The following is a 57,671-nucleotide window of genomic DNA, read 5'->3' as shown; positions in this document are numbered from 1 at the left end:
TGTGGTGGCGGCCGGCAGCGGGCTCGGCCTGCCGCCGGTCGGTGCGGGCAACTGGGTGCTCGGCATCGTGCTGATGGCCGCCATCGGCCTGGTGGTGGGAGTGATACCCGCGGTGCGCGCGATGCGCCTGAACATTGTCGATGCACTGGCCGGCCGCTGAGGAGATCACCATGAACAAGTTCGGAAATTTCATGATCGGCCTGGGCCTGGTCGTTGCGCTGGTGGTCACGCTGGGCATATGGGTGCGCCTGCCATGGCCGGCGGTGCTGGGGCTTGCCGTGCTGTTCGCACTGTGGATGGCGCTGACCCGACAGGGCCGCCAGGCATCCTCGGTCACGGCAGTCGGCGTCAGCACCTTGCGCCAGCGGCTGGGTTCCTCCTCGGTGATCGTGATCGGCATTGCCGGCGTGGTCGGCGTGCTGGTGGCCTTGCTGGCGATGGGCGAGGGCTACAGCGAAACGCTGCGCAAGACCGGCAGCACCGACACCGCCATCGTGATGCGCGGTGCCTCCGCGTCGGAAGTGATGTCGGTGCTGGAGCGCGACAACGTGGTGGTGATTCCGCAGGTCGCCGGCATCGCCCGCGACGCCCAGGACAAGCCGATCGCCTCGCCGGAGATCGTGGTCGCCGCGAACCTGCAGCTGAAGGGCGGCACCGAAGACGACGTCGGCAGCGTGCAACTGCGCGGCATCGGCGACGAGGCATGGACGGTGCGGCCGAACGTCAAGGTCGTCGCCGGGCGCAAGTTCAAGCCCGGCATGCATGAGCTGATGGTGGGGCAGGGCGCCCAGCGCGAATTCGCCGGCCTCGAGGTCGGCCACCAGGTGAAGCTGGGCAACCAGCTGTGGACCGTGGTCGGCCAGTTCGCCTCCGGCGATGCGCTGGATTCGGAGCTGTGGGCCGACGCCAACGTGGTCGCCGATGTCTATCGCCGCGGCGGCAGCCGCAACTCGGTGACGCTGAAGCTGGCCGACCCGAACGGCTTCGAAGCGTTCAAGGCCTCGCTCGAAGCCGACCCGCGCCTGAAGGTCGACGTCGACACCACCCTCGACTACTTCAGCAAGCAGTCCGAAGGCACCAGCAAGATGATCCAGGGCATCGGCATCACGGTCGGCGTGATCATGGCGATCGGTGCGATCTTCGGCGCGCTCAACTGCATGTTCGCCGCCGTCGCCGCCCGCGCCCGCGAAATCGCCACGCTGCGCGCGATCGGTTTCCGCGGCACGCCGGTGGTGGTGGCGATCATGCTGGAAACGATGCTGCTGGCGCTGATCGGCGGCCTGCTCGGCGGCGCCCTGGCGTGGCTGATCTTCAACGGCTACACCGCCTCCACGCTGGCCGCCGGTTCGGTGGGCAAGCTCAGCTTCGAGTTCAGCGTCACCCCGGCACTGCTGTGGAGCGGCCTGAAATGGGCGCTGGCGATCGGCTTCATCGGCGGCCTGTTCCCCGCCGTCCGCGCCGCGCGCTTGCCGGTGACCACCGCGCTACGCGAGCTGTAAACGCAAACCGCAGGAGCGCACCCTGTGCGCTCCTGCGGGTGTTTCAGGGCATCACCGGCGGCACATAGTCCAGCGTCATCCCGAGCAGCCACAGCATGCCCAGCACCAGCGGCACGTGCACCACCAGTTGCACGAAGGTGTAGCCGACTACGTCGCGGGCTTTCAGTCCCAGCACGCCGAGCAGCGGCAGCATCCAGAACGGGTTGATCAGGTTCGGCAGCGCCTCGGCCGCGTTGTAGACCTGCACCGCCCAGCCGAGATGCACGTGCAGGTCGTTTGCCGCCTGCATCACGTACGGCGCCTCGACCAGCCATTTGCCGCCACCCGATGGCACGAAGAAGCCGAGGATCGCCGAGTACGCGCCCATCACCGCAGGGAAGCTCTCGGTGCCGGCGATATGCACGAACAGGTTCGACAAGCGGTGCGCCAGCGTCGAGCCATCCGCACCGGGCACGTGGGTCAGCAGGGCGGCGATGCCGCCGTACAGCGGGAACTGGATCAGCACGCCGGCGGTGCTGGGCACCGCCCGATGCACCGCATCGAGAAAGCTGCGCGGGCGCCAGTGCAGCAGGATGCCCAGGGTCAGGAACAGGAAGTTGTAGGTGTTGAGGTTGGCGATCGCGCTTATCGCCGGCTTGCTGGCGAACTCGTGGCCGAGCCAGCCCAGTCCCAGCAGGCCGATCGCCAGCGACAGCAGCGGGCTGTATTCCAGCCATTCGCCTGGTCGCGTGCGCGGCGGCAGGGCCGGGGTCGAGGTTTCGCCGACGTCGAAGTCCTGCGCGGTGCGTGCGTTCGCGTCCGACGGCGCGGTGAACCAGCAGACCAGCAGCGACACCACGATCAGCACCGCGGTCAGCACGATCGACTGCCACAGGAAAATCGTCTGGCTGAAAGGCAGCACGCCGGTGATCGCCAGCAGGCCCGGCGGCATGCTGGCCGGGTTCGCCTGCAGTTGCGCGGCGGACGACGACAGCCCCATTGCCCAGATCGCACCCAGGCCCAGATACGCCGCCGCACCGGCCGCGCGGTAATCCATGCGCAGGTCGCTGCGCCGCGCCAGCGCGCGCACCAGCAGGCCGCCGAACACCAGTGAGAATCCCCAGCTCAGCAGCGACGCCAGCATGCTTACCAGGGCGATGTAGACGATCGCGCCGCGCCCCGTGCGTGGCGCCCGCGCCAGCACGTCGATGAAGCGCGCCACCACCGGCGCGGTGGCCAGCACGTAGCCGCCGATCACCACGAAGGCCATCTGCATGGTGAACGGGATCAGGCTCCAGAAGCCGTCGCCGAACGCGCCGACGGCGACGACGGGTGTCGCGCCAAAGGCCAGCGCCGCCAGCGCCACCAGCACCACGCCCAGCGCGGCAAACACCCACGCATCCGGAAACCAGCGCTCCGCCCACGCCGCACTGCGCAGCGCCACGCGCGCCATCCAGCCATCCCGTCCTGCATTCATGTCCAGCCCCCCCGCTTCAATAAAACCATGCAACGCCGCCCCGCGGCGTTACGTTCGCCCTTCCCCCTGCAAGGCAGGGGGAAGTTGGAAGGGGGTAAGCTTTTGCTCTGAGCTCGGAAGAAGAGCCCCCCTCAACCGAAGTCCTCCCCACGGTTGCCCAACACCATCAACGCTTCTGTTTCGCCAGCGTGATCACCACCAGGCCGCCCAGGATCACCGCCATGCCCAGCAGATCGTACGGTCCCAACTGCTCGCCGGCCAGCAGGATGCCCAGCAGCACGGCGACCGGCGGATTCACGTAGGCATAGCTGGTGGCCAGCGCGGGACGTGCGTGCTTGAGCACGTACAGGTAGGCGCTGAACGCCACGATCGAACCGAACACCGCCAGATAGATCAGGGCCAGCGTGGCATGCATCGTGGGATGCGCCGGCAGGCGTTCGCCGCTGAGGAAGCCGAACAGCAGCAGCGCGACGCTGGCGGTCAGCATCTGCGCGGCGGTATTCATCGGGCCTTGCGGCATGTCGCGTCGACGGCTCCAGGCCGAACCGAACGCCCAGCACATCGCCGCCACCAGCAGCGCGATCGCGCCGAGCCGCGAGCCGGACAGGCTGCTGCCCAGGTTCAGCACGATCACGCCGACGAAGCCGATCACCAGGCCGACGCTCTCGCGCCGGTTCGGCCACTGTCCGTACATGCCGGTGAACAGCGCGGCGAACAGCGGCATGCTGGCCACCGCCACCGCGGCGATGCCTGAGCTGACGCGCTCCTCGGCAAAGCACACCAGGCCATTGCCCATGCCGAGCAACAGCAGTCCGGTGAACGTGGCGTTGCGCCATTGCAGCGGCGTCGGCGCCGCCATGCCGCGCCAGCGCAGGAAGCCATACAGCGCCACGCCGGCTCCCAGGAAGCGGATGCCCGCCAGCAGGAATGGCGGATAGCTTTCCAGCGCGAACCGGATGCCCAGGTAGGTCGAACCCCAGATCACGTACAGCGCCAGCAGCGACAGCGGAATCAGGACGCGGGGATCAGTCAGGCTGCGCGGCCTTGTGGCCGCGGCGGAGGCAGAGGTGTCGTGCATGGGGGCGGATCGTGTGGGGACGGCGCATTATCCATCCCTGCGCCGGCTTGTGCCCCTGCCGGACGACTCAGTGCGCGACGGGGCGACCCTGGCGGATCACCACGAACTCGCCTTCCAGCACAGCCGGCTGGCCATTGCCAGATGACGCCGTCCGCTGCACCGGCGAACGCCCCTGCTTCCACTGGCGCACGGCCAGCAGCACGATGCCGCCGACCAGCAGCACACCAGCCACCACCAGCCCGAACACCAGCAGCACACCCAGCACGGCCACGCCCAGCACCAGCGAGAGAGCGCGCGCCAGCGGATGGCGGGGACGACGAAGAGGAGGCAGGGAGAAGCGCATGTGTTAAAAATCCGTATGGTAAAATCAACGACTTACGCGACCACCATGGGGCCATCCGCCCCCCGAGGCAAGTGCCGATGGATATATCCACCCCCGCCGAATTGTCGCAACCGCCGGCACTGTGCCGGCTCGACGACATCCCCGACGGCGGCGCCACCGCGGTGGACGCCAGCCTGGCCGACGGCGAGGAAAGCCTGATCCTGCTGCGCCGTGGCGAGCAGGTGCATGGCTATCTCAACGTCTGTCCCCACGCCGGCCGTCGCCTCGACTACGCCCCCGGCAAATTCCTGCTGAAGAACGACACCCTGATCTGCGCCGTGCACGGCGCCACCTTCAACCAGGGCGATGGCTTGTGCATCGCCGGGCCCTGCCGGGGCGAGCACCTGCGCACGGTGGCGGTGCAGGTGGAAGAGGGTGAGGTGAGGCTGGCGTAGCAGTCGGCCGGAAGAGCGACCCCACCCCAGCCCTCCCCTGCGCGCAGGGGAGGGAGCAAGGCGGCTACTCGGTGATCTTCTGCAGGTTGTACTGCAGGTCGTCGCTGTCGCGGTCGCTGGTCAGGTCGTACAGGTTGTAGCGTTTGGCCAGGCGGGCGCCGCCGTCGCGCAGCAGGGGCTGCCACAGGATGTTGGCGCTGCTGGTGTGCGAGCTGGGCAGCATCAGGTCGAACGGGATCGACAGGTAGATGCCCTTGTCGAAGCTGCCTTCGCCGAACTGTTTCGCCGAGACATTGGTGAACGTGGCATACGCACCCATGCGCACGCCGTTGTGGAACTGGCGCGACACGTCGATGGTGGCGCCGCGGTCGCCGGCCAGGTAGCGGCCGTAGCTGAGCGCCAGGGTGACGTCCTTGTAGCCCAGGTCGAAGTAGCCGGTCACGTGGCCGGTGGCGACGTGGTAGCGGCGGAACGAGAAGTCCTGGTCGAAGCCGCGCTGCTTCACCCAGTTGGCATCGACGCCGATCGCCCAGCGCTCGCCCATCGGCCGGTACAGCACTTCGCCGCCCACGCCGCCGTACATGCTCTCCAGCATGCCGCCGTATAGAAGGCCATACAGATCGGTGCCCAGGCGACGGCTGGCGGTCAGCTGGAACACCGGCATGGTCAGCCGCGAGCTGGTCAGGTACTCGCGCACGTAGGTACGCACGCGGGGCAGGTTGCTGGGTGCGTCGTACTTGAAGTGGTCGTAGTTGTTCAGCAGGTTCGCGCTGAAGTTGCCGCTCCACCACAGGTTCGGAGTGAAGTGGAAGTTCGCGTCGTAATTCGCGTACACCTGGTACAGGATGAAGGCATCGGGGCCGCCCAGCGACTGCGCGTAACCCACCGCCAGGCTGCCGCTGAACTTCTTCGGCGCGGCACGGTACAGCACGTCCTCGCGTTGTGGCAATGGCGGGTTCTGCTCGACGCTGCGGCGGAAGTCTTGCAGGTCGATGTCGTAGTTGAGCAGTTCGTCGAAGCGCTGCCGATGCACGCTGGTCGCCACGATCGGCAGGCCTTCGCGGGTGGACACCACGGTGTACCAGTCGGTGCCCGGCGCCAGCTGGTTGTCCAGCACGCGAGCGGTGCGACCCAGCGCCTTGGCCGGATAGAAATAGCGCTGCTGTTCGCCGGTCACCACCACTTCGCGGCCACGACGGCTGATCTTCGACACCTCGATGCCGGCGTTGTCGCGCAGCTGCTTGCTCACCGCCGTCCAGTCGACCTGCTGCGGGGTCTGCGTGGGCGGCTTGTCGGCGCGCTCGGGCAGGGGCGGATCGAGCAGCTTGGTGGGGCCGCTGCTCCGGGCGAGGTTCGTGTGCAAGGTGAAGCCGAACATCGCCACGCGACCGCGCTCCAGCGCCAGGCTGAAGTCGACATTGCGGTTCAGCCGGTAGACCGCGCCGATATTGATCGGCGTGCGTTGCGGTTGGTTGTTGCCCTGCGGCTCGTGCTTGTAGTCGTTGCCTTCGTATTCCAGCTTCAGGATCAGCGGCTGCCATGGTGTCTGGTAGCTGATGCCGCCGAACAACGCGGCGCGCCCCCGAAAATAATCGTGGCTGTTGAACTGGCCGCCGGGATTGTTGCCGCGACCGGGACGCGTATCGAAACGGTCGCTGATCAGCGAGAACGGGTTGCGGACATCGCCGCGATTGCCCATGTAACCCCAGGCCATGCCCAGGCTGGCATCGATCGGCCCGAAGCGCTTGCTGGCCACCACGTATTCGCTGGAGAACAGGCCGGTGCCGCCCAGGTCGCGAATGCCCACCGACACGGCGGGCAGATAGTGGCTTTCACGCCACAACCGCACCTTGGCGTCGATCGACTTGTCCTTGAGGCTCTGGTTGCCGCTCAGGCTTGACGGCCCATACAAACGATTGCTGATGCTGATGTAGCGAAAGCTGCCTTCCAGCCACGGCAGCGGCTGCAAGGTGAAGTTGTAGCGGGTATATGGCGACGTGCGGCTGGCGGTGAAGCCCACCTCGCCTTCGTCGGCCATGCGCGCGGTGGGCGTCTGCAGCAGGCCGGCGCCGCCCCAATCGCTCTGGGTCGGCGCGTTCTGCGCATGCACCGAACAGGTCAGCAACCAGCCGGCCAGCGGCAGCAGGCAGGTGCAGTGACGGCGGATGTGCTGGAGGGTGTTCAAGCCTGTGAGGTCCGTGGCGTGGTGCGGTGGTGCGATGTGCCTGATGCGATGGGCTGGGGCAGGCGGGCAAGGAGATCAAGAGCGACCCCACCCCAACCCTCCCCTGCAAACAGGGGAGGGGGCACAAGCAGCGGCGCGCTCCGGCTCTTCTCCCTCCCCTGCTTGCGACCGAAGGAAGTCCCTATCGGACAGGGGAGGGTTGGGGTGGGGTGTTCTTCGCGAACTACCGTCATCACGGTGACCTCTCCGGCCCCGGCAACACCTGCGTCGCCAGGAACGCGGCGATGTCGCTGTTCATCGTGGCGTCCACCTTGCGGGTGGCGCTTTCGCGCAGGGGTACGTAGATCACCGCGCCCGGCGCCAGTGCCTGTGCCTCGCTGCGATTCCACAGGGCCACACCCTGCACGAACACCCGGCCGTCCGGCTCGATCACGTAGATGCTGTCGCGATCCGCGGCATCGCCGAGCGGGCATGCGCCCAGGTACAGCCGCGCATCCTGCAATGGCACCAGCGGCAGGGTGCACGCCTGCTGCACGGCGCCGACCACCCGGATGCCCTCGGGACGCAGCGGATAGAACAGCTCGTCGCCGGGGGCCAGCAGGTGATTCTCCGGTGCATTCACTTCCACCGCGCGCGGATCGAGCAGCGCCGGCGACTCGCGTCCGGTCACCGGCAGCGCGCCGATCCAGCTGCGCATCGCCGCGCTGCTCGCGGCCAATGCCTGGTCGTCGCCTGCCAGCGCCCGCTGCTGCAGGCTGGCCAGGTCGAACAGCACGCCGGCTTTCAGGCGCTGCTGGGTGGCCAGCAAGCCTGGCCGCAACCAGGCCGCGCCTTTCATGTAAGCCTGCGGCAGCGGCTGCGCGGCAATGGCGGCGTCGCTGAGGCGGGCAGGACCGTTCAATTCCGTGTGACCCGGGTGCGCCACGGCGCCGCTCAACTGGACCTGTACCGCCGCGGCCGTCGTCGACCAGGCCAGCATCAGTGTCACGAAGCATGCGCGGTTCATGGCTGCGGCTCACGGTAGGGGCGCAGTTGCACCAGTTGCAGACTCAGGCCGGGCGCCACCTGCTGGTCGCTCTTCCAGATGAAACCGTCGCGCGGGTCCACCCAGTAGTGGTTGGTGACGCGGTAATGCAGCGAGGGCACGTCGAGCTGCTCGTCCACCCGCAGCAGGTCGTGGGTCTGATCGAGGATGCTGACCTGCTCGCGACCCGCCGGCGTCAGCGTGGCGTCGACCGGCACGCCGTAGCGATAGCCCGGCGACCAGTCCTTGCCCATGCGGTAGCTGACCGGCCCGCTGAGCGTCTGCAGGCCGCGCGCGAACGGATCGTCGGCAGGCAACTGCACGCCGTCCAGATTCTGTCCCAGTCCAGTGGTCTGCACCACGCGGCCGTGCTCGATGAACACCACCACGCCGTGGTTGCCGTACCACGCCTGGCGTCCGCCATCGACGTTGCCCAGGATCAGCACCGCGCTGCCTTCCGGGCTGCTCGCCTGCAACTGGAAGTACGGCTTGGCCGCCACCTCGGCCGCGGTCGGCTGTACCTGCGGCCGGCCCTTCACCGCAAGTCGCATCGCCTTGATCGAGGAGCGCGACAGCTCGCTGCAACCATGCAGGCCGAGCAGCAGCGGCCAGGCCAGCAGCAACAGCCAGGGCAGCGTGCGCGCGACGGCGGGCCGCGCCGTCGACGCCGTGGTGCGTTCGCTGTTCGTCAACTCGTGTGCTGGCAAACCGGTGCTCCCCATTCATAGGGCGGGCAATGCCCGCCGCGCGTGCCATGGCGATGTATTGGAAAGGCGGGCATTGCCCGCCCTACGCATTCATGCGGGGTGCGCTCAGAAATCCTTGTTCGCGTTGGCCGCCGAATTGATCAGGCCCGAGAACGGCAGCAACTGGCTGAAGAAGCGGTTCCAGCGGGTCACGCCGGCCGGTCCCACGAACACCACGTCGCCCGGCTTCACCATGAACTGGTCGGCCAACGCGAAGGCCGCCGGCGAGCGCGCGTCAAGGCTGAATACCTTCGACGGCGCCTGCTCCAGATCCTTGACGCCACGGATCACATACACCGCCTTGCCCTTGGCGCTGAGCGGGTTGAGACCGCCCGCGCGTCCCAGCGCCTGGGTCAGGCTGAGGTCGGAAGTCTTGAAGTTGATCGCCATCGGCCTGACCACTTCGCCCACCACATACACTTCCTGGCGGTCGTTGTACGGCAGGAACAGGCGATCGCCCGGCTTCAGGTAGATGTCCTGCGCCAGGTTGCCACCGTTGTTCAGTGCATCCAGATCCAGGTGGTAATCCTGACCGTCGCGGGTCAACACCAGACCGGAAAGATTGGCCTGCTCGGTATTGATGGTGGCCGTGCCCAGCGCCTGGGCCAGGGTCAGTGGCACCGCCGTGACGGGCTGGGGATCGGTCTTGACGAAGGCGCCCTGCAGCAGCACGCGCTGGCTGCCATAACCGACGACGCTGACGTCGACCTGCGGCTTCTCCACGTAAGCGGCCAGCTTCTGGCTGATCGCCTCGCGAAGTTGCTCTATCGTCATGCCGGTCACTTTCAAGGTGCCGACGTACGGGTAGAACAAGGTGCCGTCGGAACGAACCAGACGGCCATTCGCCACCGTGGCCTGCTGCGGGCCGGCCGGAGAGGTCAGTTCCGGGTGTTCCCACACCGTGATGAACAGGCTGTCGCCTGCTCCGATCCGGTATGACTCCGGCTGATACGCCAGCAAGGCTGCGGGCACGGCCGTGGCCTGGGCGCTGGCGCGATCCATGGCGATCAGCTTCGGCGTGATCGGGACCAGTTCGACCTGGCTGTTGTCGACCGTGTCGCCGCGGGAGAGTTCGCTGGTCGACATGTGCTGGCCGGGCGCAAGCGCGCAGCCGTTCAGCAGGGCGACGCAGGCAACAAGGATGAGGGCAGGTGATGTTTTCACGATGGAAGAGGACTCAGGGCGACAGAGGGAACGACAGACACGACAAACGTGCCGAACGAAGTCGGCACGTTTGTCGTGATCAGCCACAGGATATCAGTGGGTACCGGTGGTACCAGGCACCGGATGCGAGTCGTCGCGAGCGACGCCCGCTACCACGCCTGCCGTTGCCACCACCGCGATGGTCACCGCGATCACCTGGCCAGCGGTGATGCCGCCCGTGGAGGCGACACTGGCGGCGTTGGCGCCTGCCACCGTGGGCTGGGCCGGCGGGTTCTGGGCGCTGTCCGATTGCGGCTGCGCCGCCACTGCCAGGCCGGAAGCCATCAGTCCAGCGGTCAGAAGTGCGGGAAGAATCATTTTCATGTGTTGCTCCTTGTGACCGGTGTTCGGGAAAAAACAGCGCCGCCAGTATAACCAGCGGCAGTGAAGGAACCATGTACGCGGAGGCTGGTGTAGTGAAGGTGAAGGCTGATAGGGCAGCAGCGCAGAGCAGGAGCACCCCACCCCGGCCCTCCCCTGCCGAGGCAGGGGAGGGAGGAAGAGCCGCTCGCAGGAGGAATGGACAAGCCCAAGGAAGGGCTCGGCCGACTTGATGCGTGTCAATGCGTGCCGGTGGTGCCGGTCGTTCCCGTGGTTCCGGTAGTCCCCGTGCCTCCGGTACCCGGGACATGCCCGTGGTTGTCGTCGTTGCCTGCTCCGGCGGCGACGGCAACGACGGCCACCACGGCGATGCCGGCAGCGATGGCCTGGCCCGTCGTGATGCCTCCGGTGGAGGCGGACCCGGCAGCGGCGGCGCCGGCGACGGCCGGATTTGGCGAAGGGTTCTGGTTCTGGGCCGACGGCATCGGTTCTGCGGCCTGGGCCATTCCCGCGGCCAACAGGCCAGCGGCCAAAAGACTTGCAAGCATGGTTTTCATGGGCAATCCCACGGCACCGGGATTCCACCTGTCACCCGACCTTACCAAAGCAAGGTTAAGGAAAGATGTACGGCAAGAGCGCATCGCCGCCCCTTCGGCCTGGAAGCTCAGGCGCACAAAAAAGCCGCGCCAGAACTGGCGCGGCTTTCGAGGTAATGCATTCGCTCAGTTCGTACCGGTGGTGCCGGTCGGCGGCGGCGTGCTGGTCTTGTGGTCGTTGCCGCCGCTGGAGGCAGCCACGATGGCGCCAGCGACAACCACGCCGCCGATCACGTAGAACGGCGTCATTTCGCCCAGCGACTGCGTCGTGGCGGTCTTCGCGCCAGCAACTGCGGGCGCCGGCGGAGCCGGCGGGGTAGCAGGCTGCTGCGGATCAGCGGACTGGGCCAGCGCGGAACCCATCAGGCCCGTCGCCAGAAGAGCAACGATCATCTTCTTCATGAATATTTCCCCTGGAGGCATGGCGTCAAGCGGACGTGAATTCCGCGCTTGCCGAGTATACCCACAATTCCGCAGGGGTACATACATGAACCAGTCAGGCTAGGGCCGCCAAGCTGGCCGGGCTTCGGTTATCATGCCGGGCTGGTCGGGAAACGTGCGTGCGTCGCGGTTGTGAAGATGTCTTCGCGGAACGTTGCGCGATACCGCCAGCAGCTCCAGGGGGGGAGTGACCACAAATCCACAGGAGCGCGGGACGCCGGGTGCTACGGGCGAGCCTGCCAGGCAATCGAGGAGTCATCGAGTTGTTCAAACGGATCTTGACCGTCTGTATTGGCAACATCTGCCGCAGCCCCACCGCCGAATATCTGTTGCGCGAGCGCCTGGTTTCGAAGGACATCGAAGTGAGCAGTGCCGGTTTGCACGCCATGACCGGCTACCCGATGGATGCCACCGCGATGCAGGTGATGGCTGAGCACGGCGTCGACGGCGCTGCCCATCGCGCACGTCAGCTGACGCCGGCCATGCTGCGCGAAGCCGACCTGGTACTGGGCATGGAGAAAAGCCACGTCGACGCGATGGTGCGGCTGGCTCCGGAAGCCAGCGGCAAGATCTTCGTACTGGACAAATGGGTGCAGGCACGTGACATCCCCGACCCGTACCGCCAGCAACGCCCTGCGTTTGATCACGTACACGATTTGATCACACAAGGTATTGATAGCTGGCTGCGCTACCTGTAACCCACCTTATATATAACGACTAGGAAAGCTCCTGCATGGCCGCTACGCAAACCCCGTCGTCCAGCGACGACGAAATCGATCTGGGCGAACTGCTCGGCACCCTGATCGACCACAAGTGGCTGATCATCATCGTCACCGGTGTGTTCTTCGTGGTCAGCGTGGCCTATGCACTGCTGGCCACGCCGATCTACCAGGCCAACGCCATCGTGCAGGTCGAGCAGAAGGTACCCAGCCTGCCGGGCCTCAGCGATCTCACCCAGACGCTGGGCGCTTCCAGCTCCGAAGCCACCACCGAAATCGCGCTGATCACCTCGCGCACAGTGATCGGCGGCGCCGCCGACAACCTGCACCTGGCGATCAGCGTCACGCCGCGCCACTTCCCGCTGTTCGGCAATTTCGTTGCCCGGCGTTATTCACCGGCGCAGCCCGGTGCCGTGGCCCCGCCCAAGTTCGGCATGAACAGTTACGACTGGGGCGGCGCCGCGCTGGACATTTTCCAGCTCGACGTTCCCGCCAGCCTGCGAGGCAAGACGCTTACCCTGGTCGCCGGCAACAACGGCGCCTTCAGCCTGCGCGATGACGACGACAACGTGCTGCTCAACGGCCAGGTTGGCAAGCCTGCCAGTGGCCACGGGGTAACCATCCAGGTAAAGGCGTTGGCTGCCAACCCGGGAACCTGCTTCGACGTGGTGCGCCAAAGTGACCTGGCCGTGATCACCAAGCTTCAGCAGGACGTCAACGCCAGCGAGCAGGGCAAGGACTCGGGCATTCTTGCCCTGACCTACAACAATGCGGATCCGCAATTGGCCGCCGACCTGCTCGACCAGGTCAGCGAGATCTACGTGAAGCAGAACGTGGACCGCAACTCCGCCGAAGCAGCCAACAGCCTGAAGTTCGTCAAGGAACAGCTGCCCAACGTGCGTCGCGACCTGGAAAAGGCGACCGCTGCGCTGAATGCGTTCCAGACCCAGGCCCATTCGGTCGACATCACCATGCAGACCAAGGGCCTGCTGGACCAGACCGTCGCAATCGAAACCAGCATCCAGCAATTGCAGATGCAGCAGGCCGACATCGAGCGCCGTTTCACGCCCGAACATCCGGCGTACAAGGCGCTGATGCAGCAGATCGGCCAGCTGCAGGCGCAGAAGAACGCGATGGAAAAGCAGGTCGGCGAATTGCCCGACACCCAGCAGGAATTGCTGCGGCTGACCCGTGACGTGCAGGTCAGCAATGAAACTTATACCAGCCTGCTCAACCAGGCGCAGCAGCTCGACATCGCCCGGGCCGGCACCGTGGGCAACGTGCGCATCATCGACAAGGCCGCGGTGGATACCAGCCGGCCGGTAAAGCCCAAGAAGGCCATTATCGTGCTCGGCGGCACCTTCCTGGGCGGCTTCCTGGCGGTGGCCTTCATCTTCCTGCGTCAGATGCTGAATCGCGGCGTGGAAGATCCCGCCGCCATCGAACACTTGGGCTTGCCGGTCTATGCCTCGATCCCGTTGAGCGAGCAGGAAATCGCCATCTCGGTGAAGGATGTGCACCATCACGGCAGCAACGGCAAGCAACACCTGCTGGCTGTCAGGGCTCCGGCCGATCTTGCCACCGAAGCGCTGCGCAGCCTGCGCACCAGCCTGCACTTCGCTAGGCTGGAGGCGAAGAACAATCTGCTGATGATCTCCGGTTCCAGCCCCAACGCGGGCAAGACCTTCGTCTCGGCCAACCTGGCTGCGGTGATCGCGCAGGCCGGCCAGAAGGTGTTGCTGATCGACGCCGACATGCGCAAGGGCGGCCAGCACAAGGTGATGGGCGGCAAGCCCGAAAATGGCCTGTCCGAATTGATCACCGGCCAGCTTGAATTGCCCGCCGCCATTCGCAAGGTCGACGGTGTCGAAGGCCTGCACTTCATCGCCCGCGGCAAGGTGCCGCCGAACCCGTCGGAACTGCTGATGCACGCGCACTTCACCGCGCTGCTCAACAAGCTGATGCCGCTGTATGACCTGATCATCATCGACACCCCGCCCATCCTGGCCGTGACCGATGCCGCCGTGATCGGCCACCACGCCGGCACCAGCCTGCTGGTGGTGCGCTTCGGCCTGAACCAGGTCCGCGAAATCGCCCTGGCCAAGCAGCGCTTCCAGCAGAACGGCGTCGAGATCAAGGGCGCCATCTTCAACGCCGTGGAACGCCGCGCCGCCGGCTACTACTCCTACGGCTACTACGAATACAAAGCCGCGAAATAAGGCGGCGCTTCGCCTCCTCCCCTGCCCGCAGGGGAGGATCGAGGTGGGGTCGCTTTTTGCCCTTGCCTCTCGCTCCATTTCCAACAAGCCGCCGAAAGCCACTTCGCCCATTCCTCCAGCAACACCCCATCGCGCCACCCGTTCCCAAGCAACGCTCAAAACCGCCCAGCATCGCCCCTGCAACACGAAAACCCCATAATCAGCGGTTGAGCCAGCGCCAATGGCTCCCCCTGTCGCCTGGTCCCAACGGGCAGGCTCATTCCAATACATCCACCGGAAGCCCTATGCACTCACTGGACAATACGAAGATCGCCATCATTGGTCTCGGCTACGTCGGCCTGCCGCTGGCTGTGGAATTCGGCAAGCACTTCGATACCGTGGGTTTCGATATCCACGTGGCACGCATCGAGCAGCTGCGCGCCGGCGTTGATCACACCCAGGAAACCTCGGCCGAGGAACTCGCCGCATCCCGCCGCCTCGCCTATACCGACGACCTGCAGGCGTTGTGCGATTGCAACGTGTTCGTCGTCTCCGTGCCGACCCCGGTCGACGAGCACAAGCGCCCGGATTTCACCCCGCTGATCAAGGCCAGCGAGTCGATCGGCAAGGTGCTGAAGCGTGACGATGTGGTGATCTACGAGTCCACTGTCTACCCCGGCGCCACCGAGGAAATCTGCGTGCCCGAGCTGGAGCGCGTCTCCGGCCTGAAATTCAACGTCGACTTCACCGTGGGTTACAGCCCCGAGCGCATCAACCCGGGCGACAAACAGCGCCGGCTGGTCAATATCCCCAAGATCACTTCCGGCTCCACGCCGGAGACAGCCGACTATGTCGATGCGCTGTATCGCACCATCATCCTCGCCGGCACGCACAAGGCACCCAGCCTGAAAGTGGCCGAGGCGGCCAAGGTGATCGAGAACACCCAGCGCGACGCCAACATCGCGCTGATCAACGAATTCGCCCTGATCTTCCACCGCCTAGGCATCGACACCCAGGACGTGCTGGCCGCGGCGGGCACCAAGTGGAACTTCCTGCCGTTCCAGCCGGGCCTGGTGGGCGGCCACTGCATCGGCGTGGATCCGTATTACCTGATCCAGAAGGCCCAAGCCGTGGGCTACTACCCCGACATCCTGCTTGCCTGTCGCCGCATCAACGATGGCATGGGTCAGCACGTGGCCAGCGAGGTGGTGAAGCTGATGATCGGCAAGGGCCACGCCATCAAGGACAGTCGCGTGCTGGTGCTGGGGCTTACCTTCAAGGAAAACTGCCCTGATCTGCGCAATACGCGCGTGGTGGACTTGGTGAAGGAATTCGAAAGCTACGGTGCCGTGGTGGATATTTACGATCCTTGGGCTGACGCCGCCGAGGCGAAAGCGGAATACGGCCTGACTTTGTTGGCGAATGCGCCCACACCCGGAATGTACGACGCGGTGGTTCTTGCCGTTGCGCACGATGAATTCAAGGCGACCGGCAGTCAGGGTGTGCGTGCTTGGGCCAACGGTCGCGCGGTGTTGTACGACATCAAGGGCGTATTGCCAAAAGGCGAAGTCGAAGGGCGGCTTTGACGAACCATTCGGCACACGAGCAAACCAATCTCAACGTAATTAGGCAAATAACGCATGTCGCTGAAGAAAATACTTTGCATTGTTGGGGCGCGGCCCAACTTCATGAAGATTGCGCCCATCATGCGCGCGTTTCGGGATCACGCGTCCGGCATCGAAGCGAAGCTCGTGCATACAGGGCAACATTATGATTATGCAATGAACGAATCCTTTTTTCAGCAATTGGAAATTCCGGCGCCAGATATCTCGCTAGAAGTCGGGTCGGGTAGCCATGCCCAGCAGACCGCTGACATTATGAAAAGTTTTGAAACTGTGATTGACAATGAAAAACCTGATTGCGTCTTGGTTGTTGGCGACGTCAACTCAACTATTGCTTGCGCGCTGGTTGCCGCGAAGAAGGGCGTCAAGGTGGTACATGTGGAGGCTGGCCTGCGTTCACGCGACCGTGGTATGCCGGAAGAAATCAACCGGATTCTGACGGATCAGCTGTCGGATCGGCTTTATGTTACGGAACGTGAAGCTATAGAAAACCTGCAGGCCGAAGGTATTTCGAGGGATAAGATCGTATTTGCCGGCAACGTCATGATCGATACTTTAAAGAACAATATCCCCCGAGCGATTCCCGCAGAACAAACCATAATTCAGGCATGTCAAGGGGCAGAGCCTCCAAAGAATGCCGCCACTTTTCTCGATGCTGATCGAGGCTACGCAGTCCTGACGTTACATCGACCTTCTAATGTAGACGATCCGGACGTATTAACGCGCTTGCTCAAAGTGCTGGAGGAAAACTGCAGCGCGTTGCCGCTGGTTTTCCCAGTGCATCCCCGAACCCAAGCCAAGATTCGCGAGGCAGGATGCGGAGCGTTTTTTGAGAACCCCGGGGTCCTGGCCTTGCCTCCCATAGGCTATCTAGAGATGCTTGGTTTGATGAAGGACGCGCGGACAGTTCTAACAGATTCCGGCGGTTTGCAGGAAGAAACAACAGCCTTGGGCGTACCCTGCCTTACCTTGCGTGAAAACACGGAGCGTCCCATAACGATTGAGCAAGGTACTAACAAGTTGGTTGGAGTAGAGCCTGAACGTGTAAGGCGTGCACTGGAAGATGTCGTCAACGCCGACACGCGATCGAGGAAACAGCCCGAGCTTTGGGACGGAGCGGCCGCGCAACGGATCTGCGGGGATCTGATTGAATGGTTGCGATGAGAATTTGCTGCTTAAGTATGGTGAGGGCCAAGGCTAGGGCCCGGGGGCGAGCTTGATAAGGAAGCTGGCAAGCACCGCTGCGCTCACGGCTACGAGCGCTATAGCATCTCGCGGAGCGTTGTTTGCGGGTGCTCTGATTTTTGCCCATGCGCTCGGCCCCGTCGATTACGGAACATTTAGCCTGTTGCAGATGACGGCGCTGCTGTTCACGACTTTCTTCGCGTTGGGGCTCGGACAGATGGCAACAAAAATAGTTGCCGAGGCTCGTGTACTGTCAGAGCAAGCGCTTACCATGGCTGTAACCGTTTCTTATGGTGCAGGCTTGGCTTGTGCAACGATATTCATGTTGGGCTTAATTGCCTTGGCCCACCCATTGGCGATGGCTATAAACCATCAGCCGCGAGACGCGCCGCTATACATGATGTCGGCATTGCTCATATTTACCGGCACACTTATACCAATCCAGAATGGCATTGCTTTGGGAATGGGGGCGGTAAAGAATCAAGCTGTTGCCAATGTCGTAGCCGCGCCCCTTGCGCTACTCGTCATGGTGCTTGCGTCAAGACTTGGTGGAGTGGCTAATGCTTTACTCGGGTACATCGCCGCCCAAGCTGTCGTGTTGTTCGCGCAACAGCTAGCGTTGCGAAGCTCCTTCAAACAGTTAGGACAATGGTGGAATCCCCTGATTCCGACGCGCAAAGACTGGGAGGTAGCTTGGCGCTTTGGGGCTCCAACATCCGTTGCTGGCATGTTGACGGTGCCTAGTTCCTGGCTGGGAATGTTATTTTTGGCTAGAACTGCGGGCAACGTCGAAGTGGGCCTCTTCTCCTTCGCAAATCAATTTCGAGCCATCGTGTTGTTTGGCATAGGAACGATAGCGAACGCCGCCTTGCCTCAGTTGACCACCTGCCTGACGACCCGCAATTACGCTGGATACCACAGGCTTTCGCGTCTGATCGTCTCCGTCTTGGTTGCGGCTACGGTATTCCTCAGTCTTCTTGTCTGGCTATTTGGAGGCGACTTGCTCTTTGCGCTCCTGCCTAAATACATGCCAGCAAAATCGTCGCTGCTGATATTGACCGTGTCTGGCGTAGCTACGGCGGCGACTGCTGTCTACATGCGCAGTGCCACTGCAGCGGGTGATGCCATGTCACTTATTCTTGGCAACGCCGCATTTGCTGTGCTGCTTGTGCCCCTTGCCTACTTGTGGACAAGCAGAGGTGCAAATGGATTGGCGTTTGCGACCCTGGCTGCGTGCGTCTTGCAGATGCTTGTGTTCATCGGCCTCGAGTGGCGCCGAACTCGGAGTTTCAAATGAGAATATTCCGTTCAGCGGATTCAGCGCAGGTGCCACACCAACGCTTGCGGGTAATCGCGCCGCTATCTGCATTGTCCCGGCGCACGCGCTTGTTCAAGCTGGCGAAATTCGTTCGGCATACCAAGTCGTGGGATATCTCATTGCTTGGCTGGGAGCGGCAGACTGGTGAGAGCAAGGAGGACTATCTCGACTTCGATATTGATAAGAAGTACGTGTTGCGAGGTGGTGGCTACGGCGGTGCCGGCGTTCGGGCACGATACCTGGTGTGGATGCTCCGCGTGTTTCTGCATTCGCTGAAGTACCGACGTGAAGACATTGTCTGGGCGCTGGGTTTTGAGAGCGCATTCCCCGCTTTGCTCGCCAGCAAGTTCAAGGGATTCGATATCGTCTTCGACGATGCTGACAGATTCTCTTTACTGTTTCCGTTGCCAACTCTAATAAGGAAGTTGGTAGGGCGCCTCGAGCGCTGGACTTCTCGACGGGTGGCCTTGCATGTGATTCCTGGCTCCGAGCGATACGATTTTGAAAGCGAGCGCTTCTATCTGTTGCGCAACATGCCTAGTGAGGGGGAAATCTCCGCTGCTAGAGCACTCCATGATCAGCACCCATGGCCCAGAGCAGGTTTGATGATCAATATCAACGGCTGGCTAGGTTCGTCGCGGGGAATGGACGTGGCGCTGGCGCTTGCAAAAAGGATGAATACCGCTGATGTGGGCTTCCTAGTGGCTGGAAAGCTTGATTGTAAAGAGGCCAAGGAGCTTGCGGAGCTCCCTCAGGTGACCTACCTGGGCGAGGTTTCGAACGCAGTAGCATTGTCGACGTACTACTCATCTGACTACGTATTCACTTATTACAAGCCGAATAGTGTCATCAATAGATTCGCAGAATCCAACAAGTGGGGAGATGCATTCAAGACGGGTATTGGCATCATTGTTAACGCGGAAGTCGCGACTGCCGCTTACATAGTTAATGCAGGAGCGGCCATCAGTGTGAACTATGACGATGTTGATGGACTCGTTGCTGCCGTTGAGGCGGCGCTCGGCAGCAGGCGTCTAGTTGAGGCGCACGGTGCCGCCAGCAGAGAATTGGGTGCTAAGAATGGCTACTATGAAGCACAGCTTAAACAACTATTTGAATTGTTGGAGGTGAATCATGGGGCTGGCTAGAAAGTTCGAAAAAATTGTCTGCTTCACTAGCGTTCGTGCTGTGGCTAACTTTCGTCCTCGTTGGGCGACAAACATCCTGCTCCACTTTTTCAAGCGATGGGGGATGAAATTCACGGGGCGGCCAAACTACATATCATCGAAAACGTGGTTCGATGGGACTGACTATAGTCTGATCACGATAGGTCACGAGGTGACGATTTCTAGTTACATACGCGTTCTTACTCATGATTGGGCGCTGCATACGGTCGCAAAAGCATTTAACCTGCCTCAGGAGAAACCTTTTGGTCGGGTAAAGCCCGTAACGATCGGAGATTACTCGTTCATAGGTACCGGCTCAATCCTTATGCCGGGGTGTGAAATCGGAAGGGCATGCATTATCGCAGCAGGGACCGTAGTGCGCGGTAAAGTGCCAGATTTTAGTATCTATGCGGGAAGCCCTGGCAACGTCATAGGCGACAGCAGGGTTTATCTTCGAGCGAAAGCTGGTGTCGATATCCCATGATGGTCGCGATGCTCATTTTGTTCTCTGCATTCACATTCTTCGGGATATTTTGCCATAGAAGCTTATGGATAATTAATCCCGTTGTGGGGTTTATTGCCTTTAATTGGATCATGGGATGCGGGGCGTTTCTATTCTTGGATTTAAGTCTTGAATCGGACATTGTTCACTGCGCCATAATTGTTGTATCTCCCCTGCTTTTGACGTTGGGCTCAATTTTTGTAGTAAAGGCAAAAAGAATGACTGGCCTGTACAGGGAGTATTGGCGGATACCTTTTGTTCCAGATAAGGCTCGAGTTATCCGTCGAGCCGCAATTATGCTCGTAATATCTAGCATTATTACGGTTATTTATTACAGAGCGGTTGGGTATAATCTTTTGCTTTCCACCCTTGGTTCCGGTGTAGACAATTTTACCGCAATGCGTTTGCAGGCCTATTCTGGTGATAAATATTTTGCCCCGGGATACGTAAACCAATTTAAAAATACGATTTTACCAATTTTGTACTTGTTTTTCTGCTTTCGTCTTAAGGGTAGTCGCTTTGGATGGCTGTTTATAGGTTTGGGCTTGGCATTCGTTTTGTATGCGCTACTTGGTACGGGTCAACGCACATTTCTAGTCATTTCGTTCCTTATGTTTCTCTACTGTGTTGTGGCCTACCGTGGTGGGTCGGTTCCTGTTCGTTACCTATTAGCACCGCTATTAGTCGTGTTTGCGCTCTTTTCCTACATTTCAATTCAGCTTGGCAGGTCGAACGGAGCTGGTATCATTAGTGGCTTTGGCGAGGTTCTTCATAGAGTATTTGAATCGAATCAATATAGTGCCGTCGTGGGGTTTAGGTATGTCTACGATGTAGTGGGCGTTCGCTTTGGGGCGCCATGGTTTCAAGACTTCGCTGGTCTGCTGCCTGGCGTTAGGGGCGATACAATATCCAATCAGGTATTCTATATCTTATTCGGATCTTATAAGGGTACTTCGCCTCTCAGTGTCTGGGGTTCAATCTATTACAACTTTGGACTGCCGGGCATCGTCGCTATAGGGCTTGCTATGGGAGCCGGTTTTCAGTTGACGTATTTGTCTTTTTTAAGAGGCAAGAAGAGCCTTTTTCGAGTCTTTTGTTACTCGGTGGTGTTTTTGTACTTTTCAATTTGGGTAGCTGGTGGTCCTGTTCAGCTAATAAATAATGGCCTGTTAGCCGTAGTGTTTTTGTTGTTGCTTAGTAAGATCACCTACAAAACTGATATCCAAACGAGGTCGTAGTTGTGAAGCAAATACTGCAGAATATGGCGGATGGGACTACGGCAATCTTCGATGTGCCGGCGCCTACTGCATCCGGCCAACTATTGGTCATCTCATCGACCATTTCGCTAATATCTGCTGGTACGGAGCGGATGCTGGTTGGTTTCGGCCGTTCGAGTTTTATTCAGAAAGCTCGGCAGCAACCCGATAAAGTTAGGATGGTTCTGGAAAAAATTAAGACGGACGGCCTTTTTGTTACCATCGATGCTGTGCGCTCAAAATTGGGGCAGCCTATTTCTTTAGGTTACTGCAACGTCGGAACGGTTTTGGAGACGGGTCGCCCTTTTGAGGGGATTAAATTAGGTGACCGCGTAGTATCTAATGGACCGCACGCTGAGCTCGTAAGAGTGCCAAAGCACCTCTGTGTAAAGGTGCCTGACTCCGTTAGTGACGAAAGCGCCGCATTTACTGTCGTAGCGAGCATTGGTCTGCAGGGCATTCGTTTGCTTCAGCCAACATTGGGCGAAGCCGTTGTGGTAACTGGCGCGGGGCTGATTGGCCTGTTGACGGTCCAACTGCTTCGGGCGCAAGGGTGTCGGGTGCTGGCTATCGATTTTGACGAAAGTAAACTTGCGCTAGCGCGCCAGTTCGGAGCAGAGACCTGCAATCCCGCGGCAGGGGAGGATCCTGTCGCTGCCGGTATGGCGTTCAGTCGCGGTCGCGGCGTGGATGGAGTAGTCATTACGGCATCCACGAAGTCATCCGATCCGGTGTCGCAGGCTGCGCGTATGAGTCGCAAACGTGGGCGGATCGTCTTGGTGGGTGTGACAGGCTTGGAGTTGAACCGGGCGGAGTTCTATGAAAAGGAGCTCACCTTCCAAGTGTCCTGTTCGTACGGTCCCGGCCGCTATGATCCCACCTATGAAGAAATGGGTCAGGACTATCCATTCGGATTTGTTCGTTGGACGGAACAGCGCAATTTCGAGGCGGTGCTTGACCTGATGGCTTCAGGTCAGTTGGATGTTGGTCCACTGATCACGCATCGCTTTGCTTTCGAGCAGGCGCCGAGTGCATATGACCTATTAAGCAGTGATCGGTCCGCTCTGGGCATTTTGCTAAGTTATGATGCTGATCAAGAAAGCAGAACGCGGCGCAAGGTTGGGTTGAAATCGGTACCCGTTTCGAAGATGGATGCCAATCGGCCTGTCGTCGGATTTATCGGTGCGGGCAATTATGCGTCGCGCGTGCTCATTCCAGCGTTCAGATCGGCGGGGGCTCAATTAGCTACCATTTGCACCGCTGGAGGTGTTAGCGGGGTGGTTCACGGTCAGAAGGCAGGCTTTGTCAGCGCCTCCACTGATGTCGAAGGAATGCTCTCAGATCCCGAGATCAATACAGTTGCAATCGTTACGCGTCATAACTCCCATGCACGTTTCGTTTGCCAAGTATTGAATGCAGGCAAACACGTATTCGTAGAGAAGCCACTCGCGATCAATTTGGGGGAACTTGAAGATGTGGAGAAGTCATATAGTGCCGCGCGTTCGCGCGGAATAGCTTGCCATTTGATGGTTGGCTACAATCGTCGATTTTCCCCTCAGGTACAGAAGATGAGGTCGCTCCTTGCGCCGGTGCGTGAGCCGAAGAGCTTCATCATGACCATGAATGCTGGTGCGATTCCCGCCGATCACTGGACGCAGGATCCTGCGGTTGGTGGTGGCCGGATTATCGGTGAAGCCTGCCATTTTATTGACCTCATGCGCTTTCTTGCTGGTTGTGAGATCACGTCCGTGCAAGCGCGGCGGATGGGCGACTCACTTGGCGTGGCGGTGACTGAGGACAAGGCGGTGATCACGCTCGGGTTTGCCGATGGCTCATTCGGTACGATCCATTACCTGGCAAATGGAGCGGCAAGTTTCCCGAAGGAGCGAGTGGAAGTTTTCGCGGCGGGACGCGTGCTGCAGCTCGACAACTTCCGCAAGCTGAAGGGCTTTGGCTGGCCGGGCTTCAGTCGGATGAACCTGTGGCGGCAGGACAAGGGGCAGCAAGCCTGTGCCGCTGCTTTCCTCAAGGCAGTGGAATCCGGAGTGGATACCCCGATCCCCGCATCTGAGGTTTTTGAGGTGGCGCGGGTCACCATTGAAGCCGCCGAGATGTTGCGAGAGCAATGAGCCGTCTTGCGACCAAGGCCAGGACGGCGCTATCGCTGGGATTGCAAAACCTGCTGCGGGTGGCGAACTTCCGTCTGGGTGTGCGCCTGGGCTGGAACCCCGTGCGTCGGCTGCATGCGGTATTGCCGGCAGGCCCTTGTTTCTCCATGCCGGAGCGACTCAGAACAGATGTCGTCGCCCCGGACTACTGGTGGTCGTCAGCGAAATATTTTGGACGCTGGCAGGTTTCTGAGGGCGAGCAGGCGCCGGACTGGCACGCCAATCCCCTGACCGGGCAGCGCGTGCAGGACCCTCAGCGCCCATGGTGGCAAATTCCCGACTTCGATGCGACGGTTGGTGACATCAAGACGGTATGGGAGGCTTCGCGTTTCGACTGGGTTCTGTCTTTTGCGCAGCGTGCTGCAACGGGCGAGCGCGTGGCACTGGACCGACTCAATGGTTGGTTGTCGGATTGGGCGGTGAATAATCCGGCGTACTGCGGACCCAACTGGAAGTGCGGTCAGGAAGCGTCAATTCGCGTGATGCATCTGGCCATGGCCGCGCTCATTCTTCAATGCTCGAAGTCATCTGGCAGAAATTTGCTGGGGTTGGTCAAAGCGCATTTGGAGCGAATTGCGCCGACGATGGGCTATGCCGTAGCGCAAGACAACAATCACGGTACGTCCGAGGCCGCAGCCCTGTACATCGGGGGAACCTGGCTGGCCGCAAGCGGCGAGCGAGCAGGTGAGCACTGGGCAAGGACGGGACGGAAATGGCTGGAAAACCGGGTAGGCCGCTTGTTCGCAACCGATGGAAGCTTTAGCCAGTATTCGACAACCTATCACCGAGTCGCGCTTGACACCCTGTGCATGGTGGAAGTGTGGAGACGCCAGCTTGGCGATGCCGCTTTCAGCGCGAAATTCCAGCAGCGTGCCATCGCTGCTACCACATGGCTGAAGACGCTGACTGATGCCGCCGGTGGGGACGCGTCCAACCTCGGCGCAAACGATGGTGCCAAGCTGCTGCCCTTGGGCGAGGCGGACTATCGTGACTTTCGCCCTTCCGTGCAGTTGGCTTCGGCTTTGTTTTGTGGGTATTGCGTGTATCCGGAAGCCGACGATGCTTTGCGCTGGTTGGGAATTTCTGCGCCCCTTGCGGCGCAGGAGTTACCAACTTCCTCCCGCTTTGATGACGGTGGCTTTGGAATTCTTCGGCGAAGCACGGCTTTCGCGATGATGCGTTTTCCGCGATTTCGCTTTCGGCCAAGTCAGGCGGACGCGCTGCACGTGGATTTCTGGCTAGCTGGCGAAAACGTGCTGCGGGATGCTGGAACGTTCGGTTACAACGTCGAGAAGAAATGGCTCGATTACTTCAGTGGCACCGAGGGCCACAACACCATTCAGTTCGACGACCGCGACCAGATGCCCCGTTTGGGTCGGTTCCTTTTTGGCGATTGGTTGCGGGCCAGGAACGTTGAAGGGCCTGCAGTGAGCAAGGATGATGTTCGCTTTTCGGCAACCTATCGGGATCAACTGGGTGCATCGCACCGCCGGGCTTTGCGCCTGGCCGACGATTGTCTGCAGATTGAGGACGAGGTGTCGGGCTTCCGTAGCAAGGCTGTGTTGCGATGGCGCCTGCGGCCGGGCCATTGGAAACTGGACGGGATGCGGGTCAGTTGCGACGGACACGCGCTATCCGTCACCGCCGATATGCCGGTGTGCCGTATCGCGCTGATCGAAGGCTGGGAATCACGCTACTACCTTGAAAAAACTGCGGTGCCGGTGCTTGAGGTCGAGATTGATCGTCCGGGCACGCTTGTTTCCACCTACAGCTGGGCATGAATGAAAGTCCTTTACTTCCACCAACACTTCTCCACGCCCAAAGGCGCCGCAGGCATCCGCTCTTACGAAATGGCCCGTCGCCTCGTTGCACGTGGTCATGCTGTCACCATGGTATGTGGCAGCTACGGCGGCGGAGAGACCGGCCTTTCTGGCGAGTTTGCGCAGGGCAGGCGCCGCGGCATGATTGACGGCATCGACATCATCGAGATGAATCTTGCCTATTCGAACAGTGATGGCTTCCTGAAGCGTGCAATGACCTTCCTGCGGTTTGCCTGGCGCAGTGTGGCCTTGGCCCTTACCGAGACCTACGATGTCGTGTTTGCTACGACCACGCCGTTGACGGCCGGTATTCCGGGCATCTTTGCGCGCTGGCTTCGCCGTAAACCTTTTGTCTTTGAAGTTCGCGACCTCTGGCCAGAGTTGCCGAGGGCGATGGGTGTCATCACCAACCCGGTCGTACTGTCCGGAATGTCCCTGCTTGAGTGGCTTTCCTATCGTTCCGCCACTCGTTGCATTGGACTTTCCCCCGGTATCGTCGACGGCATTGCCAAACGCGGTGTCGATCGCGAACGCATAGCCCTCGTACCGAATGGTTGCGACTTGGGGATCTTCGGAAGCGAAGTCGAGATCTGGCGGCCCGATGGTGTTGCCGCCGATGACTTGATGGCCGTATTTGCAGGGACGCAGGGCCTGGCCAATGGGTTGGACGCGGTGCTGGATGCCGCGGGGGAACTCAAGCGTCGCGGGCGACGTGACATCAAGCTGTTGTTGATCGGACAAGGAGCGCTCAAGCCCGTACTGCAGGCTCGCGCCGCCAGCGAAGAACTGGATAACGTAGTCTTTCATCCGCCGGTCAACAAGGCGCGCCTGGCTGGGCTAATGGCGGCAACCGATATCGGCATGCAGATACTCGCCAATGTTCCGGCGTTCTATTACGGGACGTCACCAAACAAGTTCTTCGACTATCTCGCCTCAGGCTTGCCCGTGTTGAACAACTATCCGGGCTGGCTTGCCGAATTGATCGAAAGCCATGCATGCGGATTCGCAGTGCGACCTGAGGATCCGACAGCATTTGCCGACGCGCTCGAGATGGCCGCTTCGGACAGGGCTGCATTGAAGGAGATGGGACGACGGAGTCTTGCGTTGGCTCGGAGTGATTTCGACAGGGCAGAACTGAGTGAGCGTTTTGTCGATTGGCTGGAACTGGCAAAGGACGACGTGAAATGAATGAGACTGGATTTGACGCTGTGGTCGGGTTTGCCCGGAGCATTTACGGCGAGGGCTTCATTCCGCTGCATCGCCCGGTCTTTGAGGGCAACGAAAAGGCGTACCTGGTCGACTGCATCGACTCCAACTTCGTTTCGTCAGTCGGCGCGCGCGTCACCGACTTCGAACAGAAGATCGCTGCGTTCACCGGCGCGAAATACGCCATTGCCACCGTCAACGGTACGGCGGCTCTGCACGCGGCACTGCAGCTCGTCGGCGTGTCACGCGATGACGAAGTTATCACCCAGGCGCTCACGTTCATCGCTACCTGCAATGCGCTCAGCTATACCGGCGCACATGCCGTGTTCGTGGATGTGGATCGCGACACCCTGGGCATGAGTGCGGACGCGTTGCGCCGCTTTCTCGAAAGCAAGGTGGAACGTCGCGGTGGCCAAGCTTTCAACAAGGCCACCGGTCGGCGCATCGCCGCGTGCGCGCCGATGCATACGTTTGGCTTGCCGTGCCGTATCGAGGAGATCGTGGCGCTGTGCGACGACTACGGCATCCCGGTGATCGAGGATGCGGCCGAGTCGCTGGGCAGCTATGTGGGTGGTCGCCATACTGGCACCTTCGGCAAGCTAGCCACGCTGAGCTTCAACGGCAACAAGGTGATAACCACGGGTGGTGGCGGCATGATCATCACCGACGACGAGGAGCTGGCGAGCAGGGCCAAGCACCTCACCACCACGGCCAAGATCCCGCATCCCTACGAGTTCGTGCACGACATGACCGGTTACAACTACCGGATGCCGAACCTCAACGCGGCCCTGGGTTGCGCGCAGATGGAGGAACTGCCGAAGTTCCTCGCCATCAAGGCTGATGTCGCGCGGCGCTATGCGGCGTTCTGCGAGGCGCAGGGGATTGTGCAGGCGCAGGCGCGCGCAGGCACGGTGTCCAATTACTGGCTCAATGCGATCGTGCTGGGTTCGCTGGAACAACGCGACGCCTTCCTCGAATACACCAATAGCCGCGGCGTGATGACGCGTCCCATCTGGCGCCTGATGACCCGACTGGACATGTACAAGGACTGCGAGCACGACGGCCTGGAAAACTCCCGCTGGCTGGAAGATCGCGTGGTGAATCTGCCGTCCAGCGTGCCTGATGGTGCGATGGGCAAGGCTTGAACCTGACTGTAGTTGGATGCCATGAATATTCTTGAACTCGTTGGCCGCAAGCGGCCATTGTTTGACACCGATGTGCAGGCGCACGAAGCGGAACTTTCCGCAAAAGTGGCTGCCAGCCGTTTCCTTGTGATCGGTGGTGCCGGCTCGATCGGTCAGGCGGTCACGCGTGAGATCTTCAAGCGGCAGCCGAAAATGCTGCACGTGGTGGATATCAGTGAAAACAACATGGTTGAGCTGGTGCGCGATATCCGCAGCACGCTGGGCTACATCGACGGCGACTTCCGCACGTTCGCGATCGACTGCGGCAGCCGGGAGTTCGAAGCGTTGACGCAATCGGGCGAGGGCTACGATTACGTGCTGAACCTGTCGGCCCTGAAGCACGTGCGCAGCGAGAAGGATCCGTTCACCCTGATGCGGCTGATCGAGGTGAACGTGCTCAATACCATCAAGACGATCGAACTGGCCAAGGCCAGCGGCGCGCGCAAGTACTTCTGCGTGTCCACCGACAAGGCCGCCAATCCGGTCAACATGATGGGCGCCAGCAAGCGGATCATGGAGATGTTCCTGATGCGCGCCAGCGAGCAGATGCCGATTTCCACCGCGCGCTTCGCCAACGTGGCGTTCTCCGACGGTTCGCTGCTGCATGGCTTCAACCAGCGTTTTGCCAAGCGCCAGCCGATCTCCGCGCCGAACGACGTACGCCGTTACTTCGTCACGCCACAGGAGTCTGGCGAGTTGTGCCTGATGTCCTGCTTGCTGGGCGACAACCGCGACATCTTTTTTCCGAAACTGAGCGAAGCGCTGGACCTCACCCGCTTCTCCGACATCGCGGTGCGTTACCTGGCGGCGCTGGGTTTCGAGGCACACGAATGCGCCAGCGAAGACGAGGCGCGCGACCAGGCGGCTGCCTTGATCGCGCAGAAGAAGTGGCCGTGCTATTTCTTTGCCAGCGACACCACCGGCGAGAAGGACTTCGAGGAATTCTTTACCGACCGCGAAGTGCTCGACATGCAACGCTTCGAGAATCTCGGCGTGATCAAGAATGCGCCGGATTATGATCAGGCACGGCTCGACCACTTCCTTGCCACGCTGAATGCGATTCGTCAGCAGCCGACCTGGGAGAAGGCACCTATCGTCGATCTGTTCAATCACATGATTCCGGACTTTGCCCACAAGGAAACCGGCAAGTATCTCGACGGCAGGATGTAAGGCATGCAGCGTTTGTTCGATATCGTGTTGTCCGGCCTGGCGCTGCTGGTGCTGTCACCGCTGCTGGTGCCGATCGCCATCGCGTTGCGTTTCAGCGGAGAGGGCGAGATCTTCTACGTGCAGCAGCGGATAGGACGCGGCGGCAAGGCGTTCGGCCTGTACAAATTCGCCACCATGCTGAAGAACAGCCCGAACCTGGGCACCGGCACGGTGACGGTGAAGAACGATCCGCGGGTGTTGCCGCTGGGCGGCTTTCTGCGCAAGACCAAGATCAACGAACTGCCGCAGCTGCTCAACATCCTGCTTGGCGACATGAGCCTGGTCGGCCCGCGACCGCAGACGCAACGCTGCTTCGACGCCTTTCCCGCGTCGTCGCAGGTCCAGATCGTCAAGGTGCGCCCTGGCCTTTCCGGCATCGGTTCCATCGTATTCCGTGATGAAGAGGAACTGATGCACGCCAGCGTGGAGCCGGAAAAGTTCTACGACGAGGTGATCATGCCGTACAAGGGCGCGCTGGAAGAGTGGTACGTGGCGAACCAGGGATTGCGCACCTACCTGATGTGCATCGTTATCACGGCCTGGGTGGTGCTGTTCCCGAAGTCGGCCATCGTGAAGAAGGTTTTCCCGGGTTTGCCGGCAGAGCCGGCAGCCCTGTCCGGCGTGGTCTGAGATTCATGGAACGCCGCGACGTTTACCAGCAGGTTGCCCGGTTGCACGTGGACAATATCAATAAGGGTTTTCTGGCGACGCTGGGTACCGGATTTGTTTCATTGATGTATCAGGCCATCGATGAGGCACCGGCCAGTGTGTTGCTGGTCGAGGAGCGAGAGGGTCGCGTGGTGGGTTTTGTTGCCGGTGGCTGCGGCATGGGGGCGATCTACAAGCGCATGCTGCGTTCCCCCATTCGGCTCGGTCTGGCGCTGCTGCCTTCAGTGATTCGCCCGCGACGGGTGCTGCGGATTCTGGAAATCCTTCGCTACAGTCGTGGTCACAGCCTGCCGTCGAATCTGCCTGCCGCCGAATTATTGAGCATCGCGGTGGATGCTTCGTGCCGTGGACAGAAGATCGCCGAACGTCTCTATCGCCGCTTGGAAGAACACTTTCGGAAAGTCGGGGTGACATCGTTCAGGATTATCGTCGGCGAAGCGCTGGCGCCCGCGCACCGGTTCTACTTGAGAATGGGAGCAGTGGCGACGGACAAGGTGGAGGTCCACGAAGGAGAGCTGTCCGTTGTTTACGTACATGTGCTGACTCAGGCTCGCCCGGACAGCCTATAAGCATACAAACCGAAGTATTCGTGCAGGTAGATGCAGCTACGCAGCAGGGCGGAGTGGTGAGGCAGCCAGACATTATCTTCGACGACGGGTTTTGTCTGGGACATGGTTGGGGCCGGGATGACCTCCAATCCCTGTTTGCGAAGAGCCGCGAATGAGCGTGGCATGTGGTACGGCGAGGTCACCAACAGCACGCGAAGCCGATTTTCCAGTTTGAGGATGCGTGCCGAATAGAGCGCATTTTCATAAGTGGTGTCAGCTTCACTTTCGACCCGTAACGAACTGGTTGCAACGCCCTTGGCTTCGAGCACCTGAGCTCGTTTGCTTGCACCACCTTTGTTGGCTGACAGTACGACGATCGGTGCACGCCCCGCTTGATAGAGCTGGTAGGCGAAGCCCAGTCGATTCCGGCTGATCTTGTCAGGCTCTGCCTGCCAGTCACTTTTCGGACTGGGTATGCCATCGCCGCCAAAGACCACGATGGCATCGACGATGGGATAGGTGCTGGCAGGTGAGTATGGATACTGCGACTCGAGGCTCTCGCGCATCAGGCCCACGAAAGCCGGAGTGGAGCAGAGATAAAGCCAGGCTGCGGCAAGCAGGACCAGCAGGCCACCGGCCCGGTAGCGTCGCAAGAGCAGCAAAGTGAGTCCGATCCCTGCGACAAGACACGACTGCCAGATCGGAAAGTTCAAGCGGTCCAGCAAGTGCTCCACAATATTAAGGATCAATCCGCCTCGGCGACGGAATCCCTGCGGATACGCTGGCGTGCGATCGGTCGTGTGACGTGATCATCATTGGCGGCGATCGGCTTGGCCACGTGCATGCCTTTGCGGGTTTGCTGGCGAACCCAGATCCGGGTCACCGTCACTGTGTAGACCACGGAGAAAATGCAGAACGTTGCGAGGTTGGTGCCCGAGCCCAATCCCAGCGAACTGGTGACGCTGCCAAGGAAGGCCATCGAGGCCGCCAGCGCAATCAACGCGACCAGGCTGGCGCGCGGGCCCAGGCCCATGCCCATCAGGATGTGATGGATGTGGCCACGATCGGGCTTGAACGGTGACTTGCCCTGGCGCAGGCGGCGATACATCACGGCCAGGGTATCGAGCACGGGCAGGGCCACGCACCACAGCACGTCGACGGGTGACAGCTGGCTGCCCGGTTCCTGGCTGAGGCGGATCAGGGTCCAGGCCAGCAGGTAGCCAAGCACCATGCTGCCGGCGTCACCCATGAAGATCTTGCGACCCATCAGGCCAAGGTTGGCGAAGAGGTACGGGATGGCGGCGATGGCCAGCAGGGTGATCAGGGCCAGCGATCCCCGCAGCGCGTTGGGGCCGGCGAACAGCACGATCGCGGCGATGCTGACCAGGCCCAGGCTGCCGGCCAGGCCGTCGATGCCGTCCATCATGTTGAAAGCATTGAGCAGGCCGATCACGGCCACCACGGTGACCGGAACGCCGACCCAGCCCAGCGTGAGCTCGTAACCGAAGATGTGTCCCAGGGAATGGATGTAGACGCCGGTACTGCCGATGACCGTCAGGATCAAGATGGTCTGCACCAGCAGGCGGGTGCGGACGCTGAGGTCGGAGCGGTCGTCCAGTGCGCCCAGCAGCACCAGCACGCATGACGTACCCAGCAGCACCTGGCCGAACAGCTGAAACCGGCCCCAGATGCAGGCGCCCACCAGCACGCCGAGGAAGATGGCCAGGCCACCGACCAGCGGCACGCTGCCGACGTGATGCTTGCGTTCGTTGGGAAGGTCCACCAGTCCCAGCGTGCCCGCGAAGCGGCGCAGCACGATGACCGCGACGAGCGAGGTGATGGCCGTTGCCACGCAAGCAAGAATCATCCGTGTGTCCTGCATGAGTTATGAGTCTCCAGTATCCCTGTGGACTATTTCAAAACAGCACGATCCGGGTGGACGGAGAGTGTCGCCTTTTTATGAGTCCTCTACCTTGCCGGCAGTGGACATTTTGGTTAAGGCCAGCTCTTTGCGGACACCAACCGGGCAACATCAAGGCCTGGACCCGGCTGTTCGGAACGGCGCCGCCGTTCCACCAACCGTACTCAGGCTCTACAGCAACCCGGCCCCCTGATGTCAGAAAGAGCCGCCTTGATCCGTGATGGGCATCAAGGGTTTCCAATCTTATCAGGTATGGACGGCTGAATCGGGGAGACTGGCGAGGGCGTTCAGGCTTGGGTGGTGTAGGTGAACGGGGTGTGGGTGAGGATTCTGGATCGATGGATGGGAGGGACGTGCGTCGTTTCGTTGCAAGTTTTGCGGGAGTGGCCGTGTTTTTCGCGGTGTTGCTTGTTGAGGGGCGGGCTTCGTCGGGTCGCAGGGAGGGCGGGTCTTCACTGAAGTGCAACGTCAAGAGCGCACCCCCTCCTAACCTCCCCCTGCTGCGCAGGGGGAGAGATCGAGCCCGAGGCTGCTGCGCAAGGGAGGGACGAGCCCGAAGCTCCGTGCCTTGCTCCCTCCCCTGCGTAGTAGGGGAGGGCTGGGGTGGGGTCGCTCTTCGCCCCGGCTCTACGCCCCCGCAATCAACGCCGAAATCTCCCCCGTGCGTTCCTGCATCAACGCCACGTCGCCACGCGACTCCACGTTGAGCCGGAGCAGCGGTTCGGTGTTGGAGCTGCGCAGGTTGAAGCGCCACGGGCCGAAGTCGGCGCTGATGCCATCGGTGTGGTCGAGGGCGGGTGACTGGCTGGCGTAGTGGCCCATCACCCGCTCGGTGGCGGCGCGTGCGTCGGCGACCTTGAAGTTGATTTCGCCGCTGCAGGGGAAGGCGCGCATGCGGTCTTCCACCAGTTCGGCCAGTGACAGCCCGCGGGTGCTGACCAGTTCGGCGATCAGCAGCCAGGGGATCATGCCGGAGTCGCAGTAGGCGAAGTCGCGGAAGTAGTGGTGGGCACTCATTTCGCCGCCGTAGATGGCGTTCTCGGCGCGCATGCGTTCCTTGATGAAGGCGTGGCCGGTCTTGCTGAGCACGGGGACGCCGCCGGCCTGGTGCACCATCTCGATGGTGTTCCAGGTGAGTCGCGGGTCGTGGATGATCTTGCCGCCGGGATGGCGCGCCAGCAGGGCGGTGGCCAGCAGGCCGACCAGGTAGTAGCCCTCGATGAAGCGGCCGTCGGCGTCGAAGAAGAAGCAGCGGTCGAAGTCGCCATCCCAGGCCACGCCGAAGTCGGCGCCGTGGGCGCGCACCGCGTCGGCGGTGGCGGCGCGGCATTCGGGCAGCAGCGGGTTGGGGATGCCGTTGGGGAAATGGCCGTCCGCCTCGTGCTGGATGCGGATGAACTCGAACGGCAGATGCGGCGCGAGCTGGTCGATGATCAGGCCGGCGCCGCCGTTGCCGGCGTTGACCACGATCTTCAGCGGCTTCAGCCGGTCGCGCTGGATGTAGCCGAGCAGGTGCTGGATGTAGGCGGATTTGTCGGCCATCGCCCGCGGCGTGGCGACGCCGGCGGGAATGGTTTCCCGGTGGCTGGCGGCGAAATCGCGGATCGCGAACAGGCCGCTGTCGCCGCTGATCGGCCGCGAGCCTTCGCGCACCAGCTTCATGCCGTTGTAGTCCATCGGATTGTGGCTGGCGGTGACCATCACGCCGCCGGCGGCGCCCAGGTGCATGGTCTGGAAGTAGACCTCTTCGGTGCCGCCCATGCCGATGTCGAGCACCTCGCGTCCGGCCGCGTGGAAACCGTCGGCCAGCGCCGCCTGCAACGCCGGGCTGCTCAGACGCACGTCGCGCCCAAGCACCACCGGGCCCGGTCCCAGCTGTGCGGCCATGGCCAGGCCGATGCGACGCGCCAGGTCTTCGTCCAGCTCGTCAGGCACGCGGCCGCGGATGTCGTAGGCCTTGAAGCAGGGGAGTGGGGGCATGGATCGTTCCACGAAGTGGTTGGTAGCCCGGCATTGTAGTTGCCGCGGCCGTTTTGCTCCCTCCCCTGCAAGTCCCGCAAGGGGACTTCCTTCGGTCGCAGAAAGAGTTGGGCGACCGCAGGGAGTGCATTAGCTGAGGGGTTGCTCTTGGGCGGGGAGCAAGATCAAGAGCGCACCCCCTCCTGACCTCCCCCTGCAAGCAGGGGGAGGAACCGAACCGGGGCCCCGCGCCTTGCTCCCTCCCCTGCTTGCAGGGGAGGGTTGGGCGACCGCAGGGAGTGCTTTAGCTGAGGGGTCGCTCTTGGGTGGGGAGCAAGATCAAGAGCGCACCCCCTCCTGACCTCCCCCTGCAAGCAGGGGGAGGAATCGACTCGGAGCCCCGCGCTCTACTCCCTCCCCTGCTCGCAGGGGAGGGCCGGGGTGGGGTCGCTCTTCGCCTCTAACGGAACAGCAAATTGATCGCCACCAGCGTGACCACCAGCACCACCAGGGTCAGCGGTACGCCCACGCGCAGGAAGTCCCTGCCTTTGTAGCCGCCGGGACCGGTGACCATCATCAGCGCCGGATGGCCGGAGCTGAGCAGGAAGGTGTTGGAGGAGGACACGGCGACGATCAGCGCATAGGCCGACGGGTTGCCGCCGGTGGCGACGGCGACGCTGATGGCGATGGGCACCATCATCACGGTGGCGCCCACGTTGGACATCACCTGCGAGAACAGCAGGGTGAGCACGGCCAGGCACAGCTGCAGCACCCACGGCGATGCGCTGCCCAGGTGATCCAGCACCACCTGGGCGATCCACGCGGCGGTGCCGGTGGCGTCCATCGACCAGCCCAGCGGGATCAGGCAGGCGGTGACGAAGATGGTCTTCCAGTTGATCGCCTTGTAGCCCTCGTCCATGTTCAGCACGCCGGTGAGCAGCATGCCGATCGCGCCGGTCATCATCGCCACCGACAGGTCGAGGTTGGTGAACAGGGCCAGGCATTTGGCCAGCAGGAAGAAGCCCACCGCCTGCCAGATCTTGCCGGGGCGCTGCTGTTCCTTGGGGATGTCGGTGACCACGACCAGGTCGCGGTCTTCGGCGGCCAGCGACAGGTCGCGCCAGTTGCTGTGCAGCACCACGGTGTCGCCGGCGCGCAGGCTGACGCCGCGCACGTCCTCGCGCAGCACCTTGTCGCCGCGGGTCACCGCCAGCACGGAAATGCCGAAGCGCTTGCGCAGGCGCAGCTCGCCCACGGTGTGCTTGATGAAGCGCGACACCGGCGGAATCACCACTTCGGAAATGCCGGCGCGGCTCGGATTGAACAGCTCGCCCAGCTGGCGCATGCGGGTGGACAGGCGGCACAGCTGGTTGTTGGCGAACTGGTTGAGTTGCTCGCGCGGGCCGAGCACGCCCAGCACCGAGCCGACCCAGATCACGTGGTCGGCCGGTGGCGCCATGCGCGCGTCGTTGCCGCTCTTGATCGCCAGGATCAGCGGCGCCTCGTACAGCTGTTCCGCCTCGCCGATGCTCATGCCGACCAGCGGGCTCTCGGCGGTGACGGTGAGCTCGGCGGTCTCGCCGACGATGCCGTAGGTTTCGGCGAAGTAGCTTTCGGTGCGCCCGGGCGTCACCTTCAGCCGTTCGTCCTCGTGCCCCGGCAACAGCTTGCGGCCGAAGAAATAGAAATAGGCGATGCCGACCACCGCCAGCGCCAGGCCCACCGGGGTCACGCTGAACAGGCCGAACTTCGGAATCGTGTGCGCGCCCGGCGGCAGGTTCACGTTGGCGCTGGCGATCAGGTCGTTCAGCACGATCAGCGGCGAGTTCGCGATCAGCGTGGTGTTGGTTGCGGTGAGGATGCAGAACGCCATCGGCAGCAGCAGCCGCGAAATCGGCACGCCGGTGCGCGCGGCGAGTCGGCTGCTGACCGGGATCATCAGGGCGGCCAGCGCCTGGCTGGGAATCACCGCGCTGAACAGGCTGGCGACCATGTTGATCACCATGCCCAGCCGCGACTCCGCCCCGCGCGCCATGCGCATCACGAAGTTGGCGGTGAGCTGCAGCACGCCGGCGCGGTCCAGTCCCTCGCCCATGATCATGATCGCGATGATCGCGATCACCGCGTTGCCGGCGAAGCCGTTGAACACGCGGTCGGACGGAATCAGCCCGGTCAGGCCGATCACCACCACCACCAGCAGCGCCACCATGTCGGCGCGAATCCACTCCAGCACCAGCATCAGCATGGTGAAACCCACCAGCCCGAGCACCAGGATCATTTCGGGGGTGAGCGAGAGCGCCATCAGCTGACGTCCCTGCGGCGCAGCGGCTTGCGGTGGATACGGCGGGGCAGTGGAAACTTCACGCTGCTGTCGATTCGTCCCTGGGCGGATGTCCGTGAGTATAAGCGGGGTGGTGCGGTTGCTGGTGAACCTGAGGCCAAGAGCTTGACCCCAAGAGCTTGACCCCACCCCGGCCCTCCCCTGCAAGCAGGGGAGGGAGAAGTGCGGTTGCGATGAGTTATGTGATGCGGTGAGGGAGCACAGCTTTTTGCTCCTCCCCCTGCTGGCAGGGGGAGGCTGGCGACCGAAGGGAGTCCTTTAGGTGAGGGGGTAAAGCTCTTGCTCCCCCCAGCGAAAGGACTCGCCATGCACCTCAAGTGGATCCGTGCCCGCCGCCTGCGCAACGAAGGCACCGATGCCGAGCGGCGTCTGTGGCAACACCTGCGGCACCGCCAACTGGCCGGCCACAAGTTCCGCCGCCAATATCCGCTGGCCGGTTACATCGTGGACTTCGTCTGTGTGCCCGCGCGGCTGGTGATCGAGCTGGATGGCGGCCAGCACCTGGACGCGATCGACTACGACCGGCGACGCACGGAAGCTCTCGAGCGTGAGGGTTATTGCGTGCTGCGCTTCTGGAATGACGATGTGCTGCTGCGCACGGAGGATGTGGTGGGGGAGATTTTTCGGGTGCTGGAGGAGAGGTCAAGAGCGTGACCCCACCCCAGCCCTCCCCTACGTTGTAGGGGAGGGAGTAGTTCCGGCGAGCTCGCAGCTTTTCTCCCTCCCCTGCGAAGTAGGGGAGGGTTGGGGTGGGGTCACGCTCTTGCTCAGACTTTCCGGTAAAGCAAATCCCAAACCCCATGCCCCAGCTTCAGCCCGCGCCGTTCGAAGTGGGTTTCGATGCGCCACTCGGGTTTCTCGGCGTACTGCCCGGCGCCGAGCTGGTTGCGCCAGGCGGGGGCGGCTTCCATCACTTCGAGCATGTGTTCGGCGTAGGGCTGCCAGTCGGTGGCCAGGTGCAGCAGGCCGTTCGGGGCCATGCGCGAGGCGAGCAGGGCGACGAATTCGGGCTGGATCAGGCGACGTTTGTTGTGGCGCTTCTTGTGCCACGGGTCGGGAAACCAGATGCGCGCCTCGGCCAGCGTGCCCGGCGCGATCTCGTGCTCCAGCACTTCCACCGCATCGTGTTTGTAGATGCGCACATTGCTGGCGTCGCGGGCGGCCAGTGCGTTCATCAGCCGGCCCACGCCGGGGCCGTGCACTTCCACCCCGAGGAAGTCGCGGGCCTGGTCGTGCTCGCTGGCCCAGGCCAGCGCCTCACCGTTGCCGAAGCCGATTTCCAGCACCAGCGGCGCGCTGCGGCCGAAGCTGGCGGCGAAGTCGTGCGGCGTGCCGCGGTAGTCGATGCCGAAGCGCGACCACAAGGTGTCGAAGGCGCGCTGCTGCGCGGGCGTCATGCGGCCCTCGCGCAGCACGAAGCTGCGGATGCGGCGCATGTAATCGGGTGTGGGGGAGTCGGTGGGCTCGGACATCCGCCTATTGTAGGGCTTGTGCCGGCGTCGGCTGATGCGCCGCCTCGGTGCAAAGTCAAAAGCGGACCCCACCCCAGCCCTTTCTGCGACCGAAGGAAGTCCCCTTGCGGGACAAGCAGAGGAGGGAGCCAGGCGTGAGGCTACGCGCTCCGTTCTCTCCGTACGAAGCAGGGGGAGTCAGGCGTGAGGCCGTGCGTTCCACTCCCTCCCCTGCGAAGTAGGGGAGGGCTGGGGTGGGGTTCGCTCTTGCCCCTAGTGCCGCCGATCTTCCCGATCCAGTCGCTCGGCGCCCTTTCTCGGTGATGGCCGCGACGTGTTCTGCTGCGGTCTGGGTGCTTCGACTCGCGGTGCCGGGCGTTGCTGCGGCTGGTAGCGCGGCGGCGGTGGCGCGCTGGGACGGGGTTGTGGTCGCGGCGCTTCGCGCATGGGCTCGCGCTGCATGGGTTCGGGGCGCTGGAAGCGTGGCTGCGGACGTTCGAAGCGGCGTGGTTCGGGCTCGCTGCGCGCGGGCGTGGTGACGGGCTGCTGCGGTGTCACGCGCTGGAATCGCGCGCGGTCATACGGCACCACGCGCGCATCGTCGCGCCGGGTCGGCGGCATCGGGCGGGGCGCGCGCTCGTTGACCGCCGGCGTGGGCGGACTCGGGGCGATGTAGCTCACTCCGGGACGTTGCATGCTTTCGCGGCGGTCGGCACCGTAAGGACTGCGTGGATGCGCGAAGCGGGCCGAGCGCAGTTCGCCGTCGTCACGCGCATTGTTCATGCGGTCTTCGCGAGTGGCTGGCGTGATGCGAGGCACCGTCGGCAACTGCGCCGTTGCGGGCGCGGTGCGGCGCACGTTGCCACCGTCGCGATCGGCCATCGGCGGGCGTCGCCCCGGGCCCTGGCTGCCCAGCACGCGCACTCGTCCGCTGGAGGTGTCGCCAGTCAGCTTGCCGTGGTTCGGCACGGGGGCGTCGTGGATGTTCGGTGGCGCGCGACGGGCGACCACCTCGCGGGTGAAGCCGCCGGCGGGGAGGTTGCGCACGTGGGTGGTGCGCGGCCCGTGGTCGGCGCGGTCGGTGGGACGCACGCCGGCGATGTCGCGCGTGCGCAACGACGTGTCGGTGAGCTTGCGCGGATCGACATGCAGGCGATTGCCCTTCACGCGATGGCCGCCGGCGAAGTTGTCGCCGGACACCGCGGTGAAACCGCGGGGCGCGCCGCGATGGTGGTCGCCACGAGCGAAGTCGCCGCGACGGTAGCGGTTGTAGTGGTCGTCGACGTCGCGCCGCGGATCGTGTCCGCCGCGCACGCGGATGTTGTGCACGTTGACGCGGGTGTAATAGCGGCGGCCGCAGCGATACCACGGGTTGTAGATGTCGCCCGGGCCCAGCGGGAACCAGCCCACCGGCGCGCCACCGATGCCCATCGACCAGCCACCACCACCGACGAAGGCGACCAGTGCCGGCGCGTAGATCGCACGCACGCCGCGCGGGCCGGGAATCCAGCCCCAGCCGCGCTGGGTGTAGGCCCAGCGACCGTAGTGGTACGGCGCGTAACCCCAGGGCGCGTCGTCGATCCAGGTCCAGCCCCAGGGCGCGATGTAGGCCCAATGGCCGTTGCGGTACGGCGCCCAGTCCGAACCGACGTTGCGCGGATACCACACCGCACCGTATTCGCTGCTGTCCTGCCAGGCGCCGTACTGGTCCAGGTCCTGGTAGCCGACCACGTCGTCGGAGACGTACTGGCTGCTGTCGGACTGTGCGTAGCGACGATCGCGCTCGCTGGCCCAGCGATCGAAGGCGTCGCCACCGTTGATGTCGCTGATTGTCACCATGCTCAGGCTGGCGTCGGTGAAGCGATAGCTGCGGCCGGGATTGATCGAACGCTGGGCGTTGTTTTCGCCGAACACGGTGGCGGCGCCATCCAGCGCCGCGATGCGCGTGCTGCCGTCGCGCGGATCGACGTCGACGCGGAACGTGCCGGGTTGGTCCACCACCAAGGCCACCGCGGGAGTGTCGATCTCGTAGCTTTCGCCGTCGCCGAGCTGGCGCACGGTGAGGCTCAGGCTGCCCCGGGTCAGCTCGATTTGCGCCAGCTGGTCGTTGAGATCGAGCAGACCGAGGTCGGACTGGCCATCGATGCGCAGCGTGCCGCCGTCGAACTCCAGTTCGGCACGCGTGCCCGCCGCGCTGGAGAGCTTGTCGCCGGTGGTCAGCGGGCGGTTGACGTTGGCGTCGCTCCAGTCTTTCGCGCCGGAAGGCAGGAAGCCCAGGTCGCCGCCGACATACGACAGGCGCGCCACCCGGGTCGGCGGATCGGCGCTGTCATCGGCGTCGGATGGGGCGTCGGATTGCGCCTGCGCCAATCCGGCGACCAGGCACAGCAGCAACACCGCCAGCACGCGCCGGTAGCGGCGCCATGAAACAGGGGACTCGGCAAACCTGGACATGCGGCTCTCCTTGGCAAGTGCAGATGAGGCGGGAGCAGGGCGGGGTTTCGTCATGGGACCGTGAACGCGCAGTGTCGACCAAACGATGACCCTCCGCCGAGTATGCGCAGGCGATTGTTCAGCACCCGTTGGGTGCGCCGCTCCTGGCCATTGCTCCCTCCCCTGCTCGTAGGGGAGGGCCGGGGTGGGGTCGCCCCTGACGCCGCCTTCCAACCACGCGAATCCCGGGTTACCATCCGCCGGCCAAGTGCGGGTGTAGCTCAATGGTAGAGCTGTAGCTTCCCAAGCTACTGACGAGGGTTCGATTCCCTTCACCCGCTCCACTCCCCGCTGCATCGATCCCCGAGCTTTCCACAACCCACATGGCGGATCTGATTACCTTGGGCTGGCGGGAGCGGCTGGCGTTGCCGCAATTGGGCATTCCCCTGCTCAAGGCCAAGCTCGATACCGGGGCGCGCAGCAGTTCGCTGCACGTGGACACCCTCGAAACCTTCCAGCGCGATGGCGATACCTGGCTGCGCTTCAGCCTGCACGTGGGGCGGCGCTCGCCGCTGGCGATTCGTTGCGAAGCGCCCGCGCTGGATCGGCGCACGGTCACCGATACCGGCGGCCGCCGCACTGAGCGCTGGTTCATTCGCACTGCGGTAGAACTGGCCGGGCAGCGATTCGAGATCGACGTCAACCTCACCGATCGCCGGCATATGCTGTTTCCGATGTTGCTGGGTCGCAGTGCGCTGAGCGGGCGCGTTGCGGTGGACCCGGCGCTTTCCTATACCCAGCCGCGGCCGTCGACCACGACCGCGTCATCCCGATGACGGCCTGCCCATGAAAATTGCGATCCTGTCGCGCAATACCCGACTGTATTCGACCAAGCGCCTGGTCGAGGCCGCGCGCGTGCGCGGGCACGTGGTGCGGGTGTTCGATCCGCTGCGCTGCTACGTGCGCATCGCGCCGGGTGCATCGTCGATCCGCTTCAAGGGCAAGGAGGTGCGCGACATCGATGCGGTGATTCCGCGCATCGGCACCTCCAGCACGTTCTACGGCACCGCCGTGCTGCGCCAGCTGGAGATGATGGGCGTGTACACGCCGAACCCGTCCGACGCGGTGCTGCGGGCGCGCGACAAGCTGCGCTGCCTGCAGATCCTGGCCGCCCAGGGCATCGACATGCCGGTGACCGTGTTCGGCGACAACCCCGACGACACCGAGGACGTGCTGGCCCTGCTCGGCGATCCGCCGCACGTGATCAAGTTGAACGAGGGCAGCCAGGGCACCGGCGTGGTGCTGGCCGAGAAGCGTGCGGCTTCGCAGAGCGTGATCGAGGCGTTCCGCGGCCTGTACGCCAATTTCCTGGTGCAGGAGTTCGTCGCCGAGGCCAAGGGCAGCGACCTGCGCTGTTTCGTGGTCGGCAACCAGGTGGTCGCGGCGATGCAGCGCGACTCCAGCCCCGGCGATTTCCGCGCCAACCTGCACCGCGGCGGCAGCGCGAAGGCGGCCACGCTGAGCGCCGACGAGGAGCGCATCGCGGTGGCGGCGGCCGGCGCGCTGGGCCTGGGCGTGGCCGGCGTGGACCTGCTGCGTTCGAACCGCGGGCCGCTGCTGCTGGAGGTCAACGCGTCGCCCGGACTGGAAGGCATCGAGGCCGCCACCGGGGTGGATGTGGCGGCGGCGATCATGGCCTTGCTGGAAGCGCAGGCCGCCGTAAAACCCGGCGAAACCCGCGCCCGCCGGCGTCCCGCGAAGGCCTGACCGCCGTCGTTGGCTTCCCGCCAGGATGTGAATTGACGCGGTGTTAACTCGCTCATAACCCGCCACGCCCTATAACGCTTTCACTGTTTTTTGCGACACCGCGACCCGCAGGGTGCGGCGCCGGCAGACGATGGTATCGGGGCAGTAACTTGGGCCCAGGTGGGCGACGGCGAGTCGCGCATCTGGGCTTTTTCTTGCCCGCACGACTGCCACACGAACGCGCGTTCAGGTTTCTTTCGCTGCCGCCGCGCTGCGTTCATCCAAGATTGTTAAGCTGACAGCCCCAGCCGGCCCGTGAGCCGGCTGCGCAGGAGTGACACATGCGCGTACTGGTGATCGAAGACAACAGCGATATCGCGACCAACATCGGCGATTACCTGGAAGACCGGGGTAACGTGGTCGATTTCGCGGGTGACGGCGTGACCGGCCTGCATCTGGCCGTGGTGCACGATTTCGACGTGATCGTGCTGGATCTCACGCTGCCTGGCATGGACGGCCTGGAGGTCGCCCGCAAGTTGCGCCACGAGGCGCACAAGCAGACGCCGATCCTGATGCTGACCGCGCGCGACGCGCTGGAGCAGAAGCTGACCGGCTTCGAATCGGGCGCCGACGACTACATGACCAAGCCGTTCGCGCTGCAGGAGCTGGCCGCGCGACTGGAAGTGCTGGCACGCCGGGGCAAGGGTCCGCAGAGCCGCGTGCTGAAAGTGGCCGACCTCACCTTCAACCTCGACACGCTGACGGTGAACCGTGAAGGCAAGTCGATCCAGTTGAACCCGATCGGCCTGAAGCTGCTGCAGGCGCTGATGGAAGCCAGTCCCTCGGTGGTCACCCGGCAGGACCTGGAACAGAAGGTGTGGGGCGAGGAACTACCCGACAGCGATTCGTTGCGCGTGCATATCCACGGTCTGCGCGCCGCGATCGACAAACCCTTCGAGAAGCCGCTGATCCACACGCGGCACGGCATTGGCTATCGGATGGTCGAGCCGGATGCAGTCCAGGCGTAAGCTTCGTTTTCGGTTGATCCTTTCCTTCACGCTGTTCGGCTTCGGCCTCAGCGCGTTGTTTGCGTTCGCCGCGTTGAATATCCGCACCCGCCTCGAGGATCAACTGATCACTTCGAGCCTGCAGGACGAGGTTGACCACCTCAACGCGCAAGTGCGCGCCCACCCGGATCGCGCGCCCTCGTTCGACATCGTCAAAGCCGCCTCGTGGAGCGACCGAACGATCTACAAGGCGCCTCTCGACTGGCAAAACCTCGACACCGGCGTGCACGACATCTACGAGCCGCAAGCGGACGGGCGCACGCGGCATTACAAGCTGGCCGTGCGGCGCATGGACGGAATCATCAGCTTCCTCCAGTACGACGTTTCGCGTGACGAACTGGGCAAACAGCAATTGCTGGCCAGCGTGATCGGCGCCGTTTTTCTTTTCGGATTGCTGTCTTTGGCCATTGGCCTGTGGCTGTCGCGCAAGGTGCTCAAGCCGGTCAGCGAGCTGGCCAACCGCCTGCGCGATTTCCGCAAGGCCGGCAAGGCCGAGCCCCTGGCCCAGCATTTCGCCGACGACGAGGTGGGCGAGCTGGCGCATGCGCTGGACGAGTATTCGGCGCGGCTCACGGCGATGGTCGAGCGCGACCGCGAGTTCAATTCCGACGTCAGCCACGAACTGCGCACGCCGCTGGCGGTGATCGCCAGTACCACCGAATTGCTGCAGGGATCGCCCGACCTCACCGAAAAGCTGAGCGAGCGGCTGAAGCGGATCGAGCGCGCCTCGCGCCAGGCCACCGAGCTGATCGAGGCCTTGCTGCTGCTGTCACGCGCCGAGCGGCGCGGCCCGACCCGCGGCGAAACCACCGAGGTCGGCAAGGTCGCCGCCGACGTGATCGAAAGCCAGCGTCCCCAGGTGCGCGGCAAGCCGCTCACCGTCGAGCTGCGGACCGAGCAGCAGGTCAGCGTGAATGCCCCGGCCTCCGTATTGTCGGTGGCGCTGACCAACCTGATCGGCAACGCGATCAAGTACACGCTCGAAGGCAGCGTGCAGGTGGTGGTGGGCAACGGCAGCATCGAAGTGATCGACACCGGCCCGGGCATCAAGCCCGAAGACGCCGAGCGCCTGTTCCAGCGCGGCGTGCGCGGCGAAGGTGCCGGCGGCAGCGGTGCCGGGCTTGGCCTGGCCATCGTGCGCCGGCTGTGCGAACTGTATGGCTGGAATGTGTCGATGCGGCCCCGCAGCGATGCCAACGGGGCGATCGCCTGCATCAGGTTCGGCTGAATTCCTGTTTCCCGAGAGTCAAAAGCGACCCCACCCCAACCCTCCCCTGCGTTGCAGGGGAGGGAGTCAGGCGGCGTTGCTCCTCCCCCTGCGTGCAGGGGAGGGAGCTGGGCGGCGTTGCTCCTCCCCCTGCGGGCAGGGGGAGGTTGGGAGGGGGTCGCTCTTGACTCAGACCTGCTCCAGCCAGCCCCACTTGTCGTGGGTGCGGCCGTCGAACAGGCCGAAGAACAGTTCCTGCAGGCGGCGGGTGACGCGGCCGGCGGTGCCGTTGCCGATCTGCTTGCCGTCAACCGAGCGGATCGGGGTGACTTCGGCGGCGGTGCCGCACATCAGGATCTCGTCGGCGAGGTAGAGGTATTCGCGCGGCAGGTCGCGTTCGACCACTTCGATGCCGTCTTCGCGGGCCAGTGTCTTCAGCGTGTCGCGGGTGATGCCGGTGAGGATCGAGGCGCTGGCCGGGGTGGTGTGCAGCACGCCATCGAAGACCAGGAACAGGTTCTCGCCGGCACCTTCGCTGAGCAGGCCGCTGGAGGCCAGCGCGATGCCCTCACCGAAGCCGAGGCGACGCGCTTCGCGTGCGATCAGCTGACCGGAAAGATAGTTGCCGCCGGCCTTGGCGCCGGCCGGGATGGTGTTCGGCGCGAAGCGCTGCCAGCTGGACACGCAGGCGGTGATGCCGTTTTCCAGGGCCTCTGGCCCCAGGTACGGGCCCATCGGCCATGCCGCCACCGCGACGTCGATCGGGGTTTCCGCGGACAGGCCGAAGCCGCCCAGGCCCCGGTAGGCCACCGGGCGCAGGTAGGACGCGCCCAGGCCGTTCTTCTTGATCACCGCGCGGCAGGCCGCAGCCAGTTCGTCAGCCGTGTACGGCAGCGCCATGTCGTAGATCTTGGCCGACTGGTACAGCCGGTTGATGTGGTCGGTCAGGCGGAAGATCGCGGCGCCGTCGGGGGTGGCGTAGCTGCGGATGCCTTCGAATACCGACGAACCGTAGTGCAGGGCGTGGGACATCACGTGGGTGGTCGCCTGGGCCCACGGCTTGATCTCACCGTTCTGCCAGATCCACTCGGGGTACTGCTGGGCCATGTCGATTCTCCAGTGGGGACCGCCCATGATAGCTGCTGTCGGCCGAGCCGGCGTCAATGGGCGCCTTCAGTCAGCGTTCCGCAGCCACAGGCAGCCGGCCTGGTGGACGATGTCGAAGCGCAGTTCGCGCGGGTTGCCGTTGCCGTCGCTGTCGGCGGTGTGCACCACCAGCTGATTGTGTGCTGGCGCTGTCGGGGCTGGGTCGACGTTCATGGCGAATGGATCGGCGAGGCTGCTGGCCGATGCCGGCGCCGCGGCGGACTCGTCGGGCGCCTTCACGTCCAGCAATGGCTGTTTCATCAGCCGGGTCAGCGACTGGATGTCGGCTACGGCCGCGCCGCGGCCGTAGCCGTCCCACAGCATCATGCCCGCCAGCCGGTTGGCGTCATGGCTGGCGAAGGCATCGATCACGCCCTGGCGCAACGCACCCAGAGTGGCGGCGCACAGGGTTGGCGTGGTGGTGGCGGTCACGGCGGGTGCCGACGCGGCGACACGACTGGCTGGGGTGGCCTGCAGCGCGGCGCAAGGCTGGTCGGTGAAGACCGCACTGCCATTGGCGCCGATGCAGCGATGGATCGGCGTCTGCGCCGCGACGGGCGCGGCCCAGGCAAGCGCGATCAGGCAGAGCAGGGTGGCCAGGCGATACATCGCGCCAGCATACCCGCCACCGCGTCTCAGGAAAGTTGCTGTAGTACCGCTTGCGTGGCGCGGGCCCGGTTCAGCGTGTAGAAGTGCAGGCCGGGCGCACCGCCGTCGAGCAGGCGCCGGCACAGTTGCGCCACCACTTCGGCACCGAGCGCGCGCACGGCATCGGCGTCGTCGCCGTGGGCCTGCATGCGCTTGGAGATCCAGCGCGGGATCTCCGCGCCGCACATCTCGGAGAATCGCCGCAGCTGGCTGTAGTTGGTGATCGGCATGATGCCCGGCACGATCGGCACGTCGACGCCCAGCTTGCGCACGTCGTCGACGAAGCGGAAATACGCATCGGGGTTGAAGAAATACTGGGTGATCGCCCCGTTCGCGCCGGCGTCGATCTTGGCCTTGAAATGCTGCAGGTCGCGCAGCGCGTCGTCGGCCTGCGGGTGGGTTTCCGGATACGCCGCCACCTCGATGTGGAAGTGGTCGCCGCAGTGCGCGCGGATGAAGGCCACCAGCTCGGCCGCGTAACGGAAGTCGCCCGCCGTGGCCATGCCCGAGGGCATGTCGCCGCGCAGCGCCACCAGCCGCCGGTAGCCGGCCGCGCGGTAACCGTCCAGCAGTTCGGTGATCTCGGCCTTGGTGCCGCCCATGCAGGACAGGTGCGGCGCCACCGGCAGGCCATGCTGCGCGTGCAGCCGCGCCACGGTGTCCCCGGTATAGCTCAGCGTGGAGCCGCCCGCGCCGAACGTGACCGAGGCGTATTCCGGCTGGTGCGCCTTCAGCACCTGCGCCGCGCGGTCCAGCTGCGTGCGTTGCTCATCGGTCTTGGGTGGGAAGAATTCGAAGCTGATCGACGGCATCGCTGGGCATCCGGTGGGCGGTGCCGGGGAGTATATATCTTTGTTTCGCGATGAAGCGATAGATAAAGAGCAACCCCACCCCGGCCCTTTCTGCGACCGAAGGAAGTCCCCTTGCGGGACGAGCAGGGGAGGGAGCAGAGGCGCCGGGTAGATTCCTCCCCCTGCGCAGCAGGGGGAGGGCAGGAGGGGGTGCTCTTGATCTTCTCCACAAAAAAACGGAGCGCATCGCTGCGCCCCGTTTCACATCAGACCAAGGAGGTTGCCTCCCCGCCCACCGCTGTCAATAGCGGTAGTGATCCGGCTTGTACGGGCCTTCCACCGGCACGCCGAGGTACTTCGCCTGTTCGTCGCTGAGCGTGGTCAGCTTCACGCCGATCTTCTCCAGGTGCAGGCGGGCGACTTCCTCGTCCAGCTTCTTGGGCAGGATGTAGACCTTGTTCTCGTAGCTGTCCTTGTGCTCCCACAGGTCGATCTGGGCCAGCGTCTGGTTGGCGAACGAGTTGGACATCACGAAGCTGGGGTGGCCGGTGGCGCAGCCCAGGTTGACCAGCCGGCCTTCGGCCAGCAGGAAGATCGCGCGGCCGTCGGAGAAGGTGTACTTGTCCACCTGCGGCTTGATGTTGAGCTTGGTCACGCCGGCCATCGCGTTCAGCGCGTCGACCTGGATCTCGTTGTCGAAGTGGCCGATGTTGCAGACGATCGCCTGGTCCTTCATCGCCTTCAGGTGATCGAGCCGCAGCACGTCCTTGTTGCCGGTGGTGGTGACGTAGATGTCGCCGCGGCCCAGGGTCGATTCGACGGTGTTGACCTCGAAGCCTTCCATCGCCGCCTGCAGCGCGTTGATCGGGTCGATCTCGGTGACCACCACGCGGGCGCCGTAGGCACGCAGCGAGTGCGCGCAGCCCTTGCCCACGTCGCCGTAGCCGCACACCACGGCGACCTTGCCGGCCAGCATCACGTCCATCGCGCGCTTCAGGCCATCGGCCAGCGACTCGCGGCAGCCGTACAGGTTGTCGAACTTGGACTTCGTCACCGAGTCGTTGACGTTGATCGCGGGGATCAGCAGCGACTTGGCCTCGGCCAGCTGGTACAGGCGGTGCACGCCGGTGGTGGTCTCCTCGGAGACGCCCTTCCAGTCCTTGACCACGGTGTGCCAGTAGCCCGGGCGCTCGACGTGCACGCGCTTCAACAGGTTCTTGATCACCTGCTCCTCGTGCGAGGAAGCCTTCTCGTCAACCCAGGTCGAACCGTTCTCCAGCTCGTAGCCCTTGTGGATCAACAGCGTCACGTCGCCGCCGTCGTCGACCACCAGCTGCGGGCCGAGGAAGCCGCCCTTGCCGTCGGGGAAGCTCAGCGCATCCAGCGTGCAGTCCCAGTATTCCTCCAGCGTCTCGCCCTTCCAGGCGAACACCGGGGTGCCGGTGGCGGCGATCGCGGCGGCGGCGTGGTCCTGGGTCGAGAAGATGTTGCACGAGGCCCAGCGCACGTCGGCGCCGATGTCCTTCAGCGTCTCGATCAGCACCGCGGTCTGGATCGTCATGTGCAGCGAGCCGGTCACGCGCACGCCCTTCAGCGGCTGGGCGGTGGCGTGCTTGCGGCGGATCGACATCAGGCCGGGCATCTCGTGCTCGGCGATGTCCAGTTCCTTGCGGCCGAAATCGGCGAGCGAGATGTCGCGGATCTTGTAGTCGTGGGTGTTTTCTTTCAGTGCGGCGTTCATGGATATCTCCGGTTAGTGCGAGCTTTTTTGAAGAGTCCGGCCATGGATGGCCGGTCTTTCTTCGCGAAGGGGCTCGCGTAAAGCAACCGGGCGCCGTTGTGGAACGTGCCGCGCCGAGCCTGGCCGTTGTCGTGAAGAGTCCGCACCAGGGATGCGCGGGGTCTTGCGGATGGATCCGCATTCACTACCAACGGTCGCAGCGCCCCTCGGCGGGCAGTGCAAAGGAGGCATTGTAGCGGCAGACATGAGCTTATGCCGCATCGTCGGGTGTCTCCCGGATCAGGATTGGTTAGGCTGGAGGCTTGACCAGCCAGGGAGCCACCGCGTGGAACAGAGTCGCGAACCCGAATTCCTGCCGCCGGACGGCCCGCTGCGCGAGGACGTCAGCCGGCTTGGCGCGATGGTCGGCCGGATGCTGGCCGAGCAGGGCGGCGACGCTTTCTTCCAGCGGGTCGAGCAGGTGCGCATCGCGGCCATCCATCGCCGCCGCGAAGGTGCTTCGGTGGACGAGCTGGCCGACTCGCTGGCAGGCCAGGACGCCGCCCAGGCCGAGGCGCTGGCGCGCGCGTTCGCCACCTACTTCCAGGCCGTCAACACCGCCGAGCGGGTGCATCGCATCCGTCGCCGCCGCGACTACCAGCGCGAGGGCAGCGCGCCGCAGCCCGAATCGCTGCTCGCCGTGCTGGGTCGGCTGAAGGCTGAAGGCGTCGGCGCCGACGAGCTGGTCGGCTGGCTCGACCGGCTGTGGATCGAGCCGGTGTTCACCGCGCATCCCACCGAGGCCGTGCGTCGCTCGCTGCTGGAGAAGGAACAGGCGATCGTGGCCTCGCTGATCGATGGCTTCGATCCCCAGCGCACGCCGCAGGAATGCCGCGAGGACGACCAGCGCATCTACATGGCGTTGTCCGCCGGCTGGCAGACCGCCGAGGCCTCGCCGGTGCGGCCCAGCGTGCAGGACGAGCGCGAGCACGTGGACTTCTACCTGACCAACCCGCTGTACCGGATCGTGCCGGCGCTGTACGAGTCGCTGGCCCAGGCGTTGCAGGAAACCTACGGCCTTGCGATCAAGCTGCCGCAGTTGCTGCGTTTCGCCAGCTGGGTCGGCGGCGACATGGACGGCAATCCGAACGTGGGTGCCAACACCATCGCCGACTGCCTCGACTCGCAGCGCACGATGGTCATCGAGCGCTATCGCGAAGACGTGGCCGCGCTGGCGCGATCGCTCAGCCAGACCGAAGGCCGGGTCGCGGTCACCGGCGCCCTGCTGGCGCGCGTGGCGGACTACCGGACGCGCTTTCCCGATGCCGCGGCACAGATCCGCCCGCGGCACGCCGACATGCCGTACCGCTGCCTGCTGCAGCTGATCGGTGCGCGGCTGGCACTGACCCAGGACCAGCAAACGGACGGCTATGCGTCCAGCCAGGAATTGCTCGACGACCTGCAGCTGATCGCCGACAGCCTGCTGCAGCATCACGGCGTCCATGCCGGCGCCTACTCGGTCGAGCGCCTGCTGTGCCGTGTGCGCAGTTTCGGCTTCCACCTGGCCCGACTCGACGTGCGCCAGGACTCGCGCGTGCACGACGACGCCCTGGCCGCGTTGCTCGGCGATGCAGGCTGGGCCGGCCGCGATGGCGCCGAGCGCGCCGAGCGACTGCGCCCGTACGCCAGCGGCGAGGCGAGGTTTCCCGACAGCGACGATGACAGCGCCACATCGCTGCAAGCCGTGTTCACCACCTTGCGCGACAGCCGGCAAAGCCACGGCGTCGACGCCACCGGCCTGTACATCATCAGCATGGCCCGCAGCGCCGCCGACGTGCTGGCGGTGCTGGCGCTGGCGCGGCGGGGCGGGTTGGTCGACGAGACGAAGGACGTGCCGCTCAACATTGCTCCGCTGTTCGAGACCGTCGACGACCTGAAGAACGCGCCGGCCACGCTGCGGGCCCTGCTCGACGATCCGGTCTACCGTCGCCACCTCGCCGCACGCGGCGACCAGCAGTGGGTTATGCTGGGCTATTCCGACAGCGGCAAGGATGGCGGCACGCTGGCCTCGCGCTGGGGCCTGCAACGCGCCCAGGTGGAACTGCTCGAAGTGGCGAACGAAGCGGGCATCCAGCTGGCCTTCTTCCACGGCCGCGGCGGCTCGGCCAGCCGCGGCGGCGCGCGCATCACGCCGGCGCTGATGTCCTCGCCGCGCGGCGCGGTGGCCGGCGTGCTGCGGGTGACCGAACAGGGCGAGGTGATCCATCGCAAGTACGGCATCCGCGCGCTGGCGCTGCGCAACCTCGAACAGACGGTCGGTGCGGTGCTGCGCGCCAGCCTGCGTCCACGCGAAAGCGAGCCGCGCGAACAGCGCTGGCGCGAGCAGATGGACGCCTTGTCCGCGGCCAGCCGCAAGACCTACCGCGCCTTCGTCGAGCGCGCAGGCTTCGTCGACTATTTCCGCAGCGCCACCCCGGTCGACGTGATCGAACAGATGACCCTGGGCTCGCGCCCGGCCAGTCGCCGCAGCATGCGCGGCGTGCAGGACTTGCGCGCGATCCCGTGGGTGTTCGCCTGGACCCAGTGCCGCTCGATCCTGCCCGGCTGGTACGGCCTGGGCAGCGCGCTGGAGCTCGGCGCCGGCGAATTCGGCGAGGACACGCTGGCCGAGATGGCGCGCGACTGGCCGTTCTTCGCCAACCTGCTCGACGACGTGGAGATGGTGCTGGCCAAGTGCGACCTCGACATCGCCGAGGCGTTCTCGAAACTGTCCGGTCCCTTGCACGACGAATTCTTCGGCCTGATCCGCGACGAGTTCGCCCGCACCCGCCACTGGCTGCTGCGACTGAAGCGCAGCGACGCCCTGCTGCAGGGCGACCCGCGCCTGGCCGCCTCGATCCGCCTGCGCAATCCCTACGTCGATCCGATGAGCCTGCTGCAGGTCGACCTGCTGCAACGCTGGCGCGCCGGCGATCGCACCGACGACGCCGTGCTGCAGGCCCTGGTCGCCTGTGTCAACGGCGTCTCGCAGGGTTTGCAGAACACCGGCTGATTCAACGAAGACCCCACCCGCCGCCTGCCTTCCCGCGTAGGAGCCTGCTCGCGGACGATGCTTTTTGCCTGCTTTATGTTTTAGAGCGAAGAGCTTTCGTCCTCCTTCGGAGGGCGAGTCACTTTCTCTCGCTTGCCCGAGAGAAAGTAACCAAAGAGAGGGGCACCCCGCTTCCGCGCCTTGCGGACATCCTGTCCGCAAGGTTCGCGAGCCGGGGCCGGGCTTTTCGACAGGGCATCCTGCCCTGGCGAAAAGGAGCCGACATCCCTGTCGGCTCCCGCTACGCGGCCTGTCGACCCCGCCTCGCCGCTGCAGAGGGGCCCCGGGTAGAGCAGCGGGCCATCGTGGCCCGCACTCTTCAGAAGAGCCGGAGCAAAGCCGAAGCGGAGCAAAGCTCGGCATCTGCGCACGGCAGGTGCCGCTCACAAGGAGCTTCGTTCTCTTTGAGGACGTGGTGAACGTCAATGCCCAGGTTTCGTTGGTCGACGGGGACGTTTCCCGGCTGGCCGGGGAGGTCGGGAACCTCGACATGCGACGGAAGCGCCAATGCTTTTGCCAATGTCCGTGTTCGGACGCCACTGTCCGGATTCAACGGGAAGCCTGGCTTCGGCGCATGCGCGGAAGCGCATGGAATGGCGATTTGTGGGCGTGGCACGGCCCTTGCTCCGACCGGCTCATGGATATCGCCAACCCGCTCGCCGCCCAGCGCAAACGTCGTCGCCGCCAACTCGCCATCGCCGGCGGCGTGTTGCTGCTGGCGGGACTCGTCATCGGCGCGGTCAACCTCGGGCCGGCGCTGCCTACGGTGGAACGGTCCGCGGCCTGGATCGATACCGTGCAGCGTGGCGACATGCTGCGCGAGGTGCGTGCGCCGGGCACCCTGGTGCCGCGCGACATCCACTGGCTGGCGGCGCAGACCAGCGCCCAGGTGAGCAAGATCGAAGTGTGGCCGGGTACTCGCGTGGAGGCCGACACGGTGCTGCTGCGGCTGTCCAGCCCGCAGGTGGACAGCGACCTGCGCAATGCCCAGGCGCAGGTCGCCGCGGCCGAGGCCCAGGTGGCCGCGAAGCAGGCCGCCTTGCAGTCGCAGTTGCTGGACGAACGTTCCTCGCTGGCCCAGGCCCAGGCCGACTACGCCTCGGCGAAGGTGCGCAGTGAGGCCGATGCGAAGGCGATGGAAAAGAACCTGATTCCGCGGGTGCAGTACGAGCAGGAGCTGATCGCGCTGAAACAGCTGCAGCATCGGACCGACGTGGAGCAGCAGCGCGTGCAGGCGTTCGGCGCCGGCATCGCGGCGCAGATGGCGGCGGTGCGGGCGGAACTGCAGCTGCAGCAAAGCAACCTGCTGCTGCGCCAGCGCCAGGCCGATGCGCTGCAGGTGCGCGCCGGCATCGCCGGCACCTTGCAGCAGGTCGCGGTGCAGGAGGGCCAGCAGGTGGCCGCCGGGGCGGACCTGGCGCGGGTGGCGCGCGGCGACGTGCTGATCGCCCGGCTGCGCGTGCCCGAGGTGCAGGCCAAGGACGTGGCGCTGGGCATGGCCGCCCAGGTGAACACCTATAACGGCATGATCGACGGCACCGTCACCCGCATCGATCCGGCGGTGGTGGACGGCAGCGTGCAGGTGGACGTGACGCCGTCCGGCGCGCTGCCTGCCGGGGCGCGCCCCGATCTTTCCGTGGACGGCCGCATCCGCATCGCCGAACTCAAGCAGGTGCTGTCGATGGGTCGCCCGGCCCAGGTCGAGCCGAACAGCGAGGCCAGCCTGTTCCGTCTCGACGCCTCCGGCAACACCGCCAGCCGCATCAAGGTGCGGGTGGGCGCCACCTCGGTCGATCGGGTGCAGATAATGCAGGGCCTGCAGCCGGGCGATCGCGTGATTCTTTCCGACACCAGCCAGTGGGACAAGTATGACCAGCTGCGCCTGCGCTGACTCGACCAGCGGCACGGCAGCATGATCGACATCTTCCCGGATTTTTCTTCAACAGGACGACCGCATGAACGACACCAGCAACGTCATCACCCTCGGCGGCATCCGCAAGGTGTTCCAGGCCGATGAGGTGGAAACGCACGCCTTGAGCGACGTGCATCTGGACGTCCGCCGGGGCGAATACGTTTCGATCTCTGGCCCATCCGGCTGCGGCAAGAGCACGCTGCTGTCGATCCTCGGCCTGCTGGACACGGCCAGCGCCGGCAGCTACGTGTTGAACGGGCACGATGTGGCCGCGATGAACGCGGCCGAGCGCGCCCGCATCCGCAACGCGGAGATCGGCTTCATCTTCCAGGCGTTCAACCTGATCGGTGACCTCAGCGTGCAGGAAAACGTGGAGCTGCCGCTGACCTACCGCAGCGGCATCGGTGCCGGCGAACGGCGCGAGCGGGTGCAGGAGGCGCTGGAGCGCGTGGGCATGGCGCACCGCATGCGGCACTTCCCGGCGCAACTTTCCGGCGGCCAGCAGCAGCGCGTGGCCGTGGCGCGCGCCCTGGTCGGCCGGCCTGCGATCCTGCTCGCCGACGAACCCACCGGCAACCTCGACTCGCGCAACGGCGAGGCGGTGATGGCCCTGCTCGACGAACTGCACAAGGGTGGCGCCACCATCTGCATGGTCACCCACGACAGCCGCTACGCCGAACTGGCCCAGCGCAAGATCCGCATGTTCGACGGCCGCGTGGTGGACGAGGAAACCTTCGAGCGGCTGCGCCGCGAAGACGAGCAGCGCATCGACGCCTTGATCGGCCAGCGCGTGGAAGTCGACGCGTGAAAGTCTGGCTGGCCGAGATCTGGCGTGCATGGCGCACCAGCTTGCGCAAGCCAGGCTTCCTGCTGCTGGCCAGCGGCGTGCTGGCGCTGGGCGTGGGGGCCAGTGCGGTGGCGTTCAACCTGATCGACCAGGTGCTGCTCAAGCCGTTGCCGCTGCCGCAGGCATCACAGCTGGTGGCCGTGGGCAAGCTGATGCCCCGGTGGCCGCCAAGGGTTTCCACGCGGCAGTACGCGGAGCTGCAAAAACTGGATGGCGTGCGCTCGATCGGCCTGCTCGCGTTCGCCACGCCGGTGGTCAACATCCAGCGCGATGGCGTGCCGCAGCGGGTGCAGGCCACCTACGCCGATCACAGCGTGCTGCCCACGCTCGGCATGCAGCCGCAGCTGGGACGCAACTTCGTTGCCGGCGAGGACAGCCCGCACGGGCCGCCGGTGGTCATGCTTACCCACGATTTCTGGGAGCGCCAGTACGCGGGCGATCCGGCCGCGATTGGCCGGACCCTGAAAGTCGAAGGCACGCCGCACACCATCATCGGCGTGCTTCCCGAGGCCTTCGTTGCGGCGGGCACGGGAGGCGACATCATGCTGCCGGCCATGTTGACGCCCGATGGTGCCGGCGACCAGCACCTCTATCTCGCGATCGCCCGCCTCGCCGACGATGCGGACCCTGCCGCGGTGGGTGCGCAGGTGGATGCGCGATTGCGGGCGGATGCCGCCCGTTCGCCCGACAAACGCGACGACCACTTTCGTTACGGCGCCACCGACTATCACACCGCCTTGCACGTGCAGGGTGCCCGCGTGCTGGTGCTGTTCCAGGCCAGCGCGTTGCTGGTCTTGCTGATCGCCCTGGTCAACCAGGCGAACCTGTTGCTGCTGCGCGCACTGGCACGGCAGCGCGACACCGCGGTGCGCAGTGCGCTGGGCGCGCCAAGCTGGCGCCAGGGTGCGCCGTTGTTCGTCGAAAGCCTGCTGGTGGGCCTGTTGGGTGCCGGCTTCGGCGTGTTGTTGACGCTGCTGGGCGTGGCGGCGTTGCGCAGCATCATTCCGCCCGAAGCCATCGGCGGTGAGCTGCATCTGGGGACGCACACGCTGCTGCTGGTGGTGCTGGTATCGCTGCTGTCGACGCTGGCATCGGCGGCGCTGGGCCTGTGGCGTGCCCGCGCCATCGTTTCCTTCGACGACCTGCGCGAGGGCGGCCGCAGCGGTGCCACGCATTACCAGGGCCGGCTCAGCCGCGCACTGGTGATCGCGCAGGTAACACTGACGGTGGTGCTGCTGGGTGCCTGCGGGATCTTCCTGCGCAAGTCCTGGGACGATGCCCGCGCGCCATGGGGCTTCGACGACACCAACGTGGCGACGGTCGCGCTCGCTCCGGTACAGGCCGACTACCCGGATGTGCAGGCGGTGACGGCGCTGTCGCAACGGCTGGTCGAGCGCATGCGTCAGCTACCCGGCGTACTTGACGCCACGGCCTCCACCAGCCTGCCGGTGGACGGTTTCTTCGGCTCCTTCGGCATCGCCGCGCACGCGCACGGCGACGCGCCGGCGTTCGTCCTCTATCGCGCCGTGGGCGCGGATTATTTCCGGGTGTTCGGCATTCACCTGCAGCGTGGCCGCCTGTTCACGCCGCAGGAAGGACGCGGCAGCGAGGCCGTGGCCGTCATCGGCCGAACCATGGCCGAGCGGATGTATGGCGGGAAGGCGCTGGGCCAGCAGGTGCAGATGGACGACTCGGTGCATCCGGGCAAGCCGTGGACGGCACGCATCGTGGGCGTGGTCGATGACACCTACCCGCCGGGCGACGATTCGAAGATGCCGGCGGAACTTTACGTGCCGCTGGCGCAGATGCCCGATGCGCTGATGGCCGGCTTCCGCAGCAACGAGTCGATGCATTTCGCCTTGCGCGTGCGCGGCGATGCCGCCGGCTACGGCAAGGCACTGCGCGAAGTCATCGCCGCGGTGGCGCCGCAGCAGCCGATCGCGCAGGTGCGCAGCATGCGTTCGATCGTTGCCGAGGCATCGGGTGGCGCGCAGACCGGCATCTGGATCTGCGGTGTATTCGCGACGATGGCCTTGCTGCTCGCCGGAGTCGGCCTCTACGCGGTGATGTCGGTCGCGGTGGCGGCGCGCGAACACGAGTTGGGCGTGCGCTCCGCCCTGGGCGCGTCGCCGGCAAGACTGGCCGCGCTGGTGCTGCGCGGCGGGATGGCCCAGATCGTGATCGGCCTGGTGCTGGGGCTGGCCCTGGCCGCCGCCTTCCCGCGGATATTCGCGGCCTCGTTCGCACAACTCGGCTCACATGCGCTGCTCGGCCCATGGATCGCAGGCGGCATCTGCGTGCTGTTGCTGGCCTTCGGCGTGCTTGCCTGCCTCTCGCCCGCCCTGCGTGCAGGCCGGGTGCAACCGATGCGCGTTCTTCAAGGGGATTGATCCGTGGATGTCACGTCGCAAGACCCGATGCCGTTGCGCTCCCGAGTCACCGACGGCTGGCGCAGGGGAATGTCCGCATGAGTATCTGGCTTGCCGAAATCCTCCGCGCCTGGCGCGGCAGCCTGCGCCGGCCCGGCTTCATGCTGCTGGCCAGCGGCGTGCTGGCGCTGGGCATCGGCGCCAGCGTGGCGGTGTTCGTGCTGATCGCCAACACCTTGTGGCGCCCGTTGCCGGCGCCCCAGGCGGACCGGCTGGTGGTGATCGGACCCCTGCACGGCAACGCGCAGGTCGGCTCCATCTCGCCGCACGAGTACCAGTCGCTGGCGGCACCGGCGGGGCTGGCGTCGATGGGGCTGGTGCACATGGGTACCGCGGCGAACATCGCCGGAGCGGGCGCGCCGTCGCAGGTGCCGCTGATCGAGATGGATCGCGGCCTGTTGCCCACGCTGGCGCTGCATCCTGCGCTGGGCCGCAATTTCAGCGTGGAAGAGGATCGCCCGAACGGGCCGAAGGCGGTGCTGCTCGGTCATGGTCTGTGGCAACGCGCCTACGCGGGCGACCCGGGCGTGGTGGGCCGCACGCTGAAAGTGGAGGGCGTGCCCCACACCATCGTGGGCGTGCTGCCGGCGGCCTTCAACACCTTGCTGGGGCCGGGCGACGTGGTGCTGCCGAGTGCGTTGCCGGCGGTGAGCCGCGACTACAACCACAACGGCCACCAGGTGATCGCGCGCCTGGCCGATGGCGTGGACATCGCCACCGCGTCGGCGCAGGTGGATGCCGCCGAGCGCACGATGTTTCGCGACATGGGCATGGGCGGCAACTGGAAGAAGCCGCGCTTCGGCGCGCAAGGCTATGCCGCCGCGTTCCAGCAGGAGGCACGGCCGTTGCTGCTGCTGTTCCTCGCCAGC

At 64.2% G+C, this 57,671-nt stretch carries 48 protein-coding genes, 1 tRNA gene and 1 riboswitch (2 of these 50 only partly in view); of the genes, 29 read left to right on the top strand and 20 right to left on the bottom strand.

Annotated features, from left to right (window positions below; genetic code table 11):
* Positions 1 to 160: the 3' portion of an ABC transporter permease gene (locus AC3A56_RS06075; protein WP_487769697.1), read on the top strand. It extends 1,001 nt beyond the left edge of the window; only the last 160 of its 1,161 coding nucleotides appear in the window; the start codon falls outside the window, past its left edge; its stop codon occupies positions 158 to 160.
* A gap of 10 nt (positions 161 to 170) precedes the next feature.
* Positions 171 to 1,499, top strand: coding sequence for an ABC transporter permease (locus AC3A56_RS06070; RefSeq protein ID WP_487769696.1), 1,329 nt, complete (start codon positions 171 to 173; stop codon positions 1,497 to 1,499).
* A gap of 43 nt (positions 1,500 to 1,542) precedes the next feature.
* Here AC3A56_RS06070 and AC3A56_RS06065 read toward each other — a convergent pair whose 3' ends face one another.
* The 3 genes from AC3A56_RS06065 to AC3A56_RS06055 form a co-directional block, all read right to left on the bottom strand.
* On the bottom strand, positions 1,543 to 2,931 hold the full coding sequence (locus AC3A56_RS06065) for a short-chain fatty acid transporter (protein WP_487770026.1): 1,389 nt from the start codon (positions 2,929 to 2,931) through the stop codon (positions 1,543 to 1,545).
* A 190-nt stretch (positions 2,932 to 3,121) separates the two neighbouring features.
* The gene (gene yedA / locus AC3A56_RS06060) at positions 3,122 to 4,033 is read right to left on the bottom strand and encodes a drug/metabolite exporter YedA (protein ID WP_487769695.1); all 912 of its coding nucleotides are present in this window, start codon (positions 4,031 to 4,033) and stop codon (positions 3,122 to 3,124) included.
* Between the two features lie 67 nt (positions 4,034 to 4,100).
* Positions 4,101 to 4,376 (bottom strand): hypothetical protein, encoded by a 276-nt coding sequence (locus AC3A56_RS06055; RefSeq protein WP_204110550.1) that lies wholly within the window; start codon positions 4,374 to 4,376, stop codon positions 4,101 to 4,103.
* A gap of 77 nt (positions 4,377 to 4,453) precedes the next feature.
* Here AC3A56_RS06055 and AC3A56_RS06050 point away from each other — a divergent pair, with 77 nt between their 5' ends.
* On the top strand, positions 4,454 to 4,810 hold the full coding sequence (locus tag AC3A56_RS06050) for a Rieske (2Fe-2S) protein (protein ID WP_487769694.1): 357 nt from the start codon (positions 4,454 to 4,456) through the stop codon (positions 4,808 to 4,810).
* Between the two features lie 64 nt (positions 4,811 to 4,874).
* Here AC3A56_RS06050 and AC3A56_RS06045 read toward each other — a convergent pair whose 3' ends face one another.
* The 7 genes from AC3A56_RS06045 to AC3A56_RS06015 all read right to left on the bottom strand — a co-directional run bounded on the left by AC3A56_RS06045 (position 4,875) and on the right by AC3A56_RS06015 (position 11,287).
* On the bottom strand, positions 4,875 to 6,995 hold the full coding sequence (locus tag AC3A56_RS06045; protein WP_487769693.1) for a YjbH domain-containing protein: 2,121 nt from the start codon (positions 6,993 to 6,995) through the stop codon (positions 4,875 to 4,877).
* Between the two features lie 232 nt (positions 6,996 to 7,227).
* On the bottom strand, positions 7,228 to 8,001 hold the full coding sequence (locus AC3A56_RS06040; protein ID WP_487769692.1) for a capsule biosynthesis GfcC family protein: 774 nt from the start codon (positions 7,999 to 8,001) through the stop codon (positions 7,228 to 7,230).
* Positions 7,998 to 8,711, bottom strand: coding sequence for a YjbF family lipoprotein (locus AC3A56_RS06035; protein ID WP_487769691.1), 714 nt, complete (start codon positions 8,709 to 8,711; stop codon positions 7,998 to 8,000). The genes AC3A56_RS06040 and AC3A56_RS06035 overlap by 4 nt, the downstream gene beginning before the upstream one ends.
* A gap of 120 nt (positions 8,712 to 8,831) precedes the next feature.
* Positions 8,832 to 9,851 carry a polysaccharide biosynthesis/export family protein gene (locus tag AC3A56_RS06030; RefSeq protein WP_487769690.1) on the bottom strand — a complete coding sequence of 340 codons (1,020 nt, stop codon included), beginning with the start codon at positions 9,849 to 9,851 and terminating at the stop codon, positions 8,832 to 8,834.
* A gap of 171 nt (positions 9,852 to 10,022) precedes the next feature.
* Positions 10,023 to 10,292, bottom strand: coding sequence for a hypothetical protein (locus tag AC3A56_RS06025; RefSeq protein ID WP_487769689.1), 270 nt, complete (start codon positions 10,290 to 10,292; stop codon positions 10,023 to 10,025).
* 236 nt (positions 10,293 to 10,528) lie between these two features.
* Complete coding sequence (locus tag AC3A56_RS06020) at positions 10,529 to 10,846, bottom strand: hypothetical protein (protein WP_487769688.1); 318 nt, start codon at positions 10,844 to 10,846, stop codon at positions 10,529 to 10,531.
* Positions 10,847 to 11,011: 165 nt separating this feature from the next.
* Positions 11,012 to 11,287, bottom strand: a complete 276-nt coding sequence (locus tag AC3A56_RS06015) for a hypothetical protein (RefSeq protein ID WP_487769687.1) — start codon at positions 11,285 to 11,287, stop codon at positions 11,012 to 11,014.
* Between the two features lie 302 nt (positions 11,288 to 11,589).
* On the opposite strand from AC3A56_RS06015, the gene AC3A56_RS06010 reads away from it, so the two are divergent.
* From AC3A56_RS06010 to AC3A56_RS05940, 15 genes are all read left to right on the top strand, one after another.
* Positions 11,590 to 12,024, top strand: a complete 435-nt coding sequence (locus AC3A56_RS06010) for a low molecular weight protein-tyrosine-phosphatase (protein ID WP_487769686.1) — start codon at positions 11,590 to 11,592, stop codon at positions 12,022 to 12,024.
* A gap of 35 nt (positions 12,025 to 12,059) precedes the next feature.
* On the top strand, positions 12,060 to 14,264 hold the full coding sequence (locus AC3A56_RS06005) for a polysaccharide biosynthesis tyrosine autokinase (protein ID WP_487769685.1): 2,205 nt from the start codon (positions 12,060 to 12,062) through the stop codon (positions 14,262 to 14,264).
* Between the two features lie 284 nt (positions 14,265 to 14,548).
* Positions 14,549 to 15,829: a Vi polysaccharide biosynthesis UDP-N-acetylglucosamine C-6 dehydrogenase TviB gene (gene tviB / locus AC3A56_RS06000; protein ID WP_487769684.1), complete on the top strand. Its 1,281-nt coding sequence runs from the start codon at positions 14,549 to 14,551 to the stop codon at positions 15,827 to 15,829.
* A gap of 54 nt (positions 15,830 to 15,883) precedes the next feature.
* Positions 15,884 to 17,029, top strand: a complete 1,146-nt coding sequence (gene wecB / locus AC3A56_RS05995) for a non-hydrolyzing UDP-N-acetylglucosamine 2-epimerase (protein ID WP_487769683.1) — start codon at positions 15,884 to 15,886, stop codon at positions 17,027 to 17,029.
* Between the two features lie 52 nt (positions 17,030 to 17,081).
* Entirely contained in the window at positions 17,082 to 18,347 is a 1,266-nt protein-coding gene (locus AC3A56_RS05990; RefSeq protein ID WP_487769682.1) for an oligosaccharide flippase family protein, read from the top strand.
* Between the two features lie 89 nt (positions 18,348 to 18,436).
* The gene (locus AC3A56_RS05985; protein ID WP_487769681.1) at positions 18,437 to 19,513 is read left to right on the top strand and encodes a glycosyltransferase family protein; all 1,077 of its coding nucleotides are present in this window, start codon (positions 18,437 to 18,439) and stop codon (positions 19,511 to 19,513) included.
* A complete protein-coding gene (locus AC3A56_RS05980) occupies positions 19,500 to 20,015 on the top strand; it encodes an acyltransferase (protein ID WP_487769680.1) in 516 nt (171 codons plus the stop codon). The genes AC3A56_RS05985 and AC3A56_RS05980 overlap by 14 nt, the downstream gene beginning before the upstream one ends.
* 8 nt (positions 20,016 to 20,023) lie before the next feature.
* Complete coding sequence (locus AC3A56_RS05975) at positions 20,024 to 21,271, top strand: O-antigen polymerase (RefSeq protein ID WP_487769679.1); 1,248 nt, start codon at positions 20,024 to 20,026, stop codon at positions 21,269 to 21,271.
* Between the two features lie 2 nt (positions 21,272 to 21,273).
* Positions 21,274 to 23,418, top strand: coding sequence for a bi-domain-containing oxidoreductase (locus tag AC3A56_RS05970; protein WP_487769678.1), 2,145 nt, complete (start codon positions 21,274 to 21,276; stop codon positions 23,416 to 23,418).
* Complete coding sequence (locus AC3A56_RS05965; RefSeq protein WP_487769677.1) at positions 23,415 to 25,238, top strand: heparinase II/III family protein; 1,824 nt, start codon at positions 23,415 to 23,417, stop codon at positions 25,236 to 25,238. Before AC3A56_RS05970 ends, AC3A56_RS05965 begins: the two co-directional genes overlap by 4 nt.
* Positions 25,239 to 26,465 (top strand): glycosyltransferase family 4 protein, encoded by a 1,227-nt coding sequence (locus AC3A56_RS05960; RefSeq protein ID WP_487769676.1) that lies wholly within the window; start codon positions 25,239 to 25,241, stop codon positions 26,463 to 26,465.
* Positions 26,462 to 27,628, top strand: a complete 1,167-nt coding sequence (locus AC3A56_RS05955; RefSeq protein WP_487769675.1) for a LegC family aminotransferase — start codon at positions 26,462 to 26,464, stop codon at positions 27,626 to 27,628. Before AC3A56_RS05960 ends, AC3A56_RS05955 begins: the two co-directional genes overlap by 4 nt.
* Positions 27,629 to 27,649: 21 nt before the next feature.
* Entirely contained in the window at positions 27,650 to 28,837 is a 1,188-nt protein-coding gene (locus tag AC3A56_RS05950) for a UDP-N-acetylglucosamine 4,6-dehydratase (protein ID WP_487769674.1), read from the top strand.
* Between the two features lie 3 nt (positions 28,838 to 28,840).
* Complete coding sequence (locus AC3A56_RS05945) at positions 28,841 to 29,506, top strand: sugar transferase (RefSeq protein ID WP_487769673.1); 666 nt, start codon at positions 28,841 to 28,843, stop codon at positions 29,504 to 29,506.
* Positions 29,507 to 29,511: 5 nt separating this feature from the next.
* Entirely contained in the window at positions 29,512 to 30,114 is a 603-nt protein-coding gene (locus AC3A56_RS05940) for a GNAT family N-acetyltransferase (protein WP_487769672.1), read from the top strand.
* Here the strand turns inward: AC3A56_RS05940 and AC3A56_RS05935 are convergent.
* From AC3A56_RS05935 to AC3A56_RS05920, 4 genes are all read right to left on the bottom strand, one after another.
* Complete coding sequence (locus tag AC3A56_RS05935; RefSeq protein WP_487769671.1) at positions 30,090 to 30,842, bottom strand: YdcF family protein; 753 nt, start codon at positions 30,840 to 30,842, stop codon at positions 30,090 to 30,092. The two genes, AC3A56_RS05940 and AC3A56_RS05935, sit on opposite strands and share 25 nt — an antisense overlap.
* Entirely contained in the window at positions 30,839 to 31,945 is a 1,107-nt protein-coding gene (locus AC3A56_RS05930; RefSeq protein ID WP_487769670.1) for an undecaprenyl/decaprenyl-phosphate alpha-N-acetylglucosaminyl 1-phosphate transferase, read from the bottom strand. Before AC3A56_RS05930 ends, AC3A56_RS05935 begins: the two co-directional genes overlap by 4 nt.
* Positions 31,946 to 32,641: 696 nt before the next feature.
* Positions 32,642 to 33,994 (bottom strand): phosphohexomutase domain-containing protein, encoded by a 1,353-nt coding sequence (locus AC3A56_RS05925; protein ID WP_487769669.1) that lies wholly within the window; start codon positions 33,992 to 33,994, stop codon positions 32,642 to 32,644.
* A gap of 439 nt (positions 33,995 to 34,433) precedes the next feature.
* Positions 34,434 to 36,275 carry an SLC13 family permease gene (locus AC3A56_RS05920; RefSeq protein WP_200946054.1) on the bottom strand — a complete coding sequence of 614 codons (1,842 nt, stop codon included), beginning with the start codon at positions 36,273 to 36,275 and terminating at the stop codon, positions 34,434 to 34,436.
* 345 nt (positions 36,276 to 36,620) lie between these two features.
* Here AC3A56_RS05920 and AC3A56_RS05915 point away from each other — a divergent pair, with 345 nt between their 5' ends.
* Positions 36,621 to 36,968, top strand: coding sequence for an endonuclease domain-containing protein (locus AC3A56_RS05915; protein ID WP_487769668.1), 348 nt, complete (start codon positions 36,621 to 36,623; stop codon positions 36,966 to 36,968).
* A 113-nt stretch (positions 36,969 to 37,081) separates the two neighbouring features.
* On the opposite strand, the gene trmB is transcribed toward AC3A56_RS05915, so the two are convergent.
* Together trmB and AC3A56_RS05905 are read right to left on the bottom strand one after the other, a co-directional pair.
* Positions 37,082 to 37,786, bottom strand: coding sequence for a tRNA (guanosine(46)-N7)-methyltransferase TrmB (trmB, locus tag AC3A56_RS05910; protein ID WP_487769667.1), 705 nt, complete (start codon positions 37,784 to 37,786; stop codon positions 37,082 to 37,084).
* 252 nt (positions 37,787 to 38,038) lie between these two features.
* Entirely contained in the window at positions 38,039 to 40,219 is a 2,181-nt protein-coding gene (locus tag AC3A56_RS05905) for a DUF6600 domain-containing protein (RefSeq protein WP_487769666.1), read from the bottom strand.
* A 249-nt stretch (positions 40,220 to 40,468) separates the two neighbouring features.
* Here AC3A56_RS05905 and AC3A56_RS05900 point away from each other — a divergent pair.
* From AC3A56_RS05900 to AC3A56_RS05880, 5 genes are all read left to right on the top strand, one after another.
* A tRNA-Gly gene (locus AC3A56_RS05900) sits at positions 40,469 to 40,542 on the top strand.
* A gap of 39 nt (positions 40,543 to 40,581) precedes the next feature.
* Positions 40,582 to 41,034 (top strand): ATP-dependent zinc protease family protein, encoded by a 453-nt coding sequence (locus tag AC3A56_RS05895; RefSeq protein WP_487769665.1) that lies wholly within the window; start codon positions 40,582 to 40,584, stop codon positions 41,032 to 41,034.
* A 10-nt stretch (positions 41,035 to 41,044) separates the two neighbouring features.
* Positions 41,045 to 41,965 (top strand): 30S ribosomal protein S6--L-glutamate ligase, encoded by a 921-nt coding sequence (gene rimK, locus AC3A56_RS05890; protein ID WP_056718413.1) that lies wholly within the window; start codon positions 41,045 to 41,047, stop codon positions 41,963 to 41,965.
* A gap of 320 nt (positions 41,966 to 42,285) precedes the next feature.
* A complete protein-coding gene (locus AC3A56_RS05885) occupies positions 42,286 to 42,972 on the top strand; it encodes a response regulator transcription factor (RefSeq protein ID WP_007809337.1) in 687 nt (228 codons plus the stop codon).
* A complete protein-coding gene (locus tag AC3A56_RS05880) occupies positions 42,956 to 44,239 on the top strand; it encodes a sensor histidine kinase (RefSeq protein WP_056718412.1) in 1,284 nt (427 codons plus the stop codon). The genes AC3A56_RS05885 and AC3A56_RS05880 overlap by 17 nt, the downstream gene beginning before the upstream one ends.
* Positions 44,240 to 44,407: 168 nt before the next feature.
* On the opposite strand, the gene AC3A56_RS05875 is transcribed toward AC3A56_RS05880, so the two are convergent.
* The 4 genes from AC3A56_RS05875 to ahcY all read right to left on the bottom strand — a co-directional run bounded on the left by AC3A56_RS05875 (position 44,408) and on the right by ahcY (position 48,544).
* Entirely contained in the window at positions 44,408 to 45,325 is a 918-nt protein-coding gene (locus tag AC3A56_RS05875) for a branched-chain amino acid transaminase (protein WP_007809341.1), read from the bottom strand.
* A 66-nt stretch (positions 45,326 to 45,391) separates the two neighbouring features.
* Positions 45,392 to 45,973 (bottom strand): DUF4124 domain-containing protein, encoded by a 582-nt coding sequence (locus AC3A56_RS05870; protein ID WP_056763878.1) that lies wholly within the window; start codon positions 45,971 to 45,973, stop codon positions 45,392 to 45,394.
* Between the two features lie 26 nt (positions 45,974 to 45,999).
* Positions 46,000 to 46,824: a methylenetetrahydrofolate reductase [NAD(P)H] gene (metF, locus tag AC3A56_RS05865; protein WP_487769664.1), complete on the bottom strand. Its 825-nt coding sequence runs from the start codon at positions 46,822 to 46,824 to the stop codon at positions 46,000 to 46,002.
* A gap of 280 nt (positions 46,825 to 47,104) precedes the next feature.
* Positions 47,105 to 48,544: an adenosylhomocysteinase gene (gene ahcY / locus AC3A56_RS05860; RefSeq protein ID WP_487769663.1), complete on the bottom strand. Its 1,440-nt coding sequence runs from the start codon at positions 48,542 to 48,544 to the stop codon at positions 47,105 to 47,107.
* An 81-nt stretch (positions 48,545 to 48,625) separates the two neighbouring features.
* A riboswitch (S-adenosyl-L-homocysteine riboswitch) is annotated at positions 48,626 to 48,758 on the bottom strand.
* Between the two features lie 111 nt (positions 48,759 to 48,869).
* Between ahcY and ppc the strand changes: the two genes are divergently transcribed.
* The 5 genes from ppc to AC3A56_RS05835 all read left to right on the top strand — a co-directional run.
* Positions 48,870 to 51,575 carry a phosphoenolpyruvate carboxylase gene (gene ppc, locus AC3A56_RS05855; RefSeq protein ID WP_487769662.1) on the top strand — a complete coding sequence of 902 codons (2,706 nt, stop codon included), beginning with the start codon at positions 48,870 to 48,872 and terminating at the stop codon, positions 51,573 to 51,575.
* 676 nt (positions 51,576 to 52,251) lie between these two features.
* Entirely contained in the window at positions 52,252 to 53,505 is a 1,254-nt protein-coding gene (locus AC3A56_RS05850) for an efflux RND transporter periplasmic adaptor subunit (RefSeq protein ID WP_487769661.1), read from the top strand.
* 64 nt (positions 53,506 to 53,569) lie between these two features.
* Positions 53,570 to 54,334: an ABC transporter ATP-binding protein gene (locus tag AC3A56_RS05845; protein WP_056716876.1), complete on the top strand. Its 765-nt coding sequence runs from the start codon at positions 53,570 to 53,572 to the stop codon at positions 54,332 to 54,334.
* Positions 54,331 to 56,763, top strand: a complete 2,433-nt coding sequence (locus tag AC3A56_RS05840) for an ABC transporter permease (RefSeq protein ID WP_487769660.1) — start codon at positions 54,331 to 54,333, stop codon at positions 56,761 to 56,763. Before AC3A56_RS05845 ends, AC3A56_RS05840 begins: the two co-directional genes overlap by 4 nt.
* A gap of 77 nt (positions 56,764 to 56,840) precedes the next feature.
* Positions 56,841 to 57,671, top strand: the 5' portion of a protein-coding gene (locus AC3A56_RS05835) for an ADOP family duplicated permease (RefSeq protein WP_487769659.1). Its footprint extends 1,605 nt past the window's final position; 831 of the gene's 2,436 nt are visible here — the first part of the coding sequence; its start codon is at positions 56,841 to 56,843; its stop codon lies off the right edge, out of view.

Source organism: Rhodanobacter sp. Soil_C_14, from assembly GCF_057657335.1.
This window is presented reverse-complemented; position numbering and strand designations above follow the sequence as displayed.

What these genes read in the sequence shown, in the direction of transcription:
- AC3A56_RS06070 (WP_487769696.1), top strand. Translation starts at nt 171, where the DNA reads ATGAACAAGTTCGGAAATTTCATGATCGGCCTGGGCCTGGTCGTTGCG.
- yedA (WP_487769695.1), bottom strand. Translation starts at nt 4,033, where the DNA reads ATGCACGACACCTCTGCCTCCGCCGCGGCCACAAGGCCGCGCAGCCTG.
- AC3A56_RS05975 (WP_487769679.1), top strand. Translation starts at nt 20,024, where the DNA reads ATGCTCATTTTGTTCTCTGCATTCACATTCTTCGGGATATTTTGCCAT.
- AC3A56_RS05945 (WP_487769673.1), top strand. Translation starts at nt 28,841, where the DNA reads ATGCAGCGTTTGTTCGATATCGTGTTGTCCGGCCTGGCGCTGCTGGTG.
- AC3A56_RS06015 (WP_487769687.1), bottom strand. Translation starts at nt 11,287, where the DNA reads ATGAAGAAGATGATCGTTGCTCTTCTGGCGACGGGCCTGATGGGTTCC.
- ahcY (WP_487769663.1), bottom strand. Translation starts at nt 48,544, where the DNA reads ATGAACGCCGCACTGAAAGAAAACACCCACGACTACAAGATCCGCGAC.
- AC3A56_RS05885 (WP_007809337.1), top strand. Translation starts at nt 42,286, where the DNA reads ATGCGCGTACTGGTGATCGAAGACAACAGCGATATCGCGACCAACATC.
- AC3A56_RS05925 (WP_487769669.1), bottom strand. Translation starts at nt 33,994, where the DNA reads ATGCCCCCACTCCCCTGCTTCAAGGCCTACGACATCCGCGGCCGCGTG.
- metF (WP_487769664.1), bottom strand. Translation starts at nt 46,824, where the DNA reads ATGCCGTCGATCAGCTTCGAATTCTTCCCACCCAAGACCGATGAGCAA.
- AC3A56_RS06050 (WP_487769694.1), top strand. Translation starts at nt 4,454, where the DNA reads ATGGATATATCCACCCCCGCCGAATTGTCGCAACCGCCGGCACTGTGC.
- tviB (WP_487769684.1), top strand. Translation starts at nt 14,549, where the DNA reads ATGCACTCACTGGACAATACGAAGATCGCCATCATTGGTCTCGGCTAC.
- AC3A56_RS05870 (WP_056763878.1), bottom strand. Translation starts at nt 45,973, where the DNA reads ATGTATCGCCTGGCCACCCTGCTCTGCCTGATCGCGCTTGCCTGGGCC.
- AC3A56_RS05940 (WP_487769672.1), top strand. Translation starts at nt 29,512, where the DNA reads ATGGAACGCCGCGACGTTTACCAGCAGGTTGCCCGGTTGCACGTGGAC.
- AC3A56_RS05965 (WP_487769677.1), top strand. Translation starts at nt 23,415, where the DNA reads ATGAGCCGTCTTGCGACCAAGGCCAGGACGGCGCTATCGCTGGGATTG.
- AC3A56_RS05960 (WP_487769676.1), top strand. Translation starts at nt 25,239, where the DNA reads ATGAAAGTCCTTTACTTCCACCAACACTTCTCCACGCCCAAAGGCGCC.
- trmB (WP_487769667.1), bottom strand. Translation starts at nt 37,786, where the DNA reads ATGTCCGAGCCCACCGACTCCCCCACACCCGATTACATGCGCCGCATC.
- AC3A56_RS05850 (WP_487769661.1), top strand. Translation starts at nt 52,252, where the DNA reads ATGGATATCGCCAACCCGCTCGCCGCCCAGCGCAAACGTCGTCGCCGC.
- AC3A56_RS05895 (WP_487769665.1), top strand. Translation starts at nt 40,582, where the DNA reads ATGGCGGATCTGATTACCTTGGGCTGGCGGGAGCGGCTGGCGTTGCCG.
- AC3A56_RS05875 (WP_007809341.1), bottom strand. Translation starts at nt 45,325, where the DNA reads ATGGCCCAGCAGTACCCCGAGTGGATCTGGCAGAACGGTGAGATCAAG.
- AC3A56_RS06005 (WP_487769685.1), top strand. Translation starts at nt 12,060, where the DNA reads ATGGCCGCTACGCAAACCCCGTCGTCCAGCGACGACGAAATCGATCTG.
- AC3A56_RS06025 (WP_487769689.1), bottom strand. Translation starts at nt 10,292, where the DNA reads ATGAAAATGATTCTTCCCGCACTTCTGACCGCTGGACTGATGGCTTCC.
- AC3A56_RS05955 (WP_487769675.1), top strand. Translation starts at nt 26,462, where the DNA reads ATGAATGAGACTGGATTTGACGCTGTGGTCGGGTTTGCCCGGAGCATT.
- wecB (WP_487769683.1), top strand. Translation starts at nt 15,884, where the DNA reads ATGTCGCTGAAGAAAATACTTTGCATTGTTGGGGCGCGGCCCAACTTC.
- AC3A56_RS05920 (WP_200946054.1), bottom strand. Translation starts at nt 36,275, where the DNA reads ATGGCGCTCTCGCTCACCCCCGAAATGATCCTGGTGCTCGGGCTGGTG.
- AC3A56_RS05950 (WP_487769674.1), top strand. Translation starts at nt 27,650, where the DNA reads ATGAATATTCTTGAACTCGTTGGCCGCAAGCGGCCATTGTTTGACACC.
- AC3A56_RS05905 (WP_487769666.1), bottom strand. Translation starts at nt 40,219, where the DNA reads ATGTCCAGGTTTGCCGAGTCCCCTGTTTCATGGCGCCGCTACCGGCGC.
- AC3A56_RS05880 (WP_056718412.1), top strand. Translation starts at nt 42,956, where the DNA reads ATGCAGTCCAGGCGTAAGCTTCGTTTTCGGTTGATCCTTTCCTTCACG.
- AC3A56_RS06055 (WP_204110550.1), bottom strand. Translation starts at nt 4,376, where the DNA reads ATGCGCTTCTCCCTGCCTCCTCTTCGTCGTCCCCGCCATCCGCTGGCG.
- AC3A56_RS05915 (WP_487769668.1), top strand. Translation starts at nt 36,621, where the DNA reads ATGCACCTCAAGTGGATCCGTGCCCGCCGCCTGCGCAACGAAGGCACC.
- AC3A56_RS06065 (WP_487770026.1), bottom strand. Translation starts at nt 2,931, where the DNA reads ATGGCGCGCGTGGCGCTGCGCAGTGCGGCGTGGGCGGAGCGCTGGTTT.
- AC3A56_RS05845 (WP_056716876.1), top strand. Translation starts at nt 53,570, where the DNA reads ATGAACGACACCAGCAACGTCATCACCCTCGGCGGCATCCGCAAGGTG.
- AC3A56_RS05980 (WP_487769680.1), top strand. Translation starts at nt 19,500, where the DNA reads ATGGGGCTGGCTAGAAAGTTCGAAAAAATTGTCTGCTTCACTAGCGTT.
- rimK (WP_056718413.1), top strand. Translation starts at nt 41,045, where the DNA reads ATGAAAATTGCGATCCTGTCGCGCAATACCCGACTGTATTCGACCAAG.
- AC3A56_RS06040 (WP_487769692.1), bottom strand. Translation starts at nt 8,001, where the DNA reads ATGAACCGCGCATGCTTCGTGACACTGATGCTGGCCTGGTCGACGACG.
- AC3A56_RS06020 (WP_487769688.1), bottom strand. Translation starts at nt 10,846, where the DNA reads ATGAAAACCATGCTTGCAAGTCTTTTGGCCGCTGGCCTGTTGGCCGCG.
- AC3A56_RS06030 (WP_487769690.1), bottom strand. Translation starts at nt 9,851, where the DNA reads ATGTCGACCAGCGAACTCTCCCGCGGCGACACGGTCGACAACAGCCAG.